Annotated in this window: 46 protein-coding genes (2 of these 46 cut by a window edge); 28 read left to right on the forward strand and 18 right to left on the reverse strand. The window is 40.4% G+C overall.

The window, feature by feature from the left end; genetic code table 11:
• Window positions 1-5, forward strand: the end of a protein-coding gene (locus GR929_RS02790) for a hypothetical protein (protein ID WP_159517388.1). It extends 541 nt beyond the left edge of the window; 5 of the gene's 546 nt are visible here — the last part of the coding sequence; its start codon lies beyond the left edge, outside the window; the stop codon is at window positions 3-5.
• Window positions 6-11: 6 nt separating this feature from the next.
• Here GR929_RS02790 and murB read toward each other — a convergent pair whose 3' ends face one another.
• The gene (gene murB, locus GR929_RS02795) at window positions 12-1034 is read right to left on the reverse strand and encodes a UDP-N-acetylmuramate dehydrogenase (RefSeq protein WP_159517509.1); all 1023 of its coding nucleotides are present in this window, start codon (window positions 1032-1034) and stop codon (window positions 12-14) included.
• 69 nt (window positions 1035-1103) lie between these two features.
• Between murB and GR929_RS02800 the strand changes: the two genes are divergently transcribed.
• Window positions 1104-2228: a glycosyltransferase gene (locus GR929_RS02800; RefSeq protein ID WP_159517389.1), complete on the forward strand. Its 1125-nt coding sequence runs from the start codon at window positions 1104-1106 to the stop codon at window positions 2226-2228.
• Between the two features lie 69 nt (window positions 2229-2297).
• Here the strand turns inward: GR929_RS02800 and GR929_RS02805 are convergent, their stop codons facing one another.
• Window positions 2298-3017, reverse strand: coding sequence for a cell division ATP-binding protein FtsE (locus GR929_RS02805; protein ID WP_159517390.1), 720 nt, complete (start codon window positions 3015-3017; stop codon window positions 2298-2300).
• A 156-nt stretch (window positions 3018-3173) separates the two neighbouring features.
• Here GR929_RS02805 and GR929_RS02810 point away from each other — a divergent pair, with 156 nt between their 5' ends.
• The 4 genes from GR929_RS02810 to GR929_RS02825 all read left to right on the forward strand — a co-directional run bounded on the left by GR929_RS02810 (window position 3174) and on the right by GR929_RS02825 (window position 11137).
• A complete protein-coding gene (locus GR929_RS02810; RefSeq protein WP_159517391.1) occupies window positions 3174-6242 on the forward strand; it encodes a tetratricopeptide repeat protein in 3069 nt (1022 codons plus the stop codon).
• 11 nt (window positions 6243-6253) lie between these two features.
• Window positions 6254-8044 (forward strand): hypothetical protein, encoded by a 1791-nt coding sequence (locus GR929_RS02815; RefSeq protein WP_159517392.1) that lies wholly within the window; start codon window positions 6254-6256, stop codon window positions 8042-8044.
• 485 nt (window positions 8045-8529) lie between these two features.
• Window positions 8530-10494 (forward strand): DNA topoisomerase (ATP-hydrolyzing) subunit B, encoded by a 1965-nt coding sequence (gyrB, locus tag GR929_RS02820; RefSeq protein ID WP_159517393.1) that lies wholly within the window; start codon window positions 8530-8532, stop codon window positions 10492-10494.
• A 61-nt stretch (window positions 10495-10555) separates the two neighbouring features.
• Complete coding sequence (locus tag GR929_RS02825; RefSeq protein WP_159517394.1) at window positions 10556-11137, forward strand: LOG family protein; 582 nt, start codon at window positions 10556-10558, stop codon at window positions 11135-11137.
• 111 nt (window positions 11138-11248) lie between these two features.
• Here GR929_RS02825 and GR929_RS02830 read toward each other — a convergent pair whose 3' ends face one another.
• The 7 genes from GR929_RS02830 to aceE form a co-directional block, all read right to left on the reverse strand.
• Window positions 11249-12103, reverse strand: coding sequence for a hypothetical protein (locus GR929_RS02830; RefSeq protein ID WP_159517395.1), 855 nt, complete (start codon window positions 12101-12103; stop codon window positions 11249-11251).
• A 186-nt stretch (window positions 12104-12289) separates the two neighbouring features.
• Entirely contained in the window at window positions 12290-12646 is a 357-nt protein-coding gene (locus tag GR929_RS02835; RefSeq protein WP_159517396.1) for a SpoIIAA family protein, read from the reverse strand.
• A 62-nt stretch (window positions 12647-12708) separates the two neighbouring features.
• Entirely contained in the window at window positions 12709-13518 is an 810-nt protein-coding gene (locus GR929_RS02840; protein WP_159517397.1) for a family 1 encapsulin nanocompartment shell protein, read from the reverse strand.
• A 13-nt stretch (window positions 13519-13531) separates the two neighbouring features.
• Window positions 13532-13822: an encapsulin-associated ferritin-like protein gene (locus GR929_RS02845; protein ID WP_159517398.1), complete on the reverse strand. Its 291-nt coding sequence runs from the start codon at window positions 13820-13822 to the stop codon at window positions 13532-13534.
• A 31-nt stretch (window positions 13823-13853) separates the two neighbouring features.
• Window positions 13854-15278 (reverse strand): dihydrolipoyl dehydrogenase, encoded by a 1425-nt coding sequence (gene lpdA, locus GR929_RS02850; RefSeq protein ID WP_159517399.1) that lies wholly within the window; start codon window positions 15276-15278, stop codon window positions 13854-13856.
• 15 nt (window positions 15279-15293) lie between these two features.
• Window positions 15294-16655, reverse strand: a complete 1362-nt coding sequence (locus GR929_RS02855; RefSeq protein ID WP_159517400.1) for a 2-oxo acid dehydrogenase subunit E2 — start codon at window positions 16653-16655, stop codon at window positions 15294-15296.
• A 57-nt stretch (window positions 16656-16712) separates the two neighbouring features.
• Window positions 16713-19373, reverse strand: a complete 2661-nt coding sequence (gene aceE, locus GR929_RS02860; RefSeq protein WP_159517401.1) for a pyruvate dehydrogenase (acetyl-transferring), homodimeric type — start codon at window positions 19371-19373, stop codon at window positions 16713-16715.
• A 520-nt stretch (window positions 19374-19893) separates the two neighbouring features.
• Between aceE and GR929_RS02865 the strand changes: the two genes are divergently transcribed.
• From GR929_RS02865 to GR929_RS02890, 6 genes are all read left to right on the forward strand, one after another.
• A complete protein-coding gene (locus GR929_RS02865; RefSeq protein ID WP_159517402.1) occupies window positions 19894-21255 on the forward strand; it encodes an NAD(P)/FAD-dependent oxidoreductase in 1362 nt (453 codons plus the stop codon).
• Between the two features lie 21 nt (window positions 21256-21276).
• Window positions 21277-23226, forward strand: coding sequence for an aconitate hydratase (locus tag GR929_RS02870; RefSeq protein WP_159517403.1), 1950 nt, complete (start codon window positions 21277-21279; stop codon window positions 23224-23226).
• An 8-nt stretch (window positions 23227-23234) separates the two neighbouring features.
• A complete protein-coding gene (gene gpmA, locus GR929_RS02875; RefSeq protein WP_159517404.1) occupies window positions 23235-23921 on the forward strand; it encodes a 2,3-diphosphoglycerate-dependent phosphoglycerate mutase in 687 nt (228 codons plus the stop codon).
• Window positions 23922-23948: 27 nt separating this feature from the next.
• On the forward strand, window positions 23949-25487 hold the full coding sequence (otsB, locus tag GR929_RS02880; RefSeq protein ID WP_159517405.1) for a trehalose-phosphatase: 1539 nt from the start codon (window positions 23949-23951) through the stop codon (window positions 25485-25487).
• 29 nt (window positions 25488-25516) lie between these two features.
• Window positions 25517-27931 (forward strand): glycoside hydrolase family 65 protein, encoded by a 2415-nt coding sequence (locus GR929_RS02885; RefSeq protein ID WP_159517406.1) that lies wholly within the window; start codon window positions 25517-25519, stop codon window positions 27929-27931.
• 132 nt (window positions 27932-28063) lie between these two features.
• Window positions 28064-29065: an NADP-dependent oxidoreductase gene (locus tag GR929_RS02890; RefSeq protein WP_159517407.1), complete on the forward strand. Its 1002-nt coding sequence runs from the start codon at window positions 28064-28066 to the stop codon at window positions 29063-29065.
• Window positions 29066-29441: 376 nt separating this feature from the next.
• Here GR929_RS02890 and GR929_RS02895 read toward each other — a convergent pair whose 3' ends face one another.
• Window positions 29442-30314, reverse strand: a complete 873-nt coding sequence (locus GR929_RS02895) for a formate/nitrite transporter family protein (RefSeq protein WP_201300878.1) — start codon at window positions 30312-30314, stop codon at window positions 29442-29444.
• Between the two features lie 441 nt (window positions 30315-30755).
• Between GR929_RS02895 and GR929_RS02900 the strand changes: the two genes are divergently transcribed.
• From GR929_RS02900 to rplI, 6 genes are all read left to right on the forward strand, one after another.
• Entirely contained in the window at window positions 30756-31895 is a 1140-nt protein-coding gene (locus tag GR929_RS02900; protein WP_159517408.1) for a baeRF7 domain-containing protein, read from the forward strand.
• A gap of 85 nt (window positions 31896-31980) precedes the next feature.
• The gene (locus tag GR929_RS02905; RefSeq protein WP_159517409.1) at window positions 31981-34641 is read left to right on the forward strand and encodes a cation-translocating P-type ATPase; all 2661 of its coding nucleotides are present in this window, start codon (window positions 31981-31983) and stop codon (window positions 34639-34641) included.
• 17 nt (window positions 34642-34658) lie between these two features.
• A complete protein-coding gene (locus GR929_RS02910) occupies window positions 34659-35366 on the forward strand; it encodes an SDR family NAD(P)-dependent oxidoreductase (RefSeq protein ID WP_159517410.1) in 708 nt (235 codons plus the stop codon).
• Between the two features lie 135 nt (window positions 35367-35501).
• Window positions 35502-35849, forward strand: a complete 348-nt coding sequence (rpsF, locus tag GR929_RS02915; protein WP_159517411.1) for a 30S ribosomal protein S6 — start codon at window positions 35502-35504, stop codon at window positions 35847-35849.
• A 3-nt stretch (window positions 35850-35852) separates the two neighbouring features.
• Window positions 35853-36122: a 30S ribosomal protein S18 gene (gene rpsR / locus GR929_RS02920; RefSeq protein ID WP_093919851.1), complete on the forward strand. Its 270-nt coding sequence runs from the start codon at window positions 35853-35855 to the stop codon at window positions 36120-36122.
• Between the two features lie 18 nt (window positions 36123-36140).
• Complete coding sequence (gene rplI, locus GR929_RS02925; RefSeq protein ID WP_159517412.1) at window positions 36141-36590, forward strand: 50S ribosomal protein L9; 450 nt, start codon at window positions 36141-36143, stop codon at window positions 36588-36590.
• A 104-nt stretch (window positions 36591-36694) separates the two neighbouring features.
• Here rplI and GR929_RS02930 read toward each other — a convergent pair whose 3' ends face one another.
• Window positions 36695-37414, reverse strand: coding sequence for a cytidylate kinase-like family protein (locus GR929_RS02930; protein ID WP_159517413.1), 720 nt, complete (start codon window positions 37412-37414; stop codon window positions 36695-36697).
• Window positions 37415-37575: 161 nt separating this feature from the next.
• Between GR929_RS02930 and GR929_RS02935 the strand changes: the two genes are divergently transcribed.
• The gene (locus tag GR929_RS02935) at window positions 37576-38622 is read left to right on the forward strand and encodes a Gfo/Idh/MocA family oxidoreductase (protein WP_159517414.1); all 1047 of its coding nucleotides are present in this window, start codon (window positions 37576-37578) and stop codon (window positions 38620-38622) included.
• Window positions 38623-38627: 5 nt separating this feature from the next.
• Here GR929_RS02935 and GR929_RS02940 read toward each other — a convergent pair whose 3' ends face one another.
• The gene (locus GR929_RS02940; protein WP_159517415.1) at window positions 38628-39554 is read right to left on the reverse strand and encodes a DUF6807 family protein; all 927 of its coding nucleotides are present in this window, start codon (window positions 39552-39554) and stop codon (window positions 38628-38630) included.
• Between the two features lie 125 nt (window positions 39555-39679).
• Entirely contained in the window at window positions 39680-41668 is a 1989-nt protein-coding gene (locus GR929_RS02945; protein WP_159517416.1) for a peptidase U32 family protein, read from the reverse strand.
• A 186-nt stretch (window positions 41669-41854) separates the two neighbouring features.
• On the opposite strand from GR929_RS02945, the gene GR929_RS02950 reads away from it, so the two are divergent.
• Window positions 41855-43033 carry an AAA family ATPase gene (locus tag GR929_RS02950; RefSeq protein WP_159517417.1) on the forward strand — a complete coding sequence of 393 codons (1179 nt, stop codon included), beginning with the start codon at window positions 41855-41857 and terminating at the stop codon, window positions 43031-43033.
• Between the two features lie 70 nt (window positions 43034-43103).
• A complete protein-coding gene (nifJ, locus tag GR929_RS02955) occupies window positions 43104-46664 on the forward strand; it encodes a pyruvate:ferredoxin (flavodoxin) oxidoreductase (RefSeq protein WP_159517418.1) in 3561 nt (1186 codons plus the stop codon).
• 88 nt (window positions 46665-46752) lie between these two features.
• On the opposite strand, the gene GR929_RS02960 is transcribed toward nifJ, so the two are convergent.
• The 5 genes from GR929_RS02960 to GR929_RS02980 form a co-directional block, all read right to left on the reverse strand.
• Window positions 46753-48144, reverse strand: coding sequence for an FAD-binding oxidoreductase (locus GR929_RS02960; protein WP_159517419.1), 1392 nt, complete (start codon window positions 48142-48144; stop codon window positions 46753-46755).
• 4 nt (window positions 48145-48148) lie between these two features.
• The gene (locus GR929_RS02965) at window positions 48149-48535 is read right to left on the reverse strand and encodes a cupin domain-containing protein (protein WP_159517420.1); all 387 of its coding nucleotides are present in this window, start codon (window positions 48533-48535) and stop codon (window positions 48149-48151) included.
• 251 nt (window positions 48536-48786) lie between these two features.
• Entirely contained in the window at window positions 48787-49896 is a 1110-nt protein-coding gene (locus GR929_RS02970) for a nickel-binding protein (protein ID WP_159517421.1), read from the reverse strand.
• A 137-nt stretch (window positions 49897-50033) separates the two neighbouring features.
• A complete protein-coding gene (locus GR929_RS02975; RefSeq protein ID WP_159517422.1) occupies window positions 50034-50240 on the reverse strand; it encodes a hypothetical protein in 207 nt (68 codons plus the stop codon).
• A 41-nt stretch (window positions 50241-50281) separates the two neighbouring features.
• Window positions 50282-51136, reverse strand: a complete 855-nt coding sequence (locus tag GR929_RS02980) for a pirin family protein (protein WP_159517423.1) — start codon at window positions 51134-51136, stop codon at window positions 50282-50284.
• Window positions 51137-51626: 490 nt separating this feature from the next.
• Between GR929_RS02980 and GR929_RS02985 the strand changes: the two genes are divergently transcribed.
• The 7 genes from GR929_RS02985 to hemE form a co-directional block, all read left to right on the forward strand.
• A complete protein-coding gene (locus GR929_RS02985; RefSeq protein WP_159517424.1) occupies window positions 51627-52007 on the forward strand; it encodes a hypothetical protein in 381 nt (126 codons plus the stop codon).
• 56 nt (window positions 52008-52063) lie between these two features.
• On the forward strand, window positions 52064-53314 hold the full coding sequence (gene hemA / locus GR929_RS02990) for a glutamyl-tRNA reductase (RefSeq protein ID WP_159517425.1): 1251 nt from the start codon (window positions 52064-52066) through the stop codon (window positions 53312-53314).
• Entirely contained in the window at window positions 53307-54236 is a 930-nt protein-coding gene (gene hemC / locus GR929_RS02995; RefSeq protein WP_159517426.1) for a hydroxymethylbilane synthase, read from the forward strand. The genes hemA and hemC overlap by 8 nt, the downstream gene beginning before the upstream one ends.
• Before the next feature lie 4 nt (window positions 54237-54240).
• Window positions 54241-54999 carry a uroporphyrinogen-III synthase gene (locus GR929_RS03000; RefSeq protein ID WP_159517427.1) on the forward strand — a complete coding sequence of 253 codons (759 nt, stop codon included), beginning with the start codon at window positions 54241-54243 and terminating at the stop codon, window positions 54997-54999.
• Between the two features lie 4 nt (window positions 55000-55003).
• Window positions 55004-55996 (forward strand): porphobilinogen synthase, encoded by a 993-nt coding sequence (gene hemB, locus GR929_RS03005; RefSeq protein ID WP_159517428.1) that lies wholly within the window; start codon window positions 55004-55006, stop codon window positions 55994-55996.
• 59 nt (window positions 55997-56055) lie between these two features.
• Window positions 56056-57348 (forward strand): glutamate-1-semialdehyde 2,1-aminomutase, encoded by a 1293-nt coding sequence (hemL, locus tag GR929_RS03010; protein ID WP_235934025.1) that lies wholly within the window; start codon window positions 56056-56058, stop codon window positions 57346-57348.
• Between the two features lie 83 nt (window positions 57349-57431).
• Window positions 57432-57671, forward strand: the 5' portion of a protein-coding gene (hemE, locus tag GR929_RS03015; protein ID WP_159517429.1) for a uroporphyrinogen decarboxylase. The gene runs 783 nt beyond the window's last position; the window shows 240 of its 1023 coding nt (coding positions 1-240); its start codon is at window positions 57432-57434; the stop codon falls past the right edge of the window.

A 57671-nucleotide genomic window follows, 5' to 3' on the forward strand; every position in this document is an offset into this window, starting at 1 on the left:
GTTAAAAAAAATTATACACCCAAAATATTAGCTTCGGGCTCTAACTCAACAGCAAACCTATCTTTTACAGATTGCTGTATTTCTTGCGACAACAGATAAAGCTCTTTTCCTGAAGCATTACCATAATTTACCAATACCAATGCTTGATTTTTATGCACCCCGGCATCGCCTGTTCGGTAGCCTTTCCACCCGCATTGATCAATCAACCAACCAGCAGCCAGTTTAATCTTTCCATCTACAGTCGGGTAGTTTGGCATTCCCGGATTCACGGCTTTCAACTTTTCAGCAAAATCATGATCGACTACCGGGTTTTTGAAAAAACTACCGGCATTGCCCAACTCTAACGGATCGGGCAATTTCGATTGGCGAATAGCAACAACAGCTTCGCGCACATTATGCGGATCGAGTTTTCCTCGTTTTTCTACTTCGGCTTTCAGTGTCCCATAGTCTAGTTTGAAATCCGGAAATTTATCCAGTCGAAAAACAACCGACGTAACGATAAACCGGTTTTTCAATTCATTTTTGAAGATGCTATTCCGGTATTCAAATTGACATTGCTCTGCTGGCACACTGTAAGCGGTCATTGTTTTCAGGTCGAAACCATTGACAGTGTCAACAAAATCCTGCACCTCCACGCCATAAGCGCCTATATTTTGAACCGGCGCTGCACCCACAGTTCCCGGTATCAACGACAAGTTTTCTAATCCGTAGTATTGAGACTTAACACAGTAATCCACAAAACGATCCCAGTCCTCTCCTGCCCCAACTTCCACCCAAACCTGATTCCGGTTTTCCCGAATAACCTCAACTCCCGGCACATTTGGGTGGATAATCAACCCTTTATAATCGTCAACAAAAAGCAAGTTGCTTCCTCCTCCCAACAGAAAAATGGGCTCTTCCTTCCAGGAACTGTTCGATTGAAGAAATTCGGTTAAGTCATCCAGTTCAGTAAATTCGAAAAAAAAGCTGGCTTTGGCTTCAACACCAAACGTATTGTAGTTTTTAAGAGAGTAGTTTTCAGAAAAGCGGATCATCGTTTTTTTTCGCAAAGATAATAGAAGCTGTTTCAAATTCGTTTATTTTGTCATAAAGTAAAAACGGCCTTGAAAAAAGTTATTATCTCCGTCACTAACGACCTGGTTACCGACAACCGCGTACATAAGGTTGCACTAAGCCTACAAAAAATGGGGTTTAAAGTAACTTTAGTTGGTCGAAGATTACCCAATAGTAAAAAGTTAGTTCGACGTAGTTATAAAACCAAACGACTGAAACTCTTTTTCAAAAAAGGACCTCTGTTTTATCTCGAATATAATGTCAGACTGTTGATTTTTATCCTTCAACGGAAGGTTGACATCATACTGGCGAATGACCTGGATAGCCTGCCTGCCAATTTTATCGCCTCAAAACGAAAAAAAAAGCCGCTTGTTTACGATAGTCATGAACTGTTTACCGAAGTACCGGAATTAATTAACCGCAGGCGCACCCAAGCCATCTGGGAGCGTATCGAAAGTTGGATACTGCCCCGAATAGAGCATGCTTACACAGTCTGTGAATCGATCGCTACGTTTTATAGAGAAAAGTACAACACTCCTTTTCAGGTTGTTCGCAACTTGCCGCATCGCGAAGAGCTATTAATAGTGCCCCCCGAAAAAGTGCTACTTGCTGACGATCGGAAAATCATACTTTACCAGGGAGCATTAAATATTGGTCGGGGACTGGAATTTGCCATCAAAGCGATGCAATACATCGATAATGCACGCCTGCTCATTGCCGGAGATGGCGACATTACCAAGGCCCTGATGCACTTGGTTGCTGATTTAGAGCTAGCCGACCGCGTAACCTTTTTGGGGAAAATTCCGCTGTCCGAAATGAAATACATCACAGCGCAAGCTAACTTGGGTTTGTCAATAGAAGAAGATCTTGGACTTAACTACCGTTATGCACTCCCCAATAAATTGTTTGACTACATCCAGCATCAGGTACCGGTTTTAGTAAGCAACTTGCCTGAGATGAGTGAAATTGTTAACCATTATCAGGTTGGTATGATTTTAAAAAATCATGATCCGGAACAAATCGCCAAACAACTTCAAGAGGCCTTATTTGATTTGCACCTCCGAGAGCATTGGATTGAAAACCTCCCAAAGGCAGCCGAAGAACTGTGTTGGGAAAATGAGGAAAAAGTACTTGTTAGTATTTTCACCCCTCTTAAAAAAAGTCAGCCAAATTAAAAAATGACGACGAGCTAATGTTTCTGGATTGAAATTTCAGGTCATTATAAATAAGTCACCAAAAATAGTCTAATCCTCTTCCAATAACTCCGAAAAATCAACTTCATCTTTCGTTTTTGAAGAATCACTAACTTTTTGCTCGGCACATACGAGCGTTCGTCCCGGATAGCGATTTAAAATATGGTAATCGTGGGTAGCCATCAAAATGGTTTTTCCCTCTTCATTCAATTCCTTTAAAATTGTCATGAGTTCGTCTGATGTCTCCGGATCAAGATTTCCTGTTGGTTCATCGGCTAAAATAATATCGGGGTCATTTAAAATAGCACGGGCAATAACAATTCGTTGCTGTTCGCCGCCCGAAAGTTCATGCGGCATACTTCCCAATTTTGCTTTCATCCCTACCCGCTCCATCACTTCATTGATTCGGTCTTCTATAGCCTTTTCTATTTTCCACCCTGTTGCTTTCAGTACAAACGAAAGATTATCATGTACATTACGGTCAGTTAGCAAGCGAAAATCCTGGAAAACAACCCCAAGATTTCTACGTAAATATGGGATTTCGGAGCTTTTTATCTTCCGAAGATCGTATTCCGCCACCAGCGCTTCGCCTGTAAACAAATCCAATTCAGCATTTAAAACTTTTATCAGGCTAGACTTTCCACTCCCAACCTTTCCGATTAAATAAACGAATTCTCCCTCCTCAATACGGAGGTTGATTTGGGCTAATATCAATTGATCCTGTTGAAAAATATCAACTCCCTGAAGCGAAATAATAGATTTTTTGCTCATAAAGCTATTTTTAAAGCCTGATACAAAACTAATTTTTTTTGACCAATCAGATAATAAAGCAATGAAATAAACAGTTTTTTGTGAAGAAGTCTATTCACTATTCCGCTTCTAACGAAAACAGAATCGCTATTTTTATGCAAAAATAAAACAGAGTCTATGAGAACAAGAATCTTACTGTTCATCATTTTATTGAGTGGCTTCACTTTTCCCGGTTACGGACAGGAAACCACCTATTATTCATCTCTAGAAGCAAACATCCATCAAGCGAAAGAGCTTTTCTCCAAAAATAAATTTATTGTAGCCCAACAACAGTTTTCCTCCATCATTCGAGAGTCGGAAAAAGGATCTGAGATTCAATCGGAAGCCATGTTTTACAAGGCACTGTGTGCTCTTCGTCTGGAAAATAAAAACGGTGAAGAACTGATTGAAAAATTTATTGATGAAAATCCGGAAAGTCCTTATACCAACAAGGCATGGTTTGAGTTGGGGAGTGACCAGTTTAATAATGGTAAATATGCTCCCATGCTTCGTTCGTATCGAAATTTAAAACCGAGTATTCTGAATAAGGAAGAGCAAATTAAAGTGCACTACCAGAAAGGATACGCCTACTTTCAATCAGAAAAATATCAGCTAGCCGAAAATGAGTTTGAAAAAATTAAGGATACAAATAATTTATATGCAGCCCCGGCAAAATATTACTGGGCACATATTCAATATTTAAACGATGACTACGATACAGCGCTCGCTGAGTTTGACAAATTGAGAAACAACCCGGCTTTTGCCGAGGTGATTCCGTTTTACATGAGTCAGATTTACTACAAGAAAGGGCAATACGACAAAGTAATTGAATTCACTATTCCTCTGATGGACGAAGTTTCTGACGACAAGAAGCCTGAACTTGCTAAAATTATCGGAAACAGTTACTTCCAAGTCAAAGACTTTCAAAAGGCCATTCCCTATTTTGAAGCTTATTTTGAAGCAACCAACAGCAAAGCCAGAGACGAAAATTATATGCTTGGCTATTGCTATTACGTCAATGGTCAATACAGCAAGGCGATTGAACCATTAGAAAATGCGTCACGAGGAAAGGATGAATTGGCGCAAAACGCCTACTACCATCTTGCCGACTGTTATGTGGAAACCGACCAAAAAGACAAAGCGCGAGTGGCTTTTGAATCAGCATCGGAACTGGATTTTAATCCGGATATTAAAGAAGATGCCTTGTTCAATTATGCAAAAATTACTTACGAGTTATCATACTCCCCATTCAACGAAACAATTAAGGCGTTTGACAAATACATTTCGCTTTACCCAAACTCGGAACGCAATGATGCTGCTTATGACTATTTGGTAAATGTTTACATGAGTACCAGTAACTACAAAGAAGCCATTGAGTCTATCGAAAAGATTGAGGTAAAAAGCACAGCAGTTAAAAAAGCCTCTCAGCGAGTTACTTTTTATCGCGGATTGGAACTGTTCAATAATCTGTATTACGACTCGGCGATCGACCTATTTGAACAATCCTTACAAAATGCGTCAGCCAGCCGTGAACTTAAAGCCGGTGCTTTGTTTTGGAAAGGCGAAGCCAATTACAGACTTGAGAACTACGAAAAAGCAATTAGTGGTTTTAGTCAATTTCTGAACACCTCTGGAGCCGACAGCCGACCCGAGTTTCAAACGGCTCGCTACAATCTGGCTTATGCTTATTTCAAATTACAAGATTATGCTCACGCCAGTAAATACTTTCAGCAGTTTTTAGATAAAAACAGCAGCGATAAAGATGAAAAGGTTGCCGATGCCTTCAACCGTTTAGGAGATTGTTACTTTGTTGGCCGCGACTACCGCAATGCCATTAATAATTATGAAAAAGCTTTTTGGCTCAAGCAGTACGATGCCGACTATGCCCTTTTTCAAAAAGCAATTTGTGTTGGTATTCAGCGCGATATGGATCAAAAAATCAGTTTGCTGCGTACGCTGGTACAAACATTTCCAGAATCTGCTTTTATGGATGATGCCTTGTTTGAACTGGGAAGGTCATTTGACCGCACCGGACAACCCAAAGTAGCCGAAGGATATTATCGCGATATCATCAATGATTATCCCCAAAGCAGCTATCGCCCAAAGGCTATTCTTCAACTCGGGCTGGTGCAGTACAACCAGTCTGACTTTAAACAGTCGCTGGAAACATACAAGCAAGTCATCAATGAATATCCCAACAGCCCGGCAGCTCAATCAGCATTAATTGGAGTAAAAAATAATTACATCGAACTGAATAATATTGATGCCTACTTTGCATATACTCAACGTCTCGGATCAGGCGTTCAGGTTACTGTTTCGGAGCAAGATTCGCTGACATACCTTTCAGCCGAAAAATTATACATGGCAAAAGACTCCAAAGCCAAAGCACAACTGGAGAAATACTTGCGCCAATATCCGAGTGGCAGTTTTAGTTTAAACGCTCACTTCTATTTGGGTGAACTGCGATATTCGGAAAAAGAATATGCTTTGGCTCTGAAAGATTACGAGTATGTATTGAGTAAAGAAGATAATATTTTTACCGAGCCGGCACTTGAAAAGGCTGCTGAATTGCAATATAATGCAGCCAATTACCAAAAAGCCTTGAGTTATTACCAGCATTTCGAAAGCATTTCGAATACTAAATGGAATATTTTGAAAGCACGCGCCGGGAAAATGCGTTGCAACTATAAGCTTGCAAACTACACGGAGTGTATTGATGCTGCCAAAATGCTGTTAAGCTCCGACAAACTAACCGATATTTTGAAGCGGGAAGCAAACTACAAATTGGCCAAGTCGTATTACGAAACCAAACAATTTAATGAGGCACTTCCTATTTTGAGCGACCTGGCAGAAGATACCAAGTCGGCTGAAGGAGCTGAAGCCAAATACCTGCTTACCGAAATTCTATACAATCAAAATAAATTGAAAGAAGCTGAAGAACAGGTGATGGATTTTATTTCGAAAAACACGCCCCACCAATATTGGCTGGCGAAAAGTTTCATACTTCTTTCTGATGTTTACCTTAGCCAGGGAGACCAATTTCAGGCGAAGCACACCATAAAAAGTATTGTTGAAAATTATCCGGAGACCGATGATGGAATCATCGAAACCGCTCAAGCGAAACTGCAACACCTGGAAAGTATTGAGCAACAGCAAGAGCAAAAACAAACAGAAAGTCCGATGAAAATCAACATGAACGAACAGTAAAAATCAGCAACATGAACAGATCATATTTCTATCATATTTCACTGCTCCTGTTAACCTTTATTTTGGTTAACCCAGCTTCAGCACAAAAAGACAGCACAAAGTTACGCCAGGAAGTTGAAGTGGTTAAAGCCTATCAACCCAGCGTATCCGATGCTTTTAAAATCAATGACATCCCTCAAATTAAGGATGATAAAAGGGAAAAACCGACCTTCGACTACAAAATAAACTCACAGCCGGTTTTTAGCACTTTTGAAGTAGAACCGGTACAAGCAGCACAAATGGTTGGAGAACCTCAAGCAAAGCTTGGCAAAGGACTGTTAAAAGCCGGAGTTGGAAATTACCAGACACCGTACGGCGAGCTTTTTTACAATACAAAGACCGGCAAGCATGCTGTTTTAGGAATGCATTTTAAACATCTTTCCTCGCACGGATCGGTTAAGCTGGCTAACGAAGATAAAGTTGACGCTCCACGAAGTGAAAATGTTGCCGAGTTGTTCACCAAGCATTTTTTCAGACGATCGACCTTAAGTACCAAGCTGTTCTACGAGCGAGACGCACACAGCTATTATGGATACGTTGGTGAGCAGCTTTCTGATTCGGACAAGGAAATACTGCTTACAAACTGGAACGATAAGCAAGCTTTTTCAAAAGGAGGGCTGCAAGTTCAATTGTCGAATGAAGAAGATACGCGAGCTGACTTAAACTATGACCTGAATTTATACTATCACTATTTCGGCACCAAAACCGGACAAACAGAAAATCTGGTAAATTTAGGAACCTCTTTGCGTCGCGAGTTTGATGAGTTTTACGGCCTTCTGGGAATTTCTGTCGGTTATCTGAAGACAGATAGCATCTTCAATCAAACATCGCTCGATTATGGACAAAAGCAGCAAATCCTGCTGAATTTAAGTCCTGCCATTCTATTTGAAGGCGATATGGCTAAATTGCAACTTGGAGTCCATACATTCACCTTGTTGGACGACGATGAAGATGGCAGTTTTTTAATCACTCCCAATATAAAAGCGCAGTGGTCACCTGTTGAAAATATCATGACCCTTTTCGTTGGCGCAGACGGTCGCTTACAGCAAAACCACTATTCCGCAATTGCTGCCGAAAACCGATTTGTCAACCCCTACCAGGATATCAAAAACTCGAAGTACCAATATATTCTTTCAGGAGGAATAAAAGGGAAGTTTTCACCCCGCTTAAATTATCGTTTTCAAGCTGATTATTCCAGCATTAAAGACGAGCACTTTTACATTTTTAATACAACCCAGTATGTGATCGAGCCATCTCCAATTGTCGATCCAGTTATTCAGCCACGTTCCAATACTTTCGATGTTTTATATGATGATGTACAACAATTTACGCTTGGTGCCGAATTCTATTACACGGCCTCAGACTTGGTTAATTTCCATTTAGACGGAAAGATGCACTCTTATGCATTAGACTCTCTTAAAGAAGCATGGAACAGACCAGAGTTTGAACTAACGATTTCTACAATTTTAAATCCTGAAGGACCTTTGAAATTTAATGCCGATATTTTCTTTATGGGCGAACGGAAAGCGCTGGAACGAGTTGAATATCTTGATACTTCCAGTAGCGATCCTGCAATTCCGGCTAACACGATTTACACGCTCTCGTCATACATCGATTTAAACTTTGGAGTTGAATACCAGTACAGTCCACAACTCAGCTTTTTTGGCAGAGCAAACAACTTTGCATTCCAAAAATACGAGAACTGGCTTGGTTACACACAACAGAGTTTTAATCTTTTGGTAGGTGCAAGCTTTTCGTTTTAAAACAAGCTATGTCATATATTTTTTTCATTTTAAGTTCTCATAATTTCCGCGCGGCACGATCGTGTTTTTAGATATCGTGCACCAACGCATGGAACTTCAAAATAATCATCTTCCTGTGTGAGCGAAATTTTAATCATGGTCATTTCATTACACTTAAAAATGACAAAAGTCAACTCTTCAGACACAAAAGCTTAACTGCCTGACAGACTGGCTGTTAACTCTCAATGTCTTGTTGAAAACTTTGCCTGTTTTAAGTCTGCGAAACAAGCCTTTAATCGGTATATTTTTACTATATTTGCGTGTTATGAAAATGAGGCGAAGAATGATTGTTAATCAATTGAAAATTAAACACCTTTTTTATATCAGCCCAAATTATTAAATAAGTAAATGAATGTCTGGAAATTGCTCCAGATATAACTTTCTGTTTGTCTCTTTTTAAATTAAAACAAGCAGGAAAAAATAGGATTAAACCAAACACACAATAGATGAGCGAATTAGAAAAAAAGAAGGATAACGGAAACGGAAATTATTCTGCAGAAAGTATCCAAGTACTGGAGGGTTTGGAAGCAGTACGTAAGCGTCCGGCGATGTACATTGGTGATGTAAACGAAAAAGGACTTCACCATTTGGTTTATGAAGTTGTTGACAACTCCATTGACGAAGCATTAGCTGGTTATTGTAGTAGTATCGATGTCATCATTAACGAAGATAATTCTATCTCGGTAGCTGATGATGGGCGTGGAATTCCTACTGAAAAGATGACCAAGGAAAATAAGTCAGCCTTGGAAGTAGTAATGACAGTGCTCCATGCCGGAGGTAAATTCAATAAGGATAGTTACAAAGTATCTGGTGGTTTGCACGGTGTTGGTGTATCCTGTGTGAATGCCCTTTCAGCTGTATTAACTGCTGAGATTCATCGCGACGGAAAAATTTTCTTCCAGGAATACCATCGTGGAGTTCCTCAAGAAGAAGTTAAGGTAATTGGAGACTCGGATAAAACAGGTACCATTGTTACGTTTAAACCCGACGATACCATTTTCTTAACGACCACTTATAAATATGAAATTTTGTCGGCACGTTTGCGCGAGTTAGCATTCCTAAATGCAGGAATTAAGCTTTCGTTGATCGATAAACGCCAGCAAGACGAAGAAGGAAACTACAAAATTGACAATTTTTTATCAGAAGAAGGACTGAAAGAATTTGTAGAATTTCTGGATAACACAAGAGAACGACTAATTGATGAAACCATTCATATTTCATCTGAAAAAGCAGGTGTTCCGGTTGAAATTGCATTGCATTATAATACTTCGTTTTCTGAGAATATTCATTCGTATGTCAATAATATTAACACCATTGAAGGTGGAACACACTTAACAGGATTCCGTCGTGGATTAACCAGAACATTGAAAAGTTATGCCGAAACTTCGGGCATGCTCTCGAAACTGAAATTCGACATCAATGGAGACGATTTCCGTGAAGGGTTGACAGCCGTCGTTTCTGTAAAAGTTCAGGAACCTCAGTTTGAGGGCCAAACAAAAACAAAACTCGGTAACTCGGAGATTAGTCTCCCGGTTGATCAGGCGGTTAGTGAAATGCTCGCTAATTATTTGGAGGAAAACCCTAAAGCGGCAAAAGCAATTGTTAATAAAGTTATTCTGGCTGCTCAGGCCCGACATGCTGCACGCAAAGCCCGTGAGCTCGTTCAGCGTAAAAACGTAATGTCTGGTGGCGGACTTCCTGGAAAGCTGGCTGACTGCTCGGACAAAGATGCCTCACAGTGCGAGATTTACCTGGTTGAGGGAGATTCGGCAGGCGGAACAGCAAAACAAGGCCGTAACCGTCGTTTTCAAGCTATTTTGCCATTACGCGGTAAAATCCTGAACGTGGAAAAAGCCATGCAGCACAAAGTATTTGAAAACGAAGAGATTCGAAATATTTTTACAGCATTGGGTGTAAGCATTGGAACCGAGGATGATTCCAAAGCACTGAACATGGATAAGATTCGCTATCACAAAATCATCATCATGACCGATGCCGATGTGGACGGAAGCCACATTGCCACTCTCATTATGACGTTCTTTTTCCGCTTTATGAAAGATCTGATTAAAGCAGGCTACTTGTACATTGCGACTCCTCCTTTGTATTTAATAAAAAAGGGGAAACGCGAATCGTATGCATGGGATGACCGGCAACGCCTTCAATTAATTAATGAATGGGCTGATGGAAAAGAATCATTAGTACACACCCAGCGTTACAAAGGTCTTGGAGAGATGAACGCAGAACAGCTTTGGTCGACCACGATGGATCCAGAGCGTAGAACCTTACGTCAGGTGACCATCGAAAACGCCGCTGATGCTGACCACATTTTCAGCATGCTAATGGGCGACGAAGTACCACCACGAAGGAAGTTTATTGAAGACCACGCGGTTTATGCAAATATTGATGCTTAATAAATAATACAGAATGCCAGCTTTTAGTTGGCATTCTTTTTTAATTCAATTTTTTTCTGAAATGAAAGTTTGTGTATTTTCTTCCTCCAGCAATGCGATCGATCCTGTTTATATTAACGAAGCGATTCATCTTTCTCAACTAATTGGGCACGAAAAAATGACCTTAATAAACGGTGGAGCCAATGTAGGATTGATGGAAACCGTTTTAAAAGAAGTTGTCAATGCCGGAGGAGATACCATTGGCATTTTACCTGAAAAGCTAAACGGGCACAAGCTTGCGTCAAAATTCGCCAAGAAGCTAATTATTTCGAAAGACATGATGGATCGTAAGTCGATTATGCGCGAAATGGCCGACGCCTTTGTGGCTCTTCCCGGAGGCTTTGGAACGCTGGAAGAAATACTGGAGGTGATTACCCTCAAACAGTTAGACTATCACAATAAAGCCGTAGTATTTGTTAATACAAACGGATTTTATGATGATTTATTCAATCAATTTGAACGATCCTTCGAAGAAAACTTCGCCAAGCACAGCTACCGCGAGCTCTACCATATTGCGGCGAATAGTGAAGAAGCTATCAGCTACCTAAAAAGTTATTCGCCTCCTGTACCGGTCAACAAATGGTATAACGTACCGCAAAAATAAAATCCGGAGTTAAACATCGCGGGTTTCCTGTGTTACTATTCTGAGGGTTTTCACCACAATGGTGAAAACAATTTCAAAAACGATTCGAAAAGGACAAATAATGAAAACTGATTACTTTTTCATCGAGTAAAAGAGAACAGGAAATTTTGTTTCCTTTAAAACTTGTTCAAACAAATCCTTTTTAAATATGCTTTCCAATATCCCCTTTGGCTGCTCAAATAGCAAAGTCATATCAGGCTCAATCATTTCTTCAAAATCAATAAATTCCTGATGAAAATTGCTTGTGTCAATAATTTTTGAGCTTACCTGCGAACCTTCGAAAACACTGCCCACTTCTTCTTCCCAATGTTCTATCGCCTGAGGCTTAATATCGCTCGACTGTCCAAAGGCACTCACCACAGGGCCAAATTTATTGATGACATCTGTAATATTTCGGAATGACTGTAGCTCATTCAGGTCAAAATCAGTCGGTAAAACAACGTTTGATATTTTCTGATATTCATATCCCGGCGGAACAATAACACTGATTCCATTAAAGTTCTTGCACGTATCTACGATTTCCTTCTGATCATCAAAAATATACTCATCCGGTTCATTATTCATGATCAACAACGTAGTAGGGCCTGAATTCAAGACAGTACTCGTTTTACTTCGAATACTACCAACATCAACTTTAACGTTGATTTTCAATGGATAGTTTAACCTCGAAACCTCACTACTTAAAAGCTTATCTAAATCAGCTTCCACCTGTTTCTTTTCCCGTTGCATGATTTCCTCATGCGAAAATTTGTTCCCGGGGGTTACACTTTGCGAATCGGAATACATGCTGCTAACCCCTTGCTGCATTCGCGTATCAATCATATGAATTACATCAACTTCGGCCTCAAGATCTTTAGCTAACTTTAATCCATAAGGAATAATACTTTTTGCTTTTCCTCTGATATCACTGATAATTGTTATTTTCATCTAATTAAAATTTAAATTTTTCAACGGTATTAGATGGAACTCCCACGTTTTAATACTACTTATTTGTGTAACAATGCTGCATGGTCGTTTCATTATTTATCCTTTTTCAAATTCATCATTCTACTCTTTCAGTTTTCTGCACGGATATGAAAGAATTTCACTTCCCTCCAAAATTCGCACAAAGCGCTATTCCAGAATCCATTTCACTGCATCTGAAACTTCGGCATGGTCATAATACTTGATCTGCCCGGAAACAAAAGGGCTAGCCAGGTTTGACCACAACTTTTCCCATTTGCTTTTCCCGACTACTGCTATTTTTTCAATATGATTAAAATGCCTGATATAGGTTTTCAGGTCTTCCTTAAAAGCAGATGGTTCAATCCCATCAATATTTTCAATTTCAATGTACATTTTAATTTTACCGTAATCGTTCACTCTTCCGTCAATCAAAGGGGTAATCATTTCATAGTCTGCCTTTGTAACCTTGCCATCTATTCTTATAGCAATGAGATTTTTATCTGTTAAATTCAATACTTTAAACATTGTATTGTTCCTTTCTTTTTAAAAATTATTAGCAAAATCCGATTTAGCCTTTTTAAAATCGATTACTCTTTTTTCTTACTTTTAAAGACAACGATTGCTTCGGGGCTAATTACCCGAAACGTAAATGAAGCAGTGAGGTACAATTTTACCTTTTCGGTATCGTGGCTGTCATAGCCCAAGGTAATGTCCTGTCCTTGAATTAATTCATAATCCCCTCCTCTTTCTGAAATTAAAAAGGAGTGTTCGTTGGACTGATTGACAATCACATTCCCACCCAATATTTCTTTGAGTTGCATCGAGATGGGATAACCTTCGGATAGTTTAATCAAGTTGAGCCACTGCTCGGAGTTGATAATTAAAGAATAAGGACCTTCTACCCCATTCTGACTCAGATGCAACACTTGTCGACCAAGTTCTTTTAGAAATGCATTTGTATTATCCGGTATTTCAACCGGATCACTTTCTGCCGAAGTTTCCAAACCTTCAATTTTGATCGGGGAAAATCCCTTATAAATCACCTTTTCTTCAAAAAAGGCTACTTCTTTCACAGCGTCTTCCAGCGGCGAAAGGTCTACATCTTTAGCCCCACGTTCAATATTATCCAATTCCCAAACATCCAATTCAAATGGTTTGCGAATTTCAACAAAAGGAAGAACTTCCCGGATTCCATAATTAATACCTTCACTTGATTGTTTTTCAGGCGTCACTAAACGTCCGGTTGATACTCCGCCCATTTCCAGTCCGTTTGGGCCATCGATGTCAACAAATTTTCGTCCGGTAAGGTAGGTCTTCAATATTTCATTGGTTCTATCGGATATTTCGTCCCAGGCTTTATCAGTTATTGGTGCAATTGATTTTTTTAAAATATTCATAACGTTTTCTTTTTTAGTCATCTTCAAGTTTCACAATATCTTTTTCTGTAAAAAGGTAGGTTCTCAAATGTTCATCCCAGCCTTTCATGTTTCTTCGGAGCCACTCTAACGCCATACAGGCATGCTCCATTTCCTCATCGCGGTTATGCTCCAATATTTTTTTAAGTTGTTGGTTCTTTGTGACCGATAGTCGCTGTTGATACCAATCGATAGCTTCAATTTCTTCTTTAAGAGAGACCAAAGCACGAACATAGTCGCGTGTTTCATCTGTTAATTCCTGAGGTGGTTCATGATAGTTTTGCATCGTCGTTTTTTTTTGTTTGTATTCTGATCAATTATTTTTTCTGCTTCACAAAGGTGTGCGCCGGATGTCCGTAAAACATTTCGGCTGCTTCCATAATGGTTTCGCTAAGCGTTGGGTGCGGATGAATGGTTAAAGCAACATCTTGTGCGGTGGCTGCCATTTCTATGGCCAAGGCTAATTCAGGAATCAAGTCACCGGCATTTTTCCCAACGATGCCTGCACCAAGAATCCGTTCATTCTCCGGATTAATTAAAATCTTGGTAAATCCTCCGGCAGTATCCATCGCTACCGCCCTGCCTGATCCAGACCACGGGAATTTTACGGCTTTATATTTAATGCCTTTTTCTTTCGCTTCCTTTTCACTCAAGCCACAAGTAGCAATTTCAGGTTCGGTGTAAATCACGGCCGGGATCACTTTTGCATCATTCGCAGATTTTTTTCCGGCAATTACTTCTGCGGCAATCATGCCTTCGTAGCTGGCTTTATGTGCCAGCAAAGGTCCGCCAGCAACATCGCCTATCGCAAATACATTTTTTGCTGTTGTTTCCTGTTTCTCATTTACTTTGATAAAGCCGTTATTATCCAACTCCGCAGCAATTTTGTTGAGTCCTAACTCTTTGGTATTTGGCTTTTGACCAACAGCTACCAGCACCCGATCAAATTGCTTGCGAAAAGTTTCCTTTTCCTTCGATTCAAACGTGACCTGTTTCTTTTTACCGTGCTTATCCACCTTCGTGACTTTGGTTTCCAGAAACACATCGGAAAATGTTCCCTCAGAAAGTTTCTTATACGCTGCAACCAAGTCTTTATCCATGCCGGGCATAAAATCGTCAGTTAACTCAACAATCGACACCTTCGCACCTAAAGCCTGATAAATAGTGGCCATTTCCAGTCCGATGTATCCACCGCCAACGATTAACAGTTTATCCGGAATCTCTTTCAATTCCAATGCTTCAGCCGAATTCCAAATTCCTGGTTGATCAAAGTCAATTCCAGGTATTTCAACTGGATGGGCTCCAGTAGCAACGATGGCATGTTCAAACGTGATTTTTTCAATATCGCCATTTTTTGATTTCAGCTCCAAATTCTTTGAATCGATGAATTTGGCGTATGCTTTCACGTAATTTATCTTTCTCGCTTTAACCAACTGTCCCAGCCCACCTGTTAGTTTTTTCACCACATCGCTTTTCCATGCAGCTACTTTTTTCAGATCAACTTCCGGATCGCTAAATTTCAGCCCCATCTCCTCTGCTTCAGCTGCTTCCTTTTTAATCTTCGACAAGTGCAGCAACGCTTTGGTTGGGATACAACCGCGGTACAGGCAAACTCCTCCCGGATTGACTTCAGGATCAACCAAGGTCACTTTCAGCCCAAGGTCAGCAGCCATGAAAGCTGCACGATAACCTCCGGGGCCAGCGCCAATAATTACTAATTCGTGTGTTTTATTATCGTTCATATTCGATTCCTTTTTTTATTGCAGAATGGAAAACGGATCTTCAATCACATCGCATATCCAGCGTAAAAACCGTGCTCCATCAGCTCCATCAATCACACGATGATCGTAGGACAATGAAAGCGGTACAACCAGTCGTTTTTCAAATTCGTCGTTCACCAGTACTTGCTTGTATTGGCTTCGGGAAACGCCTAAAATTGCCACCTGCGGCGCATAAACGATTGGCGTAAATTGCGTTCCTCCAATCCCTCCTAAGTTGGAAATGGTGAAACTTCCACCCTGCATTTCGTCAGATGATATTTTTTTATCGCGAGCTTTTTCAGCCATTTCACTCAATTCGGCTGCCAATTCGCTCAACGACTTTTTATTGACATCACGAATCACCGGAACCAATAAACCTTGCGGCGTATCTACCGCAATACCAATATGGTAATAGTGTTTATAAACAATCTGGTCATTTTCTTCATCCAGACTTGCATTGAACCGCGGAAAACGCTGCAATGCCAAACTTGCAATTTTTAATAATAAAGCTGTCACGGTAAGTTTTCCACCACTTTTAGCAATTTTATCCTGATTCTGCTTTCTGAAGTTTTCCAAATTGGTAATGTCAGCCTCATCAAACTGGGTCACATGTGGTACAGTCTGCCAGGCTTGCTGAACATTTTTAGCTGTTACCTTTCGGATGTTATTCATCGGTTCCATCGAAATCAATCCCCACTTTGCGAAGTCGGTTGATGGCTGCTTTTCCCCTTTCGATTCTTTCGTCTTTTTTGCTTTGTTGTCATCGTCATCCGTCTGGTCTGAATCCGATTTTCCAGCAAATTGCTCAACATCTTCTGTCGTTATTCTACCCGATGGCCCGGAGCCTTCAACCTGGTTTAAATCGACATCCTTTTCACGAGCTAAACGCCGCACAGAAGGAGAAGCCGGAATGTCACTTTGATCCTTTTTTTCTTTTTCGTTTTCTTTCCCAGATGACTTTTCTTTCGAATCATTTTTCTCCTCTTCGGTCTCCTCTTCTTCCGAATTTGAATCCGAGTCGTCTACTTGTTCTTCTTTACCGTCTGACTTCGTATTTTCTTTATCCTGATCGGAAGTTTCATCATCACTCTCATCTTCTTCATTATCCTGGCTCTCCTCTCCTTCCGTTTCAATGATCATGATCACTTGGTTGACTTTCACTTCATCTCCTTCACTCACTTTAATTTCGGCTACAGTTCCTGCAAATGGTGAGGGAATATCAGTCGTTGCTTTATCAGTCTCAATCTCAACAACCGACTGATCTTCTGCTACTTTATCTCCTTTCGAAACTAGAATTCCGGCGATCAGGCCTGTTTCTACATTTTCGGCTATATCTGGTACTTTTATTTCTTTTTTCATGGTTCTGAATTTTAAATCGAATAGCAAGTTTTATACAATCAGCTTCAGCTGAAGGGATTATTTTCCGGTTGGTGATTCCTTTTCACCATCGATATTGAGTTGTTTACGTGCTTTATTCAGTATTTTCTCGGCTACTTTTCCATTTCGATTGAGAGCAACCAAAGCGTTCCATGCGATATGTTCCGCACTCACTTCAAAGAATTCCCTCAACTCCTCGCGATGCTCACTGAAACCGTAGCCGTCAGTTCCCAAAGCGTCAAACGATCCCGGAAACCATTTGGAAACAGCCAACGGAAGCGCTTTCACATAATCAGTAGCAGCTATAAAAATTCCTTCTTTTTCTCCCACCGATTTTTCGATGTATGTCTTTTTATTTTTTCCCTGTACACGACTCAAACGGTCGCTTTCTATGGCATCGTCGTAAAGCTTTTTGTAACTGGTTACACTCCATATTTCAGGATAAATATTGTAGTCTTTTTTTAGAATTTCGGCAGCCTTCAAAGTCTCATTCAATATCGATCCACTTCCTAGCAAGTGGAGGTTGTGCTCGTTTTTCTGGCTGCTTTTAAATTTGTACATGCCGTTTATGATTTCCTGCTCAATTCCCTTTCGCGAAGGCATCGAGGGCATTTTGTACTTCTCATTCATAATAGAGATGTAATAGAAAATATCTTCTCCGTCTTCATACATTCTTTTCATTCCATCATTGATGATGACGGCTAATTCGTAAGCAAAAGCCGGATCGTACGCTTGAACTGACGGAACGGTGAGAGCCGTCAAGTGACTCTGCCCATCTTGGTGCTGAAGTCCTTCGCCTGCCAATGTGGTACGGCCGGAAGTACCTCCCAACATGAAACCTTTGGCACGGGCATCGGCTGCAGCCCAAATGAAGTCGCCAATACGCTGAAACCCAAACATGGAATAAAAAACATAAAACGGGATACAGTTTATCTGATGAGTTGAGTAAGCCGTTCCTGCCGCTATAAATGATGACATGGAGCCTGCTTCGGTAATTCCTTCTTCCAAAATAGCGCCATCTTTTGCTTCCTTATAATACAATAAACTGTCGCGATCAACCGGCTCGTACAACTGTCCTTTGTGTGCATAAATCGATGACTGACGGAAAAGTGCATCCATACCAAAAGTACGTGACTCATCGGGCACAATAGGAACTACCAATTTTCCAATATTTTTATCTTTCAATAACTTCGATAATAGTTGAACTGCGGCCATGGTAGTCGCCACCTCGCGTTTACCGGAGCCCTTTAAAAACTCATCAAACACCTTGGATTCGGGCATTTCAAAATCAACAGCATCTTGATTTCGTTTAGGTAAAAAGCCATTCAGTTTTTCGCGTTGTTTTTTAAGATATTTAATTTCATCACTGCTATCGTCCGGTTTATAAAACGGAGCACTTGCCAATTCATCATCTGAAACAGGAATATCAAACCGATCGCGAAAATGCATCAATTCTTCTTCGTTTAATTTCTTTTGTTGGTGTGTAATGTTGCGTCCTTCCCCTGCTTCGCCCAAACCATATCCTTTCACCGTTTGTGTTAAAACCACAGTCGGCATATCCTTTGTTTCGGTAGCCGCTTTAAAAGCATTGTAAACCTTAACCGGGTCGTGTCCTCCGCGACGTAGTTTTTTTAACTCGTCATCACTCAAGTCTTCCACCAGCTTTAAAAGTTCCTCGCTTTTACCAAAAAATTCTTTTCGAATGTAGTCTCCATCGGAGATTGAAAACTTCTGGCGTTCGCCGTCAACCAGTTCGCCCAATCGCTTGACCAACAGACCGTTTTTATCTTTTTTCAGGATTGAATCCCACACTTCACCCAAGGTAACCTTGATGACATTCCAGCCGGCTCCGCGAAATGCTGCTTCCAATTCCTGTATGATGGATGAATTTCCTCTCACCGGCCCATCCAGCCGTTGGAGATTACAGTTAATCACAAAAATAAGGTTGTCCAGTTCCTCTCTCGAAGCCAAGGTTAGCGCTCCCATCGATTCCGGCTCATCCATTTCACCATCTCCCAGAAAAGCCCACACCTTTTGCTCCGGAGCATCAAGCAGTCCTTTGTCTTGTAAGTATTGATTAAAACGTGCCTGATAAATAGCCATGATTGGGCCAAGTCCCATTGAAACAGTCGGGAACTGCCAGTAGTCGGGCATTAACCGGGGGTGAGGATAAGAAGTTAAGCCTCCCTTTGGATTCATCTCTCTGCGAAAATTTTCCAATTGATCTTCCGAAAATCTTCCTTCTAAAAAAGAACGGGCATATATGCCGGGAGAGGCATGCCCCTGGAAATAGACAATGTCGGCAGGTGAACCATTATCGCCACCTCTGAAAAAGTGGTTGAAGCCCACCTCGTACAAAGTGGCTGACGAGGCATAAGTAGAGATATGACCACCAATGCCATCTTTCTTTTTATTGGCCTGAACAACCATTGCCATTGCGTTCCAACGAATGATACTTTTAATTTTTCGCTCCAGTTCACGATCTCCGGGATAGCTCTCTTCCTTGTCCACCGGAATTGTATTGATGTACGGCGTATTTAAATGTGATCGCAAGCGAATTCCCTTTTCATAAATTCGTCCTTTTAGCAGCTCCATCAATTCGTCAACCCGCTCACTACTTTCATTCTTGATGATGTAATCAATGGAATCTAGCCATTCTCTGTTTTCAATTTCGTATGTGTTATCTTTTTTACCCGTCATAATTACTTCTTTAACATCCTACAGGAGCAGCTTAAAAAGGTCAATATTCGAAAACCTATCTCCTCAATATTTCCTGAAAAACTTAATTCTGTTACGCTGAAAAATGCAAGCGCTGTACCAGAATTAGTTCCACTCAGCACAACGCATTGAAAAACAAGCAGATCACAAAAGTTCATAATAAATCGTGAGACCTTTAATACTTCAACACCTATTTTGATTGTGGAATTTCGAAGAAGAAACGTGTAATTAATCCACAACAGTCAGACTGCAAACAAGCCGATTAATAATTCAGTAAATTCTTTTTTATATGAAATCGAATATGATCAGTTCTCCTCCGAAGCAGACCTATTCGAGATGTTTGATAAGCTGTATCATTGCGTGCATCGCCCGCACTTTACAACAACAGTGTCCGATGTATGTCGTACAATAGTTGTTGTGCGGATATAAATCTTGCAAAGTCATTAGCTTTTTAATTGAAATTGGAATGATTTTTTCATTTCCAGACAGAAAGTTTTCTTATATGACAGATCGGAATAATCTATTTTCAGTAAATATTCCTAATTCGGACAAGCCAAGAGTTGTGATTATCGGTGGAGGATTCGGAGGTGTTCGGGCAATCAACAAGCTTGATTCCAATAAGTATCAGATTGTACTACTGGATCGATATAACTATCATACCTTTCAACCGTTGTTGTATCAGGTAGCCACTGCCGGGCTTGAACCGGATTCTATAGCAGGACCCCTTCGAAAAATAACCAAGAAGAAAAAAGACACCTATTTTCGCATGCTTCGGGTTAGTGAAGTTAATACCGACGAGAAAACTCTGACGACAAACGCCGGCCCACTAAACTACGACTACCTGATTGTTGCCACCGGAGCAAAAATCAACTTTTTTGGTAACGATCGATTAGCCAAGCATGCCTTTCCGTTAAAGCAAGTTACACATGCTCTGGATTTACGCAGCCATATCTTTCAACAATTAGAAAAATCGGAAATTGTTACCAGTGAAAAGCAAAAGAAACGCTTGATGACTTTTGTTGTCGTTGGTGCCGGACCAACAGGTGTTGAAGTGTGCGGTGCGCTGGCGGAACTAAAAAACAACGTCCTTCCAAGAGATTACCCGCAGCTTGATGTGAGCAGTATGCAAATTCATCTGGTTGAAGGCAAAAATCGTGTATTACCGGCAATGTCTGAAAAATCAGGAGAGAAGGCTCGTCAGTACTTAGAAAAAATGGGAGTCAATATTCACCTGGAAACACTTACTGATGACTATGATGGAAAGATTGTAAAACTAAAAAACGGACAACAAATTGAAACGGGAACATTGGTTTGGGCCGCCGGGGTTCAAGGAAATCTGATAAACGGGTTTGGAGAGAAAAGCATCAAAAAAGGAACGCTGATGGTTAACGAAACCAACCATGTTTTCAAAAACTATGAGACGAAAGTAATTTACAATGATGTCTTTGCTCTGGGCGATGTTGCCCACATGCTTCATGAAGACTATCCGAACGGACTTCCGGGGCTTGCTCAATCGGCTATGCAACAAGGAGAACAGCTAGCTGAAAACTTAAACCGAATAGCGGCAAATAAGCCGCTTAAAGCATTTCGTTATAAAAACAAAGGAGCATTGGCTACGATTGGAAGAAATAAAGCAGTGGCCGATTTGCCAAAAATCTTTTTAAGCGGCTTTATCGGATGGTTTATCTGGATGGTTGTCCATATCCTTTTCCTAATTGGCTTTAGAAATAAGGCGGTTGTTTTTGCAAACTGGATATGGAATTACTTCACATACGACCGGGGTATTCGACTAATTCTTCGCCCGTCATCAAAGAAAAAAGACCAAATGAGCAAAGAAATGATTCAAGAAATGCACGAAGCATAATAAAAGGAAGACGAGACAGCTATGGACAAGTTAAATGTAACGCAGAAGTTGATTAAAGAGCACTTAGTAGAAGGTTCGCTTGAACCCGGAAACGAAATCGCTTTAAAGGTAGACCATATTTTGCAGCAAGATGCCACCGGAACGCTAGTGATGCTTGAGCTAGAGAAACTTGGATTGAAAAAAGCACAAACCGAAGTGGCTGTCCAATATGTTGATCACAATTTACTTCAAGCGGATTTCAAAAACGCGGATGATCACGCCTTTTTGCAGTCGGCAGCCCAAAAATATGGGTACTGGTACAGCCGCGCAGGTAACGGAATTAGTCATGTGGTACATATGGAACGATTTGGGAAACCCGGAAAACTAATGATCGGCTCCGACAGTCATACTTGTTCAGCAGGTAGCATGGGAATGCTTGCCATGGGCTCAGGTGGGTTGGATATTACCACTGCAGCTGCCGGACACCCCTATTATATTGCCATGCCCAAAGTGCTTGGCGTTGAATTAACCGGGGAATTACCCGATTGGGTAAGCGCAAAAGATATAATATTGGAAATGTTACGCCGCTACGATGTTAAAGGCGGCGTAGGCTACATTGTCGAGTATTATGGAGAAGGCCTGAAAAATTTAAGCGCTTGGGATCGTCATGTTATTGCCAATATGGGTGCTGAGCTAGGCGCCACCACCTCCGTTTTTCCTTCGGATGAACAAACGAAAATTTGTTTAACACAGGAAGAACGAGAAGAAGACTGGCAAGAAATTATTGCAGACAATGGTGCAGAATACGACAAATATGAACAAATCAATCTAAATGAGCTGGTTCCTTTGATTGCAACACCAAGTAGCCCCGGCAATGTTGTTCCGGTGAGTGAGGTCGCCGGAAAATCAATTTCTCAAGTTGTGATCGGTTCATCGGCAAACCCCGGCTTACACGATTATTGGATCGTAAGTGAAATTGTAAAAGGGAAAAACATACCTCCTGAAGTATCACTGGATATCAATCCATCATCTCGCGAAAAGATTGAAGATTTGGGAAAACTCGGAGCTATTAATTCGCTGATTCAGGCTGGAGCACGTTATCACCAAACCGGATGCATGGGATGCATTGGCATGGGACAAGCTCCTGCAACAAATACAATCAGCTTGCGAACAATGCCTCGAAACTTCCCCGGGCGATCAGGAACTGCCGATGATCAGGTATACCTTTGTAGCCCTGAGACTGCTGCAGTTTCCGCTCTCCATGGAAAAATAACCGACCCGCAGGTATATGGAAAAAGCGTAGCTTATCCTGTATTTTCGGAGCCGGAAAAAGCCTCCGTTAATCGGATAATGCTCATTCCACCCAAAGAAAATGGCTATAAAACGGAACTAAAGAAAGGGCCCAACATTAAATCGCTACCAGATTTTACGCCATTGGAAAACAACTTTGAAACACCTATTATTTTGAAAATGGGTGATAATGTTTCTACTGATGAGATATTGAAAGCCGGAGCTGAAGTGCTCCCTTTGCGAAGTAATATTGAAGCGATTAGCAGATATGCCTACCAAGATATCGATCCTCTTTTTCATGAATCAGCCTCAAAAGCAAAAACGGCTTTTGGTGGCCATATTGTTGTTGCCGGTGAGAATTATGCGCAAGGTTCGAGCCGCGAGCATGCAGCAATAGCTCCACGCTATTTAGGACAAAAAGCCGTAATTGCAAAAAGCTATGCGCGAATAGGCTTCCAAAACCTGGTGAACTTCGGAATTATCCCATTCATTTTTGAAAACCCAGAGGACTTGGACCAATTGAAAGAAAACAACATCCTGATTTTTACCGATGTAGTTAAAGCGGTAAAAGCCGGTGAAACCATTACGGTTTATAACCAAGAGAATCAAAAGGGAATCAACCTGTTCTGCAAATTAAGCAAGCACCAACGGGAAATTTTACTTGAAGGCGGATTAATTAATTATTTAAAAATACATTCATAAGAAAAATCATGTTTAAAATAGTCTTATTGAGACACGGTGAAAGTGAATGGAACCAACAAAATTTATTTACGGGATGGGTAGATGTACCTTTATCAGAAAACGGAATTTATGAAGCCCAAAATGCCGGAATCACCCTCAATGTCAATAATTTTCAATTTGACATTGCCTACACCTCTTTGCTCAAACGAGCTATTCAAACCATGTGGTATACGCTCGAAGCTTTAGATCAACTTTGGATACCATGGGAAAAGAGCTGGCGGTTGAATGAGAGACATTACGGCGCGCTGCAAGGATTAAACAAGAAAAAAATGGCTGAGAAACACGGAGACGATCAGGTTCATGAATGGCGACGCAGCTGGAAAACAAGGCCGCCTTTACTTGAAAAGGGAAATCCAATGTCTCCTGAAAACCACCGCCGATATCAGAACATCGCAAAGAATGAACTTCCTCTGGGAGAAAGCCTTGAAGACACCTTTGTCCGGGTATTGCCCTACTGGCACAATGTCATTGCTCCAACGATTAAAGAAGGAAAAAGAATTTTGATTTCCGGACATGGAAACAGTCTGCGCGCCCTGATTAAGTACTTGGATAATATTATGGATGAAGATATTTCGAACCTTGAAATTCCAACCGGGAAACCATTAGTTTATGAATTGGATGAAGAGCTAAAACCAATCAAACATTATTATTTATAAATAGAAACACGAAACTCGAATAAATTTATGAAAATCATATTGACAGGAATACAAGCAGCAATTTTTGATATGGATGGCGTAATAACCCAAACGGCCATTCAACATGAAAAAGCCTGGAAAAAGCTGTTTGATAACTTTTTAAAAACAAGAAAAGAAGAGTTTAGTCCGTTCAACCACAACGATTACTTAAGCTATGTTGATGGGAAACCTCGCTACGAAGGAGTAGCCAGCTTTCTAAAATCAAGAAATATCGAACTTCCTTATGGCGAAAATACAGATTCACCGGATAAAGAAACGGTATGTGGACTCGGAAACAAAAAGAACCAATACTTCCTTGAAGTCCTTGAAATCGAGGGAGTAAAAATCTATAAGGATACAATCGATCAAATTAAAAAGTGGAAGGCTATTGGCTTGAAAGTCGCTGTTATTTCATCCAGTAAAAACTGTAAAACAATACTGGAGAAAGCAGAGGTTTTGGAGCTTTTTGATGCGCGGATTGATGGAGTTGTTTCGAACGAACTAGGATTGAAAGGAAAACCGGAACCCGACGTATTTATAGAAGCAGCCAAACAGCTAAATGTTCCGAAGAAAAAAACAATCGTCTTCGAAGACGCAGAATCGGGAGTAGAAGCAGGAAAAGCAGGACAATTCAGGTTTGTTTTTGGAGTAAAAAGAGAAGGTGAGAAACGTAACTTGTTATCCCGTGGTGCTCATTGGGTTATCCGAAATCTGGAGGAAGTGAAAATTGCAAATTCCACTACTGACGAGCCAACCTTTAAAGAGGAATTGCCTTCAGCAATGACTAATAGCGAAACCATTTTCAAACAGTTTGCGAACAAAAAGCCAGCTCTGTTTTTTGATTACGACGGTACGTTATCTCCTATTGTTTCAAAGCCAGAGGATGCAATCCTTTCTGAAAAGATGCGCAAAACAATCGTTGAAGTAGCAAAAAATTATCCTGTCGCCATTGTAAGTGGCCGGGATTTGCGGGACATCCAAAAATTGGTAAATCTGGATCACCTGATTTATGCCGGAAGCCACGGGTACCATATTGAGGGACCGGATAATTTGTACCTCGAGAATGAAAAAGCACAAGCAATTTTACCCTTGCTCGACAAGTTGGAGCACGAATTACAAAATGACATTGAGCAAAAAATCGAAGGATCAAAAATTGACCGTAAAAAGTTTGCAATCGCAGTGCACTACCGCAATGTAGCTAAAAAGCACGTAGAGCAGATAAAATCAGAAGTACATAAAATTGTAGCCGAACACGATAAGCTAAAACTAGGTACCGGAAAGCTCATTCTGGAAATCAAACCAAATATTGACTGGCACAAAGGGAAAGCTGTTTATTGGTTAATCGAAAAACTGAACTTGAAAAAAGAAGAGGTTTTGCCAGTCTACTTTGGAGATGACGTTACTGATGAAGACGCGTTTCGAGCAATTATAGACGACGGTATTAGTATTTTAATTGGAGAACATGATGAACCAACCGCAGCGCATTACAGCATAAAGAATGTTGATGAACTTCAGTCTTTCCTGAGTCAATTAAATCAACAATCTTAAACCCGAAAACACTCGAAAATATCAAAACAATGGATAACTGGACAATTTCATACGCAGACTATCAATCGAAAGAACAAGCAAAAAGAGAAGCGCTTTTGGCCACAGGAAATGGTTATATCATGCTACGTGGCGCATTTGAAGAAACCCATGACGACGACACGCACTATCCGGGCACATACTTAGCCGGAGGTTATAATCGTTTAAAAACAGACGTTTCGGGTAAAGAGATTGAAAATGAAGACCTGGTAAACTGGCCCAATCCCCTTCTATTGACTTTTTGCATTAATGATGGAAAGCCTTTTCATATTGACCAGGTGAACATTCAGGAGTTCCAAAATGACCTGAACCTCCAGTCTGGTGTTTTAAGCCGAAAAATTAAATTTACTGATCAGGAAGGCAATACCAGTTCGCTCATAAGTAAACGATTTGTAAGCATGGATCGCATGCATGTTATTGGACTGGAATGGGAATTAATTCCTGAAAACTGGGAAGGGAATCTTCGTATCACATCTTCGATTGACGGAGCTGTAATCAATAACAATGTAGCTCGATACAGCGACTTAAACAGCAAACATCTCAAGGTTACAGAAACAAATCATCCGGCAGCTAACACGATAAGCCTGGTAGCAGAGGCCAATCAATCAAAGGTGAGAATGGCTATTGCTAGCCGTACCGAAATTTTCATAGAAAATAAGCATGTACAAACTTCAAATCATTTTGAAGGTAAAAATGGGAAAGCCATACTGGATCTGGATCTCTCCGTTTCTAAAATGCAACCTGTTCATCTTGAAAAAATAATTACGCTTTATACTTCAAAAGATGTTGCCATTAGCGAGCCTCTTTTCCAGGCCGAAAATAGTATCCAAAAGCTTCCCCGTTTCAAAGAACTGCTCCAACAGCATGAGTCAGTTTGGAAAAACTTATGGAAACGAATTGATACAACCATCGAATCTAATTCTGATGAAGATAACAGTGATCAGAAAATATTGCGGCTTCATACATTTCATATTCTGCAAACCGTTTCAAATCATACGGTAAATATTGACGCAGGTGTGCCTTCGCGCGGGTGGCACGGAGAAGCTTATCGCGGACATATTTTTTGGGATGAAATGTATATCATGCCTTTTTTAATACTTCATCTTCCCCACATCGCTCATCACTTACTAATGTACCGGTATCGCCGTCTTCCTGAAGCTCGAAAAGCAGCTAAGGAAGCGGGCTTCGAAGGTGCCATGTTTCCCTGGCAAAGTGGAAGCGACGGACGAGAAGAGAGCCAGAAAATTCACTTAAACCCAGAGTCGGGCAATTGGATTCCTGACAATAGTCATCAACAACGCCACATCAATATTACAATTGTTTATAATGTGTGGCAATACTATCAAGCTACAAAAGACATGGAGTTTTTGAGCTATTATGGTGCCGAACTCATCTTATCGGTTGCGCTTTTCTGGTCAAGCATTGCTCAATTTGATCGTAAAAAATCGAGGTATGTCATTAACGGTGTGATGGGACCGGATGAATATCATACTAAATATCCGGATTCGGAAGAATTAGGTCTCAATAATAATGCATACACTAACCTGATGGTTGTTTGGGTTATTCAACGAGCTTTAGACGTCCTCAACCTTTTTGATAACGGGCAGTATCAGCAAGCTATAGAAACTGTTGGAGTCCGGAAAGAACATATTAATAAATGGAAAGATATGTCCGAAAAAATGTATATTCCATTTCACGACGATCGGATTATTAGTCAGTTTGAAGGATATGAAAACCTGGAGGAGTTTGATTGGGAACGCTATAAAAACGAACATGGCGAAGTAATGCGCCTCGATCGCATACTAGAAAAAGAAGGCGATACTCCCAATCGCTACAAAGCCAGCAAACAAGCCGACGTTTTAATGATCTTTTTTTTGCTCAGCTCTTCCGAAGTAAAAGAGATTATGAATACCTTGGATTACCCCTTTGATATCCAAAAAGATATTGAGAAAAATATTCATTACTACCAACAACGAACCTCGCATGGTTCTACCCTAAGCAAGGTTGTTCATTCATGGATTTTTGCCCGTTTAAACCGAACCAAATCCTGGAAAAATTTCGAACAGGCACTCATGAGTGACTTTAAAGATGTTCAAGGAGGAACAACTCCTGAGGGGATTCACCTTGGTGCGATGGCCGGCACAGTCGACCTGATCCAACGCTGCTACACGGGCATGCAAATTAGAAACGATATCCTATGGATTAATCCTCACCTTCCAGAAAGCCTGGAGAAAATAATACTGAGCATTCGGTTCCGAAGTCACTGGTTTAAACTTTACATTAACCATAAAAGAATAATCATCGAGTTTGAAAAAGGATGGGCACCTCCTGTAAAACTTGGCGTACAGGGAAAAACTTACAAGTTTGAAGAACGGAGCAAAAGAGAATTCGAACTAAAAAAGAAGTAGATATCAATAATAAGCCCTGTTGTAGCCATGGTTAAACAAATTCAGAATCCGGTAAAGGATTGGGGTATGATCGGGGAAGAATAGAAATACAGTCTGAGACAAACTCAGCCCACATATATCAATTAAAGAATTATGAATACAACGCGAACGATAAATTTAAAGAACAGACCAAAAGGAGAACCTAAGTTGACCGATTTTGACTTTAGCACTGCTGAAATACCCAAATTAAAGGAAGGAGAAGTTTTGTTAAGCACTGAGTATGTTTCGGTAGACCCCTATTTACGGGGCCGAATGAGCGATGCTCCGTCCTATATTCCACCATTTGAGCTCAATAAGCCAATTGCATCCGGTATTATTGCTGAAGTTTTAGAATCTAAGAACACGAACTTTAATCAAGGGGAGTTTGTATCGGGGATGTTACAGTGGCAAGAAACACAGGTCGCAAAAGCCGATGGGCTTATGAAAGTAGATCCTGAAAAAGCACCACTGTCCGCATATCTCGGAATTTTAGGCATGACCGGGCTTACGGCCTACTTGGGACTGACGGAAATAGGAAAACCTAAAAAAGGAGAAACCCTGCTCGTATCAGGGGCTGCAGGAGCTGTAGGAAGTGTTGTCGGACAAATTGGCAAGATACTGGGATTAAAAGTAGTAGGCATTGCCGGAACCAATGAAAAGGTGGAAATGCTCAAATCGAAATTCGGATTTGATGAAGCAATCAATTATAAAACCACCGAAAATATGACCGAAGCCATTGCCAACGCATGTCCCGACGGTGTAGATGTTTATTTTGACAATGTTGGAGGTGAAATCTCTGAAGCTGTGCTCTTCAATATCAATAAGTTCTCAAGAACAGTTAACTGTGGGGCTATCTCAGTTTATAACAACACCGAATTGCCGAAAAGCATCAGTGTACAACCGTTTCTGGTAAAGAAAAGTTCTTCGATGCAAGGCTTTGTGGTTTTTGATTATGTCGATAAACATCCTGAAGGTATCAAGCAATTAACAGAATGGTTAAGCCGGGGTAAACTAAAATATACTGAAACAATCAGAGAAGGATTTGAAAATATTCCACAGGCCTTTCTTGATCTTTTTGAAGGAAAAAACAAGGGGAAGATGGTTGTAAAACTTTAAAGGAAATAGAAAGAAATTGTGCTTTAATCCGTTGTGTGAAATTCTATAAAAACTCACCCATCTTTTCACCTTAATGCGAAGGTAAAATACTGAACTTCGACAGTTAACATATAGAACTCAAGGGAAAAACGTGAGTTTTATTCAATTTGAATAGTTTCACACAACGGATATTTATTAGTACTATTAGTACTGGAACTGAGTTCAGGAAATTTGAAAGCAAAAAGTATCAGCTGGCAAGAAACAGATCAAAGAAAGAGGGTCGATCGGGTCAATAAACATCTCCTGTAAAACTTGGCATTCAAGTAAAAACTACACGTTTAAAGAACAAAGTACAAGCGAATTTGAACTTGAAAAAGAATTCGATATTGTGGACTTGCTAATCCTGTTTACCGATGCGTTTATGACGAGGGTTAACATGGCTGAATTTCACAAACGCTACAAACACAACTCCGCCAATGATATTTCCAACGGTAGCCCAAAGCTGAACAAATCCATAATCCAATAAAGTAATATCGTTGCTGGTTAACACGGCTGTAAATATTTCGATAGAACCAACAATGGAGTGATGCAGACCTCCGATGCCTATTACGGTCGTTATGAAAATAATAATTAAAATACGACTGATTGTTTCTTGTGATGAAGTGACCAACCAGGACAACAAACCCATTAACCAGCCCGCCAGTACGCCACTCAATAAAACTATATACCACTGGTAATCAAGTAATTTATCTGCCAATACAGCAAATGACTCTACATTAATAACCTTCAGATGCATAGGGAGGATAGAAAGCAGATAACTAAAAAAGTAACCGCCTAATAAATTGCCGGAATAAATAATACCCCAAAGCACCATCAAACTTTTAATACTGGCATTTCTGTTTAAAACCGGAATTACCGCCAGTGTCGTGTGTTCAGTAAACAATTCAGATTTACCTACTACCACAAAAATAAACCCCAGTGGATAAGCAAATGCTAGCAATACATGCAGATATGACGGATGAATTACACCATCGAAAAGTGAATAAATAGCTGCCATTAAAAAAACACTGAACCCAACATCTAAGCCCGCAGAAATTGCCGATAAAAATAAATCTTGATTGGAACGATTATGCTCGTGCATCGCCATCTCAATTTGTTCCTCCAAAATTTCATCAATCTGTTTTGGCTTGTTCAGCGCTTCCTTTAAATCGGCTTGTCTTTTCGGCATAAAAAAAAATTTATTTATTAATCTCTTGATTGCTTCACCCATACTTACTTTCTAAATGATGGCTACACGTGTGGCAATATTCCACAGTTTTCGGGTAAATTCCACATGAAATAGCAGTAGCCTATATCAACAGTACTGCCCAATTATATTCGTTACCTGCTGTATTCGTATTTTATAGTTCATTCTCCTTCTTTCGCTGCAATTTTAGGAACAGGAGTTGCTGCCTTTCAGATGTAAATCACACAAAATATAAACCATGAAAAACACAACCGATAATACAACGAACATATTTCAATCTAAAAAGATCAATCGCAACCGAAAACATTAACCAATTATCGCCTTCAAGAGATGATATTTTAAAGCAACAAGAGCAATTTGCTTCAAGTTGATTTGCAAAACTTGTCTGCCTGTATCTACTTGCTTTAGGAATCAGCCAAACAAGTTCTATTTTAATTTCTTCATTAATTTTTAATTCGTGTAGTTATGACATTACTTAAGAAAAAACAGTTTGACGAGTTAGTTGCTGAAAAAAGTAACTATTGTGTTTCAATTTATATACCAACCCACAAAAGTGGCGAGAATAAGGATAGTATGATCCGGTTAAAGAATCAGGTATCCAAAATTGAAGACGAGCTAATTGAGTTGGGAGTAAAACAAAAAGACATCTTCAACTATGTTGAACCGATAAACAAACTCATACAGGATACAACTTTCTGGCGCTATTTATCCGACTCCCTGGTCATTTTCAGGAGTAAAGAAACCTTTGTGTATCGAACACTACCTATTGAAACCGAAGATTTCTCCATGGTTTCAGATCGCTTTTACCTTTTGCCTCTTTTGAGTGTATTCAATAACGATGATAAATTCTATATTTTACAGTTGAGCTTGAAGAAAAACCGATTATTCGAAGCCAATCAATACGAGTTCAACGAAATTCCTACCGAAGATCATATGCCACAAAGTTTAAAAGACGCCGTTGGTTGGGATGTCAAGCAAAAAACGCTACAATACCGTAGCGGGCAGTCCAGAGGCGGACATGGACTTTATCACGGCCAGGGAGAAGGGAAAGATGACAAAGAGAAGGAAACCCTAAAATACCTCCATATGGTTGATGATGGACTAAGTGATCTGATTGATGACAAATCGATACCGCTGATAATTGCATCGGTTGAAGAAATTTGTTCCCATTTTAAACAAATTTCTTCTTACAACAACATCTACCACAAATATGTGCTAGGCAATCATGATAACGGCGACATGGATAAAGTTCATCAGCAGGCATGCGAGCTTTTACAGCCTTATTTTGAGCGGGTAAGAAATGAGAGTAAAGAAAAATACGCTGAAACAAACCTGCGAATCACATCCGACCTGAATGAATTGCTGATTGCCGCAAATGGCGGACGAATAGACACACTATTTGTAGGGAAGAATAAACACATTTGGGGTAATTTCGACGTAGATAAAGGGACCATGAAGGTTCATGAAGAAAAAGAGTCAATGGACTATTGCCTGATGGATTTTGCAGCGAAATCGACTTTTCAAAAAGGAGGAAATGTTTTTCTGGAAGAAGTAGAAGACTTGCCTGTCAGCGAAGCACCTGCAAATGCAATTTTAAGGTATTAAACCAGTTCAAAATAAATCCAATTTAGCGAATAACAACTAGCTGTTTCCCCGGACGTCCGGGGAAACAGTTTTTTATCAATTATGCATGGCTAAAAATAACGATCACTCACATCCACATGGTTTATCTGTTGACCAAATTTTGGAGCAATATTCAGCTTCAAAAGATGGATTGTCAACTAATGAAGCGAAAAAAAGACAAGCAGAATTTGGGCTAAACAAGCTGCAAGAGAAAAAGCAAAAAAGCTTGCTCCGTTTACTTCTCGACCAATTAAATAATCCGATCATCTATCTTTTGGTTGGCGCTGTAATCGTTTCCTTTGTCTTCAACGACATTCCCGAAGCGATTGCCATTATTATCGTCATCATTCTGAACACGATCATTGGTTTTTGGATGGAGTACCAAGCGCGGCAATCAGTGAATGCCTTGAAAAAGTTAGACCAACTGGAAACGCATGTAAAACGAGACGGAAAAAGCACAAAAATTAATGCGGAGGAATTAGTTTCTGGCGATGTAATCCTATTAGAATCCGGAGATCTGGTACCTGCCGATGCACGTATTTATCAGGCTTCAGAACTTAAAGTTGATGAATCGCCCCTCACCGGAGAGTCGGTACCCGTTGATAAACAGACTGACGAGCTGGACAAGGAAACCCCTTTGGCAGAGCGCGCCAATATGCTATTTAAAGGCACTGCCGTTACCAGCGGAAAAGCACAAGCTGTTGTAACTGCGATTGGGCAAAAAACCGAAATTGGCAAAGTCTCCGAATTGGTGGATGAGGCCGAAGACAAGGAGATTCCCTTAAACCGGAAGTTAGCAAAACTCTCTTATAACTTAATTTGGGTAATTCTTGTTTTAGCTGTTGCTTTTTTTGCATTTGGATGGATTGCCGGAAAAGAAATCTACCTGCTCTTGCAAACATCAATTGCCTGGACTGTCGCCGCTATTCCTGAAGGATTGCCAATTGTTGCCAGTATCGCATTGGCTCGCGGTATGCTCCGGCTAGCTAAACGCCATGTGATCGTGAAAAAGTTGGAAGCGGTTGAAACGTTAGGCGAAACCACCGTCATTTTTACAGATAAAACAGGAACATTAACTGAAAACAAACTTTCCGTTGACTCCCTCACATACTTTGGTAATACATTAAAAGTACAACACCAGAAAGAAAAAGAATACGAACTTGATTCATCAAATTATCAAGACGATGAAAGCTTCCAGCATTTTTACAAAATATCTGTTTTTTGCAACGATGCAGAGTGGTTGAACGAAGACGAATTAAAAGGAGATCCATTAGACATTGCCTTATTGCAATTTTCAAAATCTGTTCTCCCGGATAAATATGAAGAGCTGATTGACAAAGAACGAATTCATGAAGATCCTTTTGATTCGGATGCTAAGTTTATGGGAACCATACACGAGTTGGATGATCGCCTTTATGTTGCGGGGAAAGGAGCCCCCGAGCCGATTTTAAATCGCTGTAAAAGTTATTTCGAAAACCGTGAAGTGAAAGAATTAACGGACGATGTAAAAAACGAATGGATGCAAAGGAGCCAGGAGCTCTCGAAAAAAGGTCTTCGTTTAATTGCCTACGCCTACCGGACCGAGGATTCGAATCAAAAAGAACAATTAAAGAAAAAAGAAGACTTTATTGAAGAAATGATCTTCCTGGGCTTTGTCGGCTTTATTGATCCTGCCCGCAAAGAAATTCAACCGGTTATCGAAAAATGTCACGCAGCAGGTATTCAGGTCGTGATGGTGACCGGCGATCATCCGGGTATTGCACAAAACATAGCCAATGCTGTTCACATGACCGACACCAAGGATGAAAAGGTTATTGAAGGGAAAAATCTGGAACAGAAAGAAAATGAAATTGTCGACTCTCAGTTGTTTGCACGAGTCGACCCCAAACAAAAGCTGGACATTGTTGACTACTACAAACAGCAAGGCGCTATTACTGCAATGACCGGTGATGGCGTTAATGATACGCCTGCACTGAAGAAAGCAGATATTGGAATTGCGATGGGAGATAAAGGAACACAGGCGGCACAGGAAGTGGCCGATATCGTTTTGAAAGATGACTCTTTCGCATCAATTGTAGAGGCGATCGAACAAGGCAGAATTATTTTTGGTAACATCCGCAAATTCATTATCTACCAACTGTCCTATCACCTTGCCGAGATCATTATTATCGCTGGCATCAGCTTTACGCTTTTCTATTTACCGCTACTGCCTTTGCAACTTTTATTTTTGAATTTGCTTTCAGATGTCTTTCCTGCACTGGCTCTTGGCCTTGGAAAAGGCGATGAGACCATCATGCAACAAAAGCCAAAAGATCCGGCGGAGCCAATCATCAATCGAAAAAACTGGATTTCTACTTTCATTTATGGAACAATGATGGCGGTTATTATTATTGGGGCTTATTTACTGGCAATTTATGGACTGGGAGAATCTAAAGAAACAGCCAACACCATTACATTTTTCAGTTTAGCTGTCGCGCAGCTGTTACATGTTTTCAATATGAAAGATGATAAAGAAAAGCTCTTCAGTAATCAGGTTACCAGAAATAAATACATTTGGTTCGCCTTAGCTATTTGTTCCGTATTTCTCTTTATTGGCTACACAGTCCCTATTCTAAACGAGGTTCTCAAATTCGAACAATTGAAATTAATCCACTGGGGAATCGTAGCCGGTTCGAGCATTGCAACCCTGATTAGTATTCAAATTGTCAAGAAAATATTTAAATTTTAATTGAAAAACCAATAGACATGAATGTATTCATAACCGGAACAAGTTCGGGCTTGGGACTCGGGCTTGCCCTTTATTATCTGAAAAAAGGACACTCGGTCTATGGAGTAAGCCGTAGACAAAAAGAAGAATTAAGTAGTAACCAAAACTACACACACCTTGTGCAGGATTTATCAGATTTTGATGAAACAGGTACCCGCATTGAGAAATTTTTGGCAGGCATTAAAACGCTCGATCTGGTTATATTGAACGCCGGAATGCTCAACGAAATAAAAGATCTTCATGAAACCGACATTGTCGAAATTAAGCGTGTAATGGATGTCAATGTATGGGCAAACAAATTACTGATAGACAAACTTTTCAAACAAATCCCTGCAATTAAACAACTTGTGGCAATCTCATCAGGAGCATCAGTTAGCGGGGCGCGCGGATGGAATGCTTATTCGCTTTCCAAAGCCACCCTGAACATGCTAATTAACTTGTATGCAAAAGAATTTACCAGCACTCATTTCTGCGCACTAGCCCCAGGATTAATTGATAGCGCTATGCAGGATTACATATACAAACTAGAGAAATACGACGATTTCCCGGTTGTTCAAAAACTGAAAAAGGCAAAAGGTACAGATCAGATGCCTAATCATCAGGATGCCGCCAAACTAGTTGCTAATGCAATCAGTGATTTACAAAAATTTGAAAGTGGCAGTTTTCAAGACGTACGAAAAATGTAAAACCCACTATCCAACAAGCAGGTATACTGCTTTAATCCATTGAAAAAAACCTTGGTTTAATCACAAAATATTTCTACTTTTGCGCGTCCATATTTTATGGAAGTATATTTTAATGTTTAATAAATTAGATGTTTTATGAAAAACCAGTATGAAACCGTTTTCATTGCAACTCCCGTTTTATCTGATGTACAGATAAAGGAAGCGGTAACTAAGTTCAGAGACATCATTACCGAGGACGGTGGTGAGATTCTCAATGAAGAGGACTGGGGATTACGCAAATTAGCTTATCCCATTCAGAAAAAAAGCACCGGTTTTTATCACTTGATCGAATTTACGGCTGAGCCTTCATTGATCGAGAAGTTAGAAACCCAGTACAGACGCGACGAGCGTATCATCCGTTTCCTGACTTTCAAGCAGGACAAATACTCAGCTGCGTACGCAGAGAAAAGAAGAAACAAAGCAAAAACTGAAAAGGAGAAATAAGCTATGGCTAACAATCAAAGTGAAATCAGGTACCTGACTCCCCCGTCAGTTGAAATTAAAAAGAAAAAGTATTGTCGCTTTAAAAAGAACAAAATCAAGTATGTGGATTATAAAGATCCTGAATTCTTGAAAAAATTCTTGAATGAGCAAGGTCGTATTTTGCCACGTCGTATTACCGGTACTTCATTGAAATACCAACGAAAAGTGGCAAAAGCAGTAAAAAGAGCTCGTCATTTAGCTATGCTGCCCTACTTAACAGATATGTTGAAATAATTAAAAGATTGAGAACAAATGGAAATCATTTTATTACAAGATATTCAGAATTTGGGGAGTAAGGATGACCTTGTTGCTGTAAAAGACGGTTATGGTCGTAATTTCTTAATCCCTAATAAAATGGCGATTATCGCCACTGAATCAGCTAAAAAAGTTATGGCTGAAAATACGAAACAACGTGCTCACAAAGAAGCTAAATTGAAAGACGAGGCTTTGGCTGTTGCTGAAAAACTTCAGAACAAGCAAGTTGTTATCGCTACTAAAACCAGTACATCTGGTAAAATTTTCGGTTCAGTTAATACCATTCAATTAGCAGAAGCTATTAACAAGAAAGGTTTTGAAATTGACCGTAAACAAATTAAAATTGCTGAAGACAGCATTAAGGAAATCGGTAAATACACAGCAAAAATCAAGCTCCACAAAGAGGTTGTTATTGATTTTGACTTTGAAGTAGTTACTGAAGAATAATTCGTTTCACACACACAGAACAAACACATTTTTTCAAACAGATAGAAAGCCATCCCCACACAGGATGGCTTTTTTAATAATATATCCCTGCTCGCCCAAAGAAACTATTCATCCTCGTGGTTCACAATCATTCGTTTATTCTTCATGACATTAACGATCGCATCAACAATATAATCATCCTGCATCGTTGAGTAATTGAAAATCAGATCAAAATCATGATTGTTCATTTTTGTTCCACTGACATGCTCTACAAATAATTCACGTTGCCGGTCAATTTCAAGCACGTAATGTTGTGCATCACTTCTGGACATATTGCTTACCTTCATAATCCGGTTGATGCGCCAATCCAGCGGAGCCTGTAGTTTAATACTTAATTTTTGAGAAACATCGTGAGCAATCGCCCCTGCCGCACGTCCTACAATGATAAAATTACCAACCTCTGCAATACGTAAAATCACATTGCGAACCGTATCAATCACCTGCTGGTCATCGGCATCATATACTTTTTCAGTAGAAAAAGCAGTAGACACCTCGTGCAAACTGGTTTTTGCTTCTGATAAAAAAACATCTTTAATCTTTCCTGGCTCCATCTCCAGTTCCTGTGCTGCCTCTTCTATAATTTCTTTACTCACCCACTTCCACTGAACATCTGTTTTTGTCTCCGAATGAAAACTATAACCTGTAAGTATTTTTGACAACTTAATCGCGATCCTTTTTGCCGAACACCCGCATTCTCTAGATATCATGATGACTGGGCCTGGATATTTGGCCTTTTTTTCCTGGGCTGATGACTCCAACAAAAAATTACTTAGAAAATTTTTCATAGTCGAATAGTTTAACGGTTTGTTATGATTATCTAAAGTACTACATGCGGAATTAAAATAGATTAAAAAGTGTTCAACAATACGCGACAGACGGATGTTTTACAACAATTCCAGATATCTACAAACATTTTATTATTTTCGTAACTATAAAGAATTCAACTATGAGTAAAGTTATACAAGCAGCACTTGCTTCTTTTGGTATGTCGGGGATGGTTTTTCACGGACCAAGCTTAAAAGTAAACCCCAACTTTAATCTTCATTCCATTTTGGAGCGAACCAAGAGTTTATCAGAAAAGGACTATCCTGAGTCGACTATAATCCGCAGTTTTGAAGAGCTGATTGCTCAAGATGAAGTTGACCTTGTGATTATTAACACTCCCGATAATCTGCACTATTCGATGTGTAAACAGGCCCTCGAAGCGGGGAAACATGTAGTAGTTGAAAAGCCTTTTACCCAGGAAGTGGAGCAAGCCAACGAACTGATAAAGTTGGCAAAAGATAAAAACCGGATTCTTTCAGTTTACCAAAACCGACGATGGGACAATGATTTTCTGACCGTAAAAAAAATACTTAAAGAGGGAATTGTTGGACGACTTGCAGAGTTTGAATCTCACTTTGACCGTTACCGAAATTTCATACAAGAAGGCACCTGGAAAGAGGAAGGCGACAAGAGACATGGCGTACTGTTTAATCTCGGGTCACACATGATTGATCAGGTTGTTCAGCTCTTCGGTAAACCCAAATCAATAACAGCCCATTTGGATACTTTAAGAGATGGCGGACAGGTAAAAGACTATTATGATATTCGCCTGCAGTACAACGATTTTGCAGCTATTTTAAAATCATCATACCTTATACGGGAACCGGGACCTCGTTATAGTCTATATGGCACTTTAGGTACTTTTCATAAATGGGGAATTGACCCGCAGGAAGAAATGCTGAAAAACGGACATTTGCCTAATGAGCCCAACTGGGGTACGGATTCGGAAGAAGACTGGGGAGTTTTAAATACCGAATGGAATGGGTTAAACTACAAAGGAACCATAGAAACAGTTCCGGGCAATTACAACGCTTTTTATGAAAATATTTATGATACAATTGTAAATGGAGCTGAACTGGCGGTAAAACCCGAAGAAAGTCGTGATATCATTCAGTTATTAGACTACTGTTTACAAAGTGACGAGGAAAAAAGAACTGTATTTTTATAACGGAATTACCACTCCAGGCGGTTCAATTCTTTCAACACTCGGTTTTCTTTAATAGAACCCGAATAAAGAACAATTGCATATTTCAATACGGTAGGCGTCACTTTCGAAATCGGAACGAGCCCTCTTCCCGGCCAAACGGCATTTTGCATGCTGTTTTTGCTCCGAAGAATCCAATCATTGGCAGTCTCGAAATCATTGGCAGAATAAATGAGCATGCCTCCCTGTCCTGATTTTTTGGCTAGCGATCCTGAAATATTCACGAATTCTCCTGCTTCAACCGCTTCATTTTGGGGCTCAACCAAGCCGTCTTTCGAATTAAATAAAACATCGTCTGGCAGCTTTATTCGGGCAGAGAATCCGCCATATCCTTTTACATCATCCGAGCCACCTAGAGCGACATGATCGGTCTGTGCTCTCAGCTGAATTTTAAACTGTATAACCCTGTAGTTACGATGTTGCCCGTAAAAATTCACTGTAGTTTTTTCTTCAATAAAAGCCTCCTGCCCATTTTTGTAGTTTGGAGACTTCCATTCAACAATGGTCTTCATCGTAGCCATATCATTTGGTAAGCGAAAAAACTCAACACTTTTAACATCATGAATAAAATCCTTCATTTCCCATTGATCACCGACCTTCTTTCCATCAACCATTATTTGGTGCCATGCCCAGAAAATACCCCGGTGATGAATGTGATCCTGCGGTGCATTTTGTGTAACCACCGTTCCATCGGGTAAATATACCGGATGAAAAAAATTAGCCCGCCCCCTGTCCAGATTCATAGCTGAAGCTTCTTTGTTGTATAAGGCTATTTTTTTGCCTCCGTCTGTAATCAAAATTCCTTCATCAACACGTTTCATTGAAATCTGAGAAAAGCCCGAACTAAAGAAAAACAGGATGAGTAGAAATGAAGTAAACGTTCTTTTTAATTTCATACTTAGTTAAGTTAGTGAGTCATTCTCGGAACAGCGCCAAAAATGCACTGACTAAGATATAAAAATGCCGATATTTTTCAAGTCTGATTTCAATATTTTATAGGATTTAAATCCTCTTCCACCTACTACTTCAACCCCTTTTTAAAGTTGAACGTTGTTGATGGCTGATATTGTTCAGCAAACCGAAATTTATTTAGTAGTTTTTTGGCAACGTGTTTCGATGGCTTTTCATGGCTCAAATCAATCATGAAATTCGCAAATCCTTCTTTCAAAAGCTGATTTTTATACTGAAAAAGACTTGCTGGCGCATCGGGCGTTACAACTGTAATTCCATCCCTGTTGGTTTTCTGAAAAACCTTATGAGTGTCATCTTCAAATTGATTTTCTTCATTTACTACTTGCACTGGCATTCTCGAATAAAACAGCTCAGGATAAGCATGCAACACAACAATCCCCTGTTTATTTTGCATGGTACGGAGGTTCTCAAAATCGTTCTCGATTGGGTAGCAAAAATTTCGAATCGCATTTTCGTTGAGCATTTTTGCCGCTGCATCATTATAAACATACACATTTTCATTCGCACTTACTTGTGCATTTTTACTCAGCAACAGTTTTTGAGAGAGGTGACTGACAAAAAACTGACTGATACCCTGCCCTTCTATTTTTGCCAACAACTTTCGACAAGCCTCCAAGTGCTCTTCTGAAATAAACTTGGGCAACTCAATAAAAATTTTGTGCCTGAATTGTTGAATAAACCGAACGGAAAAATCAAACTGTTCCAATTCCTTCCGACTAAATGATAGAATAACGCCATCCGGATCATCCAGTCTCAGCTTACGCAACCAATCAGGCTGATCAATCCGAATAAACAAGCGTGGTTTGGACGGTCGGCTTTTAATCTGCAATTGCTGTTTGAACCTTTTCTTTTCTCCATATGGAAGTGATTTGATTCGCGCATGCGGCAGATTTTGGAACTTGCCCGGAAAGCGTTGCTCCCGACGACCAACCCAAAACAACTCATCGCCCATTTGTATTTTTTCTTTACCATCGTAAGTAAAACAATATTGCTCGCCATCAATCACCAAATCACGAAGCTTAATATTTATTGTACTGTCATCTTTTACGTTTCGAACACGAACTCGGTCTCCTTCCTGCATCATCGTGCCGGATTGAAAAAATACCTGCCCGTTTTTCACGCGCTCAACATTTCCAATTGAAAGTCCGGTATTCGACGTATCGGCAATTCCCTCTTTAACATCCTTTCCTAAAAAGTACGCTATTTTCTCTCTGCCAAAATCCAGCTTCAGCAACTCTTCAGCTTCATCTTTCTTCTCCGGCTGATCAATGGCCATTCGGTACGATTTTGCCACCCGATAAACGTAATCAGCCGATTTCATTCGACCTTCAACTTTCAACGACCGAATGCCCAACTTCTTTAATTTTTCCAGATTAGGCAACTGCTGATTATCCTTCAAATTAAACAGAAACTTGTTTTCCTCCTGATCTTTATATAAACGGCGACAGGGTTGGGCGCACAATCCGCGGTTAGCGCCCCGGCCACCTAAATAACTACTAAAAAAACAAAGTCCTGAAAAAGAATAACACAAGGCACCGTGTACAAATAGTTCTAGTTCAACTTGTGAATTCAAGGCTATTTTGCTTAACTCCGGCATGGTTAGTTCCCGCGCCAGAATGACACGTTCAATTTTCTGTTGTTTCGAAAACTCGGTCCCCAGTGAATTGTGGTTGCCCATTTGCGTACTGGCATGTATCACTAATTTAGGAAATCGCAAACGCAGTATATAATATAATCCCCAGTCCTGAATGATGACTGCATCAACTCCTGCCCGATCTAAAAAAGTAAGCACGTCAAGCAAATCGTCAATCTCACTGTTCTTAATAACGGTATTTAAAGTGATATATATTTTAACTTTTCTGTTTCTGGCTTCCTGTAGGGCAGCCAATAAATGACTTTCGCTAAAATTAACAGCGCGCCCACGGGCATTAAAAATTTTTAAGCCTAAATAAATAGCATCAGCTCCGCCCTCAAGGGCCGCATAAAAAGCCTCGGTGTTTCCGGCAGGCAATAATAACTCAGGTGTTTGGTTGTGCATACAATACTAAATTTGCACAAAAATAGCTATAATCTTAAGCTCCCCATAAAATAACCCCACCCCTGAAAGTTCTATTGCTTATTTTTACTAATTATAAATTACACAATTTACTCAAAATTGTTATCTCTACATTGCAAAAAATAAAACTTCCTGCTTACTTTTGTTTGCAGAAATTAATTAAAACAAGTGGAAAGTCTCGTACAAATACATCAAACATTAATCGAGCACCCTCGAAAGACGATTCGCAGGGAGTTGATCAATGAAATTAACTGGTCGCATCGGATGATCTGTATCAAAGGATTTCGTGGTGTTGGCAAAACAACTTTCCTGCTTGACTTTGTAAAAGAAAGACATGAAGAGGATAAAGGATGCCTTTACGTCAATCTGAATAATTTCTATTTCACCCGACGTAAAATCTACAATTTTGCGGACGAATTTTATAAAAAAGGCGGTAAAGTTCTCATTCTGGATCAGATCCATAAATATCCGGAATGGGCTGAGGAGCTGAGGGCTTGTTATGACAGCTTCCCGGAATTGAAAATCATCTTTTCATCGTCGCCCGTTTTAAGGGTTATCGAAGGCAATGAGTATTTAAAAGATATTGCAAAAGTATATCATCTGGAAGGTTTGTCATTTCGCGAATACCTGAATTACCATGGCAATTTTGAGTTTAAATGCTACAAACTAGCAGACCTGATTAAAAATCACAAAAAAATTGGACAGGAAATAACCAAACAGGTAAAACCACTGGCCTATTTTGAAGAGTATCTGCAAACAGGGTTTTACCCGTATTTCTTAAAAAACAAACCGTATTATAACGAAACCCTGCTAAAGCATGTTAATCTGGCATTGGAGCTGGACGTAACTTACCTCAACCAGATTGAATTAAAGTACCTGCCCAAGCTGCGCAAACTGCTTATGATTATCGCCAGTGAAGCTCCGTTTTCGCCCAACGTTAGCAAAATAAGTAACGATGTGGAAACCTCTCGGGCAACAGTTATGAATTACTTGCGCTACCTGAAAAATGCTCGTTTGGTAAATATGTTATTTTCCAATGGAAGCGAAGATCAGCTCAAAAAACCGGACTTGGTTTACGCGCATAATACCAACATCATGTTTGCCGTTGAGCCCAGCAATATAAATAACAGAAATTTACGCACTACCTTTTTTTACAACCAGGTAGGTTATCAACACGACATTAAAAGCTCCGATGTAGCAGATTTTAAGATTGACAACGAATATCACTTTGTAATAGGTGGAAAATATACAGAACCCGAACAAGAAGGAACTTATGCCGCATCGGACATGATTGAGGAAGGCTCCGGAAATAAAATTCCACTCTGGTTGTTTGGCTTTTTATACTAGGGTTCGTTAAAACAGAAATTAAAAATCGAGAATAAAAAAGAATATAAATTTGAAATTTAACATGAATAAAATGGCAAAAGAAAAAAAATTCATTACATGTGACGGGAACTACGCTGCGGCGTATATGAGTTACATGTTCAGCGAAGTTGCCTGTATCTATCCAATTACTCCATCATCAACAATGGCTGAGTATGTGGATGAATGGGCAGCAAAAGGAAAAAAGAACTTATTTGGTCGTCCTGTACGTTTAGCTGAGATGCAAAGTGAAGGTGGCGCTGCTGGTGCTGTTCACGGTGCATTGCAATCAGGAGCTTTAACTTCTACTTATACGGCATCGCAGGGATTGTTGCTAATGATCCCTAACATGTACAAAATTGCCGGTGAGTTGTTGCCAACAGTTTTCCATGTTAGTGCCCGTGCTTTGGCCGGTCATGCACTTTCGATCTTCGGTGATCACTCTGACGTTTATTCTGCTCGTCAAACTGGTTTCGCTATGTTGGCTGCCGGTTCAGTACAAGAAGAAATGGACTTAGCAGGTGTATCTCACTTAGCTACCTTGAAATCACGCGTACCTTTCATGTCATTCTTTGATGGATTCCGTACTTCACACGAAGTACAGAAAGTTGAAGTATTGGATCAGGAAGATATCCGCCCATTGGTTGACATGGAGGCCGTGCAGGCATTCCGCGATCGCGCGTTGAATCCGGAGTCACCACTAACTCGTGGTACGGCTCAAAACCCTGATATCTTCTTCCAGGCACGTGAAGCTTCTAACTCATTCTATGATGCTGTTCCTGACATTGTAGAAAATTACATGAAAGAAATCAGCAAGTTGACTGGTCGTGAGTATCACCCATTCACTTATTACGGTGCTGAAGATGCTGAAAACATCATCATCGCAATGGGTTCAGTAACTGAAACAATCAAAGAAACAATCGATTACCTTGCAGCTCAAGGCAAAAAAGTTGGTTTGATGTCAGTTCACTTGTACCGTCCGTTCAGTATAAAATATTTCATGAACGTATTGCCTAAATCAGTTAAGCGCATTTCAGTACTTGACCGCAGCAAAGAGCCGGGAGCAAATGGTGAGCCATTGTATCTTGACGTAAAAGACTTGTTCTACGGAAAAGAAAACGCTCCTGTTATTGTTGGCGGACGTTTCGGACTAGGTTCAAAAGACACGACTCCATCACAGATTTTGGCGGTTTACGAAAACCTTGAATTACCAGAACCTAAAAATGGTTTCACATTAGGTATTGAGGATGATGTAACCTTCAAATCACTTCCGTTAAAAGAAGAAGTAAAAGTTTCTTCTGAAGGAATCTACGAAGCTAAATTCTACGGTTTAGGTTCTGATGGTACGGTTGGTGCAAACAAAAACTCAATCAAAATTATTGGTGGATCAACTGATAAATTTTGCCAGGGTTATTTCGAATATGACTCAAAGAAATCAGGCGGTTTCACTTGTTCTCACTTACGTTTTGGTGATAGCCAAATTCGTTCAACTTACTTGATTACCACTCCCGACTTTGTAGCATGCCATGTTCCAGCTTACGTAAACTTATACAACGTACTGAAAGGCTTGAAAAAAGGAGGCTCATTCTTGTTGAACTCAATTTGGGATGAAGAAGAAACTAAAAAACGTTTACCAGATAGCATGAAGCGTTATTTGGCTGAAAACGAAATTAAATTCTACATCATCAATGGTACTAAATTAGGTGAAGAGCTAGGTCTTGGAACTCGCACCAACACCATCATGCAATCAGCTTTCTTCAAAATCACCGGCGTAATTCCTTACGAACAAGCGGTTGAAGAGATGAAAAAAGCGATCGTAAAATCGTACGGTTCAAAAGGGGAAAAAATTGTAAACATGAACTTTGCAGCTGTTGAAGCCGGAGGTAAAAACGTTGTTACAGTTGAAGTACCTGCTGAATGGAAAGAAATTAAGCTGGAAGAAGAAATTGCAGCTACCGATCGTCCTGACTACATCAGCAAATTTGTTGACGTAATCAATGGACAAGAAGGTAACAGCCTTCCTGTTTCAACATTTACAGGATACGAAGACGGTACCTTTGAGCAAGGAACTTCTGCATTTGAGAAACGTGGTATCGCTGTTAACGTTCCTGAGTGGATTGGCGACAACTGTATTCAGTGTAACCAGTGTGCTTACGTTTGTCCTCACGCTTCTATCCGTCCATTCCTAATGACTGAAGAAGAATTGGCGAAGGCTCCTGAGAATACCGATGTAAAAGTTGCAACTCCAACAAAACAATTCCCAGGTTTAAACTTCCGTATCCAGGTTTCAGTGCTCGACTGTACCGGTTGTGGAAACTGTGCCGATGTTTGTCCTTCAAAAGAAAAAGCATTGGTTATGAAGCCTCTTGGATCGCAAGAGTCGCAAGTTGATCGCTGGAATTACATGGACAAAAATGTAAGCTACAAAGAAAAAGTAGTTGACAAATATAAATCAGTTAAAAACTCTCAGTTTGCTCAGCCATTGTTTGAGTTCTCTGGAGCTTGTGCTGGTTGTGGTGAAACTCCATATATTAAATTAATCACTCAGCTTTATGGTGAGCGCATGATGATTGCTAATGCTACTGGTTGTTCTTCAATCTATGGTGGTTCTGCTCCGTCAACACCTTACTGTAAACACAAAGAAAGCGAACAAGGTCCAGCATGGGCTAACTCATTGTTCGAAGACAATGCTGAGTACGGTTTCGGTATGGCTGAAGGTGTTTCTGCTCAACGCGATCGCATTGAAATGATCATGAAAGATGCTCTTTCAAATGGTATCAGCGAAGACGAGAAAACGGCTTTCACAGCATGGATTGAAGGTAAAGATAATGCCGAAGCATCAAAAGAAGCTTCAGCCAGCGTATTGGCTGCTCTTGCAGGGAAAGATGCTGACTATGCCAAAGACATCCTGGGACTGAAAAAATACCTGGTTAAAAAATCAGTTTGGGTATTTGGTGGTGACGGATGGGCTTACGACATCGGTTATGGTGGTTTAGACCACGTATTAGCTTCAGGAGAAGATGTAAACGTATTGGTTATGGATACCGAGGTTTACTCGAACACTGGTGGTCAGGCATCAAAAGCAACACCAGTTGGTGCTGTTGCGAAATTCGCTTCTTCAGGTAAAAAAATCCGCAAAAAAGACTTGGGCGTTATGGCCATGTCATACGGATATGTTTACGTTGCACAAGTAGCAATGGGAGCAAACCAAGCACAATACCTGAAAGCATTGCGCGAAGCAGAGGCTTACCCTGGACCATCATTAATTATCGCTTATTCTCCTTGTATCAACCACGGACTGCGTGCCAGCATGGGCGCATCTCAGGCTGAAGAGAAAAAAGCAGTTGATGCAGGTTACTGGTCAATGTATCGCTACAATCCGATGTTGGAAGCTGAAGGAAAGAATCCTTTCTCTTTAGACTCTAAAGAACCAGATTGGAGCAAATTCCAAGACTTCCTTGCCGGTGAAGTTCGCTATACTTCATTGAAAAAGTCGTTCCCGGAACAAGCTGCCGAGCTGTTCAAAGCATCAGAAGAAAATGCCAAATGGCGTTATGCTTCCTACAAGCGATTGGCTTCCATGAATTTTGCACCAGAAGCTGTAGAAGAAAAGTAAAAAACCACTTTTATTATAATTCAAAAGCCATCTTCCTTTGGGAGGATGGCTTTTTTTATTGATGCTATTTTTAAGAAAGAAGTACGTTTTAGTTGGCTGGCTGAATATTTTGATTGACATGAAAAAAATTACCCGGATCGTACTTCTTTTTAATTTGAGTCAGCCGCTCATAATTATAACGATAACTAGCTTTTACCCTCTCCTGCCCTTCATCCATCATAAAATTGGAATATGCTCCTCCTGAAGAAAATGGATGCAATGCATCATAGTAATCTTTGCACCACTTGGAGATCACGGCTGCATTGGCCGGATCAGGATCTACTCCAACAATCACTCCTGCATATTTCGCATCTCGATAAGCCCAGGGTGTTTCGTCTTTGCCAACCCGACTTGCAGCTCCACTTATTGGATAAAGATGCATTTGGGATAATGGCGTAGGAAGTTTTAATCCATTTTCCAAATGTTGCTTCCTGGCTTCGGGACCAATTTCATTGAAAAAATCGGCACGCCAATACCACTGCATTCCGGTTGGGAGCAACCCATCAAATAAAGTTTGAATGGCTGGATAAGGCATTTCTCCAACGTGTGTAAAAAAAGGGTTCTCATCCATAATTGGCTCGAATACTTCAGACGCTTTACTGATGTCACCTGTATAGCACCAAACAATTCCACAAAACTTTTTCCCATGAAGATGCTCTGGAAATGGAGACTCTGGAATCGTTAAAGTTGCAACAAAACCATTGAGCTCATCAGGTGCCTGATGGATAAATCCATGATACCACTCCATGATTTCCTCAGTTTGTTCGATAGGCCACAATGTTGGTCCTCCAAAAACGGTTTTTACCGGATGTGCCTGAAATTTGAAAGACGTGACAATTCCAAAATTACCACCTCCTCCGCGTATCGCCCAGAAAAGGTCTTCATGTTGATTTGCACTTGCTGTTACAAAAGAGCCATCAGCTAAAACCATATCAGCTTCGAGCAGATTGTCTATCGTTAAACCATATTTTCGGGATAAATAGCCAACTCCTCCTCCTAGTGTCAATCCGCCAACACCTGTGGTTGATATGATTCCTGCAGGAATAGCCAACCCAAACGGATGAGTTGCGTGATCCACTTCACCCCACAAATTGCCTCCACCGACACGAACGGTTTGGTCTTGAACATTGACACGAACAAACTTGATTCCAGATAAATCGATGACCATGCCACCGTCACAAATTCCCAAACCGCCGGCATTGTGTCCACCTCCGCGAACAGAAACCAGCAAATTGTTTTCCCGACCAAATTTCACACAATGAATAACGTCAGCAACATCGACACATTTTACAAACAGGCCGGGATGTTTATCGATCATTCCATTGAAAACTTTACGTGTTTCATCATAATCAGAATCAAGAGGTTTGACAATAGTCCCCCTAATTCCTGCACTAAATTCCTCAATTCGTGCATTATCTATATCGCTTACATTATTTGCCATAATGTTAGCCTTTCGTTTTCTCAATCATATGATTAATCACATGAGTATGCTCGTGCTGAGGGCTGAACATGATTATCTCTGCGTCCGAATCGACTTTGACATTATGCCCTGAAGGCCAGTAAAACAAATCATTAACGGTTACAGTTTCCTGATCGCCATTCGCATCAGTGGTTGTAATTTTGCCTTTCAGAACATAACCCCAATGTGGACATTGACATTGGTTTCCTTCAAGTCCCATGAAAAGAGGTGTTGTGTCTACTCCTGCAGAAAGGCTGAAATACTCACCACTAATCTTACCGAATCCCGATGCATCGCCAAAATCTGTTCTCTGACGTATGACAGCACCTGGAATTTCCATTTTTACTTCAATGTTTTCTTTTGCAATTTTCATTTTTAATCCTCCATTTTTATTTATTTACATCAAGACTTGTACTCCTAATTTCAACTAGTCAATTACGGTTAACGAACACGCTAATGGACCAGACGACTAAACACTGATGAACAAAGAATTACATCAGCGATCACATTAAAGTCACTAGAATTAAATTCAAAGTTACAACTACCTTAAATGCACTAACTAGCACATTCGATTCATTATATAGTACTTTTGAGTCTTTTTATCTGTTTCGAGACGGGAAGTAATTATTCCGCAATGATATTTTGGTATTGAGAGGGTAATAAGCCGTATTTACCCAAAAAGCATTTGGTAAAGTAGGAAGGACTATTAAAACCGGTTTCATAGGCAACTTCTGATATGCTATGGGTTTGTGTGTTAATTAGACTTAACGCTTTATTCAGCCGAAAATCTTTAATGAAGTTATTGGGACTTATTCCAACGAGGGAAGTGATTTTTCGATATAATTGCGACTTGCTAAATCCAAGATGTGATCCTAGATTATCAATATGGAGATCGGGATTTTGCCAGGTTTCTGAAATATAGCTCATCAGTTTCTCCAAGAATTGCTCATCGGATGGAGTCATTGCATAAACTAAATCGTTATCAACAAACACATTTGAATTTTCTTGTTTGCATATTTTTTTCACCTCCGATGAAACTACAATTCGTGAATCAGCAATATGATACATTCGCTCTGCCGACTGCAGTGCTTCTTCGAAGAACAACTTTTTATTGGTTACTGGAACTCCTGCACTAATGCCAGTTTTCAGATTAACACGGTCACGGTCTGCAGTTTCCTCCCATTCCTCAAACTTGGAATGAACCTCAACTGCACACCAGGCAGCCTGCAAACCAGAATCAAACGACACAATAAAATGATCATGATTTCGTGTAACAATACGACCTCCAAAATCGCTAAATACTTCCGAAAGAAGATTCATACGGGCCTGTGGTTCAAATCCCTTGTCTGCTATCTTGTTTGAACTAAAAGGCAAATTAGAAAACCCGATATACATGATAATACGAAAAGCGGGATCATCAATAATGTTTAAGTCAGTATCCTGTGACTTCTCAGGATCTTCAATTCTACCCAGGAAAGATTCAACCACACTGGCATCAACCTCTATAATTTGGTTCGGAATTTCGCCATGCGCATGATTGTGCATATCGATTAAACATTGCTTATTTGGTGCTTCAACCAAGCAAAAGGCAGTCTTTCTATTTCCATCGAACCAATAAGTTAATCCTTTACAATTAAACTCCTCCTGAATTTTCAAATCTTGCTGATGCAACTGAGCTACTGCTTCTGCTGTTACCACATCTGAAACATCATGACGATCCATATAAATAGGCATAAGATTGATTTTAGAGCATAAACAATAGTCTTAATCTACTTATACCGATTTTTACTTAAACTTGTTCTATAAGATATTTTGAAAACCCAACATTTACCACGGATATAGAAATACGGACTTTATTTCGCTGATAAAATTCAATCAGTCTTTTCGCCACAATTTTTACAGACTTGCCGGGCCAAGGCTGCAATTGCAACAAAACTAACGACCAATGCTATCCGATAGTCCCTAAGCGGATTATCGTCTATCAAATTGGTCAATGCTATGATCAAGGCGAAGAAATTAATCACCAGAATAACCATTAATCCGTTTCGTAGCAGCTTTCGCTTATTCAAATTATTCATTATTTATTTAGTAGTAAGTTGATAAAATGACGCCATATAAATTAATGGCTCCAACTACCAAATTTACCATTTTTATAATCTTCGTAGGCCTTGACAATTTCCTCTTGGGTATTCATCACAAAAGGACCATGAGAAACAACCGGTTCATCTATCGGTGGCGCATATCCCAGCAATAACATGCTTTGTTCAAGCGCTTCAACTTTAATCATCGATCCATCATTAACAAATTCAACCAAGCGCTTTGCTTCTACCAACTGACCATTGACTTCCATTTTCCCACGAATAAGGTAGAAAAAGACGTTTCTTGTTTTAGGTATTGTCAATTCCAATTCTGAATCCGGGTTAAAGTCAATGGTTGACAAATGAACGCCAATTCCTGATTGAAAAGGCCCCTTTACGCCCTCCCAATCACCGGAAACCAGGTTTACGTTTACTTGTCCATCGTTTAAATCAATTTTCGGAATCAGTTCTTTTTGAACTCCCTTGTAAAAAGGATCGCACATCTTATCTTTTGCGGGCAGATTAACCCAAAGCTGTAAAATCTCCAAAGGTCCACCTTTTTGCTTAAACTCCTCAGAGGAAACTTCTGAATGAATCAAACCTCTACCTGCCGTCATCCATTGAACACCGCCCGATTTAATAACACTTTTCTGTCCACTGCTATCAAAATGAGCAATATCTCCGTCCAGTATAAAAGTTACTGTTTCCATGCCGCGGTGTGGATGGGGACCAAACGGAAGACCATTATTGTTTTCCGGATATTCCTGCGGACCATGGTGATTTAAGAATAGAAATGGGTCTATGTGTTGGATCGAACGAGTCGGAATCACCCGATCCGTTGTTAAGTCCTGAATTGGATCACTCTCCGGTTGATGTATTTTCTTTACTGTTCTCATCGATTATTATTCCTTTTAAGTAAGAACAGCGAAAACAGGCAGATGTTTAAAACATGAATCAAACAGATGTCAGCATCGGTAATGGCAATTTTCAAATATTACGATTCAGCTAAGTAGAATAACAATTGGATAAAAATCACTTTCGTTTATTCTTGTTTTTAAGAACCAGCTCCTCCCTTGAGAAAACCTGGTTAATTGAACGTAAAACAAGTTTTAACGCTTAACAACCAGAGGAAACCAATGAAAATTTTCATGATATCGTACTTCGTTAAACCAGGTCGGGGTTGTTTTCTAATTTCAAAAAAATAACAATTTATAAAACATCAATCCGTGATTGTTGTTACCTTAACAGAACAAATAATTTTTCGAAACCCTTTATTATTGAGAATAGTTACAAAATCTGCGTTAGAATTGATTAATATCAACCAAAATCTATTCGTATTCTAACAGACATTATTAAATTTGTTCTCGAATATTGTAAGCGACTATTATGTTTTTTATTGGATTAGCCGGATCATTCATGCCTTACCTCCTTTTACTCGGAGCGTTATTTGTCCTCACCATGGGGATAAACCTAAGAGCTAATGCGAATGAAGAACTAGCTGAACTCACAGGAAAAAACATTGAATACAAAGACTCTGGCAGCCAATCGGCTCAAATTAGTGCAAACAACAATAGTTGCTACTTTTTCGATGTATCGGAAAAAACTACACCTGATTATAAATGTAGCCAAACAGCTTTATCTAAAGCTGATAAGCTTTTAGTCCCTAAACCTGAAGGGAATAGCTTTACAATTAGCAATCACAGAAAGTATTCATTTGATATTTACCACACTTTCTTTGGCTTATCTCCTCCGATTGCGATTTCTTAGTACATTCAAAAAAAAGAAGAAATCAATAACCAAACTTTCATTTATTTTCAAAACGCATGATTGGAGTAGTAGGCTTAAGTCATAAATCGGCACCTGTAAGTATTCGTGAGAAATTTGCTCTTACGAAGGAAGAGTATACCGATTTATCACAAACGATATTGAAAGATAAAAATATTGATGAACTGGTCATCATCTCAACTTGCAACCGGACAGAGTTGTATTTTACCGCCGAAGAATGTTGCTCTCCAGGAGCTTTCCATATCTTATTTCATTTCCTGAAAGCACATATTCAGGAAGAAGATGCCATTGAATCTCATTTTTACAAATACGAAACTCAAAGTGCCGTTTCGCATTTATTCCATGTAATTTCGGGACTGGAATCAATGGTGTTGGGCGAATATCAAATTGTTTCGCAAGTTAAAGAAGCCATCAATCATGCCGAAGAGATTGGTTCTGCAGGCAAAATATTGACCCGGCTGTTTTATAAAGCACTGGAAACGGGAAAACAGGTACGCACAAAAACAGCACTTAGTAGCGGAGCATTTTCAGTCAGTTACGCAGCGGTAGAAAAATGCAACAGCATTTTCGAACAACTACCCGATAAAAAGATATTATTGATTGGTGCAGGAGAAACCGGAGAACTGGTTATTAAAAACCTGGCTAAAAAGGGATGTCAAAACATTATTGTCTCCAACCGGACAATGTCAAAAGCTGAAGAACTTGCCGGACGTTTTGGTGGAAGTGCACTGAATTTTAAAGAACTCCAGACTGGTATTCGTGAGGCCGACATCGTGGTCAGTTCAATCACCTGCAAAAAACCGCTGATTACACCCGATATGCTTAGCGCGGAGAATACCAATAAGCAAACCGTTTTTATAGACCTTGGCGTACCGCGCAACATCGATCCCAAAGTAGCCGACATTGAAAACATTGCTCTATACAATGTGGATGACCTAAAGGAAGTGGTTGCCCAAAACATGGAGAAAAAGAAAACCTACATTTCAACTGCCGAAAAAATTATTAAGAAAAAAGCCCATGAATATGCCGATTGGTTAAGCGTTCAAAATTTATCTCCGGCCATCCAAAATATCATTATGGGTGTACACGAGATCAATACATCGGAACTGGAAGTCTTCAGGAAATTTCATAACGAAGAAGAATTCCAGAACATGGAAAAATACGGTAAACATATCGCTGAGAAACTGGTGAAATCGATGATTAAAAACCTAAAAGCCATCAGCGATAATGGCCGAAAAACTGAATATATAAAAGTAATAAACGATCTTTTCTCCCCTACTCATGAGTAAAAAAACAATCAGGATCGGAACCCGTGGAAGTAAGCTTGCCCTATGGCAAGCAGAGACCGTAAAAAGTGAATTAGAAAAAGCACACCCCTCCGATAATTTCGAGTTAAAAATCATTAAAACCAAAGGGGATAAAATTCTGGACGTTGCCCTTTCGAAAATTGGCGATAAAGGACTTTTCACCAAAGAAATTGAACAAGCGCTTTACGACAACGAAATTGATTTGGCTGTCCACAGCTTAAAAGATCTCCCAACAGAACTCCCCGAAAATTTAATCATCGGTGGCATGTTGGAACGAGCTGAAGTTCGTGATGTTTTTATTTCGAAGGATGGACGCAAATTGGCTGATTTCACTGCGAAAGATAAAATAGCCACCTCAAGTTTGCGACGCCAATCGCAAGTATTGCATTTCAATCCAGAACTAACAATTGTTGACATTCGCGGGAATGTAGAAACCCGACTACAGAAAATGAAAGATGGCCATTGCGATGGATTGATTATGGCCGGAGCGGGTATTTTACGTTTAGGGTATGACGAAATAATCACTGAGTTTATTGATACCGACGTAATGATTCCGGCGGTTAGTCAGGGAGCCATTGCCATTGAGATTCGTGAAGAAGATGAATTGGTCCAGTCGCTACTTGATGCCATTACCGATGAGGTCACCCGGACAACAACGTTGGCAGAACGTTCGCTCCTCCGAACACTCGAGGGTGGTTGTCAGGTGCCTGTAGGGTGCTATTCTGAAATTGATGGGGAGCAAATTACACTCACCGCAATGGTTGCCAGTTTAGATGGAACGAAATTAATCAGAAAATCGGTGAATACCACACTGGATGAAGCGTCGGAAAAAGCCATTGAATTAGCCCAGTCCATTTTGGACGATGGTGGTAAAGAAATTCTGGACAGCATCAGGCCCGAGTAAACAGATGTCAACAAATGATGAAAGTAACATATTAAAAGACCGAACGGTCATTTGCACTTATCCTCAACGGAAGCACGATCGGTTTTATGAAATGCTTGCTCAAAGCGGAGCAACCGTACATGCTATGCCACTGATCGAAACCACTTCGATCCCCTTCAAAACAAAGCGAAAACTAACCGATTATGACTGGCTGGTTTTTACCAGCAAAAATGCGGTACCATCCTTTGTTTCCAATCACCCGGAACTGTCGAATAAAATAGCAGCCATAGGCCTTAAAACAGCCGAAATGCTGATGCAAAAAGGAATCGTTCCTACTTTTGTAGGATCCGGGAAATCGTCCGGAGACTTTGCCGATGAATTTATGCCAAAGCTCAAAGGAAATGAGCGGATATTATTAATCCTTGGAAATATGGCCAAGGACATGCTACTGCATAAATTCAAACAAAAGGCGAATGTAGAGCGGGTTAACGTTTATGAAACCCGCTTTGTCCAATCCGTTGATCCAAGAATCCTTAATTTAGTCGAATCCAATCAATACGATGCACTAATTGCGACCAGTCCTTCGGCTGTAAAAGCGCTGGTTGAAAAGATAAAAATAAGTCCAAGGCAATTACGTTTCATCAGTATTGGAAAAACAACGACCGCTGCGATCAACGAATATCAAGCTGTAGTACTGGCAACAGCAAAAAAGCCAAGTTATTTGGGATTAGCAGAAACAACCATTCAGTATTTAAAATCGAATAAAACGACCATAAAAGACTAACAATATGAGCTTTCCAATTACACGACTCAGAAGATTAAGAAAAACAGCAGCCATCAGAAATATGGTGCGCGAAACCGAAGTGAACCGCGATGATTTAATTATGCCTTACTTCGTAGTTCCCGGCGAAAATATCAGTAATCCAATCAAATCAATGCCGGGCAACTTTCAATTGTCGGTTGACTTGTTGGTGAAAGAAGTCAAAGACCTGGTTGAGCGAACAGGCGTCGATAAAATCTTACTTTTCGGTATTCCTGCCGAGAAAGATGAAACCGGAGCAGTGGCTTGCCAGCATGATGCAATTGTACCGCAAGCCATTCGGGCTATTAAAGCCGAACTACCTGAGGTGGTTATCGTGGCTGATGTTTGCAACTGCGAATACACCAAACACGGACACTGCGGAACCATTGTAGATGGGGATGTGGACAATGACAGCACGCTGAAAACACTGGCAGCACAGTCTGTTACTCTGGCGAAATCCGGTGCTGATATTATTGCACCAAGCGATATGATGGATGGTCGTGTAGCTGCCATCCGCACAGCATTGGATGACAATGGCTTTCAAAATACACCAATCATGGCATATTCGGCCAAATATGCATCGGGCTTTTACGGACCTTTCCGCGATGCTGCAGACAGTGCCCCCCAATTTGGCGACCGGAATACCTACCAGATGGATCCGGCCAACGGCGATGAAGCCCTTCGCGAAGTGGAAACCGACCTGGAAGAAGGAGCCGACATGGTGATGGTCAAGCCTGCACTAAGCTATATGGATATCATCAGCCGGGTGAAAATGACCTATAATGTACCGGTAGTGGCCTACAATGTAAGTGGCGAATTTTCGATGGTAAAAGCGGCGGCTGCCAATGGCTGGATTGACGAGCAACGACTGATCAAAGAAATACTGACTTCACTGAAACGCGCAGGTGCTGATGTGATTATCACCTACCACGCCAAAGAGTTTGTTTTAAGTGAACTTGAAAAAGGAAACCGGGTGTAAGTAACGGGACACTTGAAACCTTGAACCCGAAACTTTAAACTCAAAACACTGAACTTCAAATGATGACATACGAAAAAAGCATACAAGCATTCGAAAAAGCAAAAAAAAGAATACCCGGAGGCGTTAATTCTCCCGTTCGTGCATTTAAAAGCGTAGATGCCGATCCGGTATTTATTGCCAAAGCCAAAGGTGCAAAAGTGTGGGATATTGATGGTAACGAATACCTCGACTTTGTATCCTCCTGGGGACCGCTAATCCTGGGACATGCCAACGACAAAATTGTTAAAGCAGTGCAACAAGCTGCGGAGCTGGGAACCAGCTATGGTGCCCCTACCCTCATCGAGAATGAAATGGCCGAGCTGATTGTCAGCATGGTTCCTTCGATCGATAAAGTTCGCATGGTGAACTCCGGAACGGAAGCAACCATGAGTGCGCTGCGATTGGCCCGCGGATTCACCGGCCGGGATAAGGTGGTGAAGTTTGCCGGCTGTTTCCACGGACATGCCGACAGTTTCTTAATTAAAGCCGGATCGGGTGCCATTACCCTCGGATTGCCTGATAGCCCGGGAGTAACTAAAGCGACAGCAAAAGACACACTAACGGCAGATTACAACAATCTCGAATCGGTTGAAAAGCTTTTTAAAGAACACGGCGACCATATTGCGGCCATTATTCTGGAGCCGGTAGCCGGAAACATGGGAGTTGTACTTCCGGAAGAAGGTTTTCTGAAAGGCTTGAAAAAAATAACTCAACAATACGGTGCACTGCTTATTTTTGATGAAGTGATTACCGGATTCCGATTATCGGCCGGAGGTGCTCAACAACGCTTTGGTGTGGAACCAGACCTGACAACCCTCGGTAAAATTATTGGCGGAGGTCTGCCTGTTGGAGCGTATGGCGGACGCGAAGAAATTATGAATCAACTGGCACCTGATGGTCCGGTTTATCAAGCCGGAACACTATCCGGAAACCCATTGGCCATGGCTGCCGGCCTGGTCATGTTAACAACCTTGAAAAAGAATCCTTCGATATACGAAGAGCTGGAACGTAAGGCGGCCAAACTGGAAGCCGGGCTAAGAGCCAATCTCGAAAAAACAGGCGTGTCGGGTGTTATTAATCGCATGGGGTCGATGATGACCTTGTTCTTCACCGAAAATGAAACCGTGAAAAGCTTCGAGGATGCGATGACTTCTGATACCTCTAAATATGCCAGCTATTTCAAGAAGTCGTTGGAAAGCGGGATCTATTTGGCTCCATCGCAATTTGAGTGCCTGTTTGTATCTGACGCTCACACCGACGAAGATATCGAGACAATCATTGCGGCTAACGAAAAAGCCTTAAGAAGTCTGTAATCCGCAAATTGAAATCATAGCTTGGAGGGCAATATTCAGGATTCAGTACTCCCCTCTCATTTCTCACGACTAAATACGAAACAATGCAATCACTATTTTTAGATACACTTCAAGGGAAAAAAACAGAACGCCCTCCGGTATGGTTTATGCGCCAGGCCGGACGGGTTTTGCCCAACTATAATCAACTGAAGGAAAAATACACCTTCCGCGAGTTGATGGATGATGCCAAGCTGGCTGCAGAAGTCACCCTGATGCCTATTCAGGATTTGGGCGTTGATGCCGCCATCCTGTTTTCCGACATTTTGGTGATTCCGAATGCCATG

Source organism: Sunxiuqinia indica (assembly GCF_009847015.1).
GTDB lineage: Bacteria > Bacteroidota > Bacteroidia > Bacteroidales > Prolixibacteraceae > Sunxiuqinia > Sunxiuqinia indica.

Coding starts and splice junctions, on each gene's coding strand:
- murB (WP_159517509.1), bottom strand. CDS start 1,034: ATGATCCGCTTTTCTGAAAACTACTCTCTTAAAAACTACAATACGTTT.
- GR929_RS02805 (WP_159517390.1), bottom strand. CDS start 3,017: ATGAGCAAAAAATCTATTATTTCGCTTCAGGGAGTTGATATTTTTCAA.
- GR929_RS02810 (WP_159517391.1), top strand. CDS start 3,174: ATGAGAACAAGAATCTTACTGTTCATCATTTTATTGAGTGGCTTCACT.
- GR929_RS02815 (WP_159517392.1), top strand. CDS start 6,254: ATGAACAGATCATATTTCTATCATATTTCACTGCTCCTGTTAACCTTT.
- gyrB (WP_159517393.1), top strand. CDS start 8,530: ATGAGCGAATTAGAAAAAAAGAAGGATAACGGAAACGGAAATTATTCT.
- GR929_RS02825 (WP_159517394.1), top strand. CDS start 10,556: ATGAAAGTTTGTGTATTTTCTTCCTCCAGCAATGCGATCGATCCTGTT.
- GR929_RS02830 (WP_159517395.1), bottom strand. CDS start 12,103: ATGAAAATAACAATTATCAGTGATATCAGAGGAAAAGCAAAAAGTATT.
- GR929_RS02835 (WP_159517396.1), bottom strand. CDS start 12,646: ATGTTTAAAGTATTGAATTTAACAGATAAAAATCTCATTGCTATAAGA.
- GR929_RS02840 (WP_159517397.1), bottom strand. CDS start 13,518: ATGAATATTTTAAAAAAATCAATTGCACCAATAACTGATAAAGCCTGG.
- GR929_RS02845 (WP_159517398.1), bottom strand. CDS start 13,822: ATGCAAAACTATCATGAACCACCTCAGGAATTAACAGATGAAACACGC.
- lpdA (WP_159517399.1), bottom strand. CDS start 15,278: ATGAACGATAATAAAACACACGAATTAGTAATTATTGGCGCTGGCCCC.
- GR929_RS02855 (WP_159517400.1), bottom strand. CDS start 16,655: ATGAAAAAAGAAATAAAAGTACCAGATATAGCCGAAAATGTAGAAACA.
- aceE (WP_159517401.1), bottom strand. CDS start 19,373: ATGACGGGTAAAAAAGATAACACATACGAAATTGAAAACAGAGAATGG.
- GR929_RS02865 (WP_159517402.1), top strand. CDS start 19,894: ATGACAGATCGGAATAATCTATTTTCAGTAAATATTCCTAATTCGGAC.
- GR929_RS02870 (WP_159517403.1), top strand. CDS start 21,277: ATGGACAAGTTAAATGTAACGCAGAAGTTGATTAAAGAGCACTTAGTA.
- gpmA (WP_159517404.1), top strand. CDS start 23,235: ATGTTTAAAATAGTCTTATTGAGACACGGTGAAAGTGAATGGAACCAA.
- otsB (WP_159517405.1), top strand. CDS start 23,949: ATGAAAATCATATTGACAGGAATACAAGCAGCAATTTTTGATATGGAT.
- GR929_RS02885 (WP_159517406.1), top strand. CDS start 25,517: ATGGATAACTGGACAATTTCATACGCAGACTATCAATCGAAAGAACAA.
- GR929_RS02890 (WP_159517407.1), top strand. CDS start 28,064: ATGAATACAACGCGAACGATAAATTTAAAGAACAGACCAAAAGGAGAA.
- GR929_RS02895 (WP_201300878.1), bottom strand. CDS start 30,314: ATGGGTGAAGCAATCAAGAGATTAATAAATAAATTTTTTTTTATGCCG.
- GR929_RS02900 (WP_159517408.1), top strand. CDS start 30,756: ATGACATTACTTAAGAAAAAACAGTTTGACGAGTTAGTTGCTGAAAAA.
- GR929_RS02905 (WP_159517409.1), top strand. CDS start 31,981: ATGGCTAAAAATAACGATCACTCACATCCACATGGTTTATCTGTTGAC.
- GR929_RS02910 (WP_159517410.1), top strand. CDS start 34,659: ATGAATGTATTCATAACCGGAACAAGTTCGGGCTTGGGACTCGGGCTT.
- rpsF (WP_159517411.1), top strand. CDS start 35,502: ATGAAAAACCAGTATGAAACCGTTTTCATTGCAACTCCCGTTTTATCT.
- rpsR (WP_093919851.1), top strand. CDS start 35,853: ATGGCTAACAATCAAAGTGAAATCAGGTACCTGACTCCCCCGTCAGTT.
- rplI (WP_159517412.1), top strand. CDS start 36,141: ATGGAAATCATTTTATTACAAGATATTCAGAATTTGGGGAGTAAGGAT.
- GR929_RS02930 (WP_159517413.1), bottom strand. CDS start 37,414: ATGAAAAATTTTCTAAGTAATTTTTTGTTGGAGTCATCAGCCCAGGAA.
- GR929_RS02935 (WP_159517414.1), top strand. CDS start 37,576: ATGAGTAAAGTTATACAAGCAGCACTTGCTTCTTTTGGTATGTCGGGG.
- GR929_RS02940 (WP_159517415.1), bottom strand. CDS start 39,554: ATGAAATTAAAAAGAACGTTTACTTCATTTCTACTCATCCTGTTTTTC.
- GR929_RS02945 (WP_159517416.1), bottom strand. CDS start 41,668: ATGCACAACCAAACACCTGAGTTATTATTGCCTGCCGGAAACACCGAG.
- nifJ (WP_159517418.1), top strand. CDS start 43,104: ATGGCAAAAGAAAAAAAATTCATTACATGTGACGGGAACTACGCTGCG.
- GR929_RS02960 (WP_159517419.1), bottom strand. CDS start 48,144: ATGGCAAATAATGTAAGCGATATAGATAATGCACGAATTGAGGAATTT.
- GR929_RS02965 (WP_159517420.1), bottom strand. CDS start 48,535: ATGAAAATTGCAAAAGAAAACATTGAAGTAAAAATGGAAATTCCAGGT.
- GR929_RS02970 (WP_159517421.1), bottom strand. CDS start 49,896: ATGCCTATTTATATGGATCGTCATGATGTTTCAGATGTGGTAACAGCA.
- GR929_RS02975 (WP_159517422.1), bottom strand. CDS start 50,240: ATGAATAATTTGAATAAGCGAAAGCTGCTACGAAACGGATTAATGGTT.
- GR929_RS02980 (WP_159517423.1), bottom strand. CDS start 51,136: ATGAGAACAGTAAAGAAAATACATCAACCGGAGAGTGATCCAATTCAG.
- GR929_RS02985 (WP_159517424.1), top strand. CDS start 51,627: ATGTTTTTTATTGGATTAGCCGGATCATTCATGCCTTACCTCCTTTTA.
- hemA (WP_159517425.1), top strand. CDS start 52,064: ATGATTGGAGTAGTAGGCTTAAGTCATAAATCGGCACCTGTAAGTATT.
- hemC (WP_159517426.1), top strand. CDS start 53,307: ATGAGTAAAAAAACAATCAGGATCGGAACCCGTGGAAGTAAGCTTGCC.
- GR929_RS03000 (WP_159517427.1), top strand. CDS start 54,241: ATGTCAACAAATGATGAAAGTAACATATTAAAAGACCGAACGGTCATT.
- hemB (WP_159517428.1), top strand. CDS start 55,004: ATGAGCTTTCCAATTACACGACTCAGAAGATTAAGAAAAACAGCAGCC.
- hemL (WP_235934025.1), top strand. CDS start 56,056: ATGATGACATACGAAAAAAGCATACAAGCATTCGAAAAAGCAAAAAAA.